The following is a 57671-nucleotide window of genomic DNA, read 5'->3' on the forward strand; positions in this document are numbered from 1 at the left end:
GGCGCTCGCGCTCAGGGACCAGACGCTGTAGGGATGTCGACACGCTACGCCTCTCGTTCCGGGCGGGCAGCGGCTCAACCAGCGCTGGAGGGGTTTCGACACTGCCCGCTGCGCTCGCAGGCTCAACCAGCGTCGCGGGCGCGACGCTCTCAGGGTTGGCGGGGGGGTCGCGTCGTCGCTCAGTACACAGCGACGCTTGCGTTGAGTGTCGCTGGGAGTGGCAAGGGATTGAAGTGCCAGCGTCCACGGCTCGCCTGAGACGCACGCCCAAGCGCTGGTTGTTGCACGTGAAACATTCACCTTCACCTGAGAGGTCGTCCGCGTGCATACAGGCGCGTGTTGGTGGCATGGTTGGAGTCATGGAGCCCATGGAGCACGACGCCTCGATCGCGGAAGATGCCGTAGCCGCGACACTGTTTTCGGTATATCCGCATGCCGAGGAAGAGTTAAAACGATATGTCGATATATTGGCATCTCGAGGTTTGGAGTGGGGCCTGATGGGGCCGCGGGAGGGATCCAGGCTATGGCAGAGGCACATCGGCAACTCGCTGGCATTGGTGGATCCACTGCCTCAAGGCGTGACGGTGGCTGACATCGGTAGCGGCGCCGGGCTTCCCGGGATTCCCCTGGCTATCGCCCGGCCTGATCTGCAGATCACGCTGATTGAGTCGCTGAAGCGCCGCGCGAAGTTCCTCGAACTGGCCATTGAGGAGCTTGGGCTTGACGATCGGGTGGTCGTGTTGCGGGGGCGCGCCGAGGACGTCACCGAGACCTTTGACGTGGTGGTCTGCCGAGCGGTCGCACCCCTTGAGAAGTTGCTGCGTTGGACCACTCCCCTGTTCTGCCCGGGTGGATCGTTGCTGGCACTCAAGGGCGAATCAGCTGAGGACGAGATCCGGAACGCCTCGAAGCTCCTGAAGGCGAGCAAGCTCAAGGCCGATGTGATTGAACTGCAGGCAGCACCTGAGGTTGAGGGCACGCGGGCCATTCGGGTGCAGCGAGTTTGACGCCTGTTCAAAGATCTGAGGGTTGCTCCGCGGTGGATCGGCCGCCTTGTAGGGCGTGACTAGGAGCTTAACTCTTATGGATGAGGTGATGGATCGGCTGCGGGGGCCCTTCGTCGTTCGCTGGCTCGCATCCTTCGACCAGACGCACTGCTCGTTCCTCGCAAGCGCATGGCTCCCGGACAGGAGCTCGCTGGCGAGCGCTCAGGGACTGAATGCGGAGGTCCTTCGTGTCGACGCGTCCTGTGCTGTGTGTGGGGATGGACCCAGCACAAGCGCGGTGTTTCACGTGAAACGGCCACCGAATCGTGTCTGTCCGACGGGTTGGGTAGAGTTCACCTGAACCCCAAGGAGGCCTCTCGATGGCGTTGTTCTTCCGCAAACGCAAGCCTGTCACGGACGAGCATGAACTGTGGAAGGACCACAGCAATGTTTCACGTGAAACGTCTGCACAGCCCCGTAGGGCGATGGGCCGCGAAATCTCCGTCGAGGACGAGTATGGCGATGAGTTCATCGAGTTCGAAGAGCCGAAGCCGACGCTTCCCCGCCCGGCAAAGCCGCGTGTGTTTGTTGTCGCAAACCAGAAGGGCGGCGTGGGGAAGACCACGACGACGGTCAATGTCGCTACCGCACTGGCACTCGGCGGCCTCAACGTGCTGGTGATCGACATTGACCCCCAGGGCAACGCTTCCACGGCGCTCGGTGTCGAGCATGCGCCGGGCACTAAGGGGACCTACGAGGTGCTGACTGAGCAGGTCGGGATCATCGAGCATGCGCAGAACTCGCCGCACTCCCCCAACCTCCACGTACTGCCCGCTGCGATCGACCTCGCGATGGCGGAACTCGAACTCGTGAACGAACGCGGCCGCGAGATGCGCATGCGCGACGCGATTCAGACCTACATTGACGAATCAGGCGTCGACTACATCTTCTTCGACTGCCCGCCGTCCCTTGGGCTACTCACGCTGAACGCGCTCGTCGCGGCCACTGAGATTCTGGTGCCGATCCAGACCGAGTACTACGCGCTCGAGGGCGTGTCGCACCTCATGCGCACCATCAACAAGGTCAAGGGCAACCTGAACGACGACCTGTTCCTCAGCACCATCCTGCTCACCATGTTCGATCCCCGCACCAACCTTTCGCGGGATGTGGCCGACGAAGTGCGTCGTCACTTCCCCAACGAAACGCTGAGCGTGGAGATCCCGCGCTCGGTCAAAATCGCCGAAGCTCCCGGCTTCGGGCAGACGATCATGACGTACCAGCCGAAGAACGTAGGCGCTGTGGCGTATCAACAGGCCGCTGAAGAGATCGCCAACCGCGCAGAGAGGGCAAATGACTGATGGCCGCCAAGAACACCGGCTTGGGGAGGGGACTGGGCGACCTCTTCGCCCGTACCGACGGCGACCAGGCGCCGGAGCTCAAGGACGGCTCCCAGTTCCTTGAGATTCCACTCACACAGATCGCTCCCAACCCGCAACAGCCCCGGACTTCCTTTGATGAGGATGACCTGGCGGAGTTGGCCGACTCCATCAGGGAGTTCGGCGTGCTCCAGCCCGTGGTGGTGCGGCCCGTGGGTAAGGACTCGTACGAGCTGATCATGGGGGAGCGACGTCTGCGGGCCAGTATGCTGGCCAAGCAGAAGACGATTCCTGCCATCGTGCGGGGAACCGAGGACCAGGACCTTCTCCGCGACGCCCTCCTGGAGAACTTGCACCGCGCCAACCTGAACCCCATCGAGGAGGCCCGCGCGTACGGGCAGCTGCTCGACGATTTCAACTGCACGCAGGAAGTGCTGTCCCAGCGCATCCACCGTAGCCGGCCACAGATCAGCAACACTCTTCGCCTGCTGAACCTGCCGGAACGCGTGCAGTTGAAGGTTGCTGCCGGCACCATCTCCGCCGGTCATGCCCGGGCCCTGCTGTCCCTGGAGGACGCCGAGATGCAGGAACTCCTGGCGGACAGGATCATCGCAGAAGGGCTGTCCGTGCGCTCCACTGAGGAGATCGTCGCACTGGGCAAGAAGCGGGGGAGCGGCCGCACCTCGACCCCGCGTGGTCCGAAGATGCCCAGCGAGAGGGAACGCGAGATCTCGGGGCAGCTCAGCGATCACTTCGACACCAGGGTGAAGGTCAACATTGGGCGCAACAAAGGCAGGATTACCATCGAGTTCGCCTCCGGCGAGGACCTGGACAGGATCATGGCCATTCTCGAGGGTCGGAGCATCTGATGGCCGCATCCAAACCTGTAAGACTCTAAGACAGCAAAGAGATAAGAAGTTATGTCGACAAATAGACAGGACGATATGCCTGCCGATGGGCAGGACAGCATGGTGGAGGACGCGGTTCCGGCAGAGGACGTCGTCGTCCTCGACGAGGAGGACATCGCAGGCGTGAAGGGTGCGCTCACGCGCTACCGCGTCATGGCCTGGCTGGTGGGCATCCTGCTGGTGATCCTCGTGTGCGTGGGCATGCCGCTGAAGTACATCTGGAGCGACGGCCGCGTCGTGACGTGGACGGGGATTCCGCACGGCTGGCTCTACGCCGTGCTTCTGATCACCGCCTACGACCTCGGTCGGCGGGTGCAGTGGTCGATCAAGTGGTTCCTGATGATCATGGCAGCAGGAACCGTGCCGTTCCTCAGCTTCGTGGCAGAGCACTTCGCGACGAAGAACGTGAAGGCGACCATCGCAAGGAGTGAGTCGCAGCACGGGGTGTGAACTGCAGTCTGTGGTGCAGGCGTCGGACACGCTGCGGGCGCTCTTCGTCGTGCCCGGCTCGTTCCTCGCGGGGCACGCTCAGGGACCGATTGCGGGGAGTCCTCGGAGCGACCGGCTCAATCAGCGGGGGTCTTGGCGAGCCTCTTCTTCTCGTCCTTGCCCAATTGGTGCGCGGTGTACAGGCCGAAGGCGATGCCGCCGGTGGCGAAGACCCACCACTGCAGCGCGTAGCCGCGGTGCGTGGGCGACCCCTCGGCCGCGGGTAGCACAAGTTCGGCCTCGGCGAGGCCCTGGGCTTCCGAGTCTGACCCGTGGAGCGTGACATAGCCCCCGATCAGGGGAGAGGGCCACTCCTGGGCCAGTTCCTGGATCCGGACGGTGCGCATGTCGGCGACCTCGGTGCCCCCGCCGTCGCCAGGCAGGTCGGGCGCCAGGAAGATGGCCTCCACATCGTGCACGCCGGGGGGCGGTGCAGGGATGCCGTCCTCGACGGAGGCCGGATCCAGTGCGCCGCGCACGACGGCGATGTGGCGCCCGTCCTCCAGCCGCATCGCCGTCAGCACCCGCCACGGCGCGGACTCGCCCACCGTGACCTCGTACTCCGGGAGGTACTCGCCGGTGAACGTGACGCGCTTGCCGTAGACGTCCTGGACCTCGCCGTCCGCCGAGACGGCGTCGGCCAGCGGCGTGGCGGGCTCGGCGGCGCGTTCGGCGGAGACGTCGCGCGTCGACTCCTCGTAGGACGACATCTGCCACACACCCAGCCACATCATCACCGCCGCGATGACCAAGCCCACCGCGATGGCGACGGCCTGCTTGGCCCGGACGCTCACGACGCGTTCGCCTGCGCGAGGAGCGAGGCGAACACCTCCCCGAGGTCTCGGCCGGCAGCCTCGAAGGCCAGCGGCGCCAGCGACGTCTCGGTCATACCCGGCGCCACGTTGCCCTCGAAGAACACCGGCCCGTCGGCGGTGACCATCATGTCCACGCGGGACAGGTGACGCAGCCCGAGAGCCTGATGCACCTTGACCGCCAACTCCTGCGCCGCGGCGAGGGCGTCGTCAGGTAACTCGGCCGGGGTCACGAAGCGCGTGGCGCCAGCGGTGTAGCGGGATTCGTAGTCGTAGACTCCGCTCTCCGGCCGGATCTCCACCGGCGGGAGGGCGACGGGGCCGTCACCCTCGTCGAGCACCGTGACGGCGACCTCGGTGCCCTCCAGGTACTGCTCGATCACCGCCACGGGCCCGTAGGCGTAGGCGGCGACGAGCGCGCTGGGCAGCGAGGCCGCGTCGTCGACCTTGGTGGCACCCAACGCCGAGCCCGAGCGGGCCGGCTTCACCATGAGCGGGTAGCCCAGTTGCTGGCCGATCGACTCCATCAGGGCGGGGGCGCCCAGCTCGCGGAAGATGTCATGGGGCAGCGCGATCTGGCGCGGCGCGGCCAGCCCGGCGGCGGTCACCACCGACGTGGCGATGGACTTGTCGAACGTCAGCCGCGAAGCCGCCCCGGTGGGCCCCACGAACGGCACGCCCAGCACCTCGAGCACCTCGCGCAGGGCGCCGTCCTCGCCCAGCCCGCCGTGCAGCATGGGCACGACGACGGGGTTGTCGGTGCCGCGGATCAGCTCCACCAGGTCAGCGTTGACGTCGGTCTCGACGACGGCGCACCCAGCGTCGCGGAGCGCCTGGGCCACGCGTCGACCGCTGCGCAATGACACGTCCCGCTCGTGGCTGAGACCTCCTGCGATGACGATGACGTTCACGGCATAACTCCTTGTCAACTCAGGTTGGGGCCCGGGCCCGCGGGGCGTCGTGGTTCAAGGGGGGAGGAGGTGTGGACGCCGAAGATGTCCATCATGTCGAGTTCGCGGCGCACCACCTCGGCGAAGCGCTGCACGCCGTCGCGGATGCGTTCCGCGGTGGGGAAGCAGAACGAGAGCCGCACGTTGCGGGCGCCTTGACCGTCGGCGTAGAAGGCGTTGCCCGGCACGAACGCGACCCTGGCGTCGACCCCTCGCGGCAGCATCGCCTGCGAATCGAGACCCTCGGGGAGCGTGACCCACACGAAGAAGCCACCCGCGGGATGCGTCCAGGAGGTGCCGGCCGGCATCTCCTCCGCCAGGGAGTCCAGCATCGCGTCGCGGCGGCCGCGGTACATGTCGCGGAACACCACCACCTGGCCCCTCCAATCGTGGTTGGCCAGGTAGTTGCTGATGGCGAACTGGCTGAACACCGGCGGGCACAGCGTGGCTGATTCCTGCGCCAGCACCAGCTTCTCGCGGACGGCGTGCGGGGCGAGCACCCAGCCGACCCGGAACCCTGGAGCGAAGGTCTTGGAGAACGAGCCCAGGTAGATCACGTCATCTGCCTCGGCACGCATCGCGGGGATGGGCTCGGCGTCGAGCGCGAGCAGCCCGTACGGATTGTCCTCCACCACGAGGACGCCGGCGGCGCGGCAGGCAGCCACGATGTCGAGGCGACGCCGGGCCGATTGCGTCACCCCGGAGGGGTTGTTGTAGTTGGGGATCGTGTAGAGGAACTTGATGCGCTTGCCCTGCGCCTGAACGCGCGCCACCGTCTCCAGTAGCGCGACCGGATCGAGGCCCTCGTCGTCTGAGGGAACGTGCACCACTTCCACCTGATAGCTCAGGAAGGTGCCCAGGGCCCCCACGTACGACGGCGATTCGGCCAGCACCACGTCTCCGGGGTCGCAGAAGATGCGGGTGACCATGTCCAGGCCCTGCTGCGAACCGGCGGTGATCACCACGTCGTCGGGATGCGCGGTGATCCCTTCGAGCGCCATCACGTCGAGGATCTGCTCGCGCAACTCGGGCTCGCCCTGGCCGGAGCCGTACTGCATCACCTGCGTGCCGCGGGTGCGGATCATCTCCGCCATGGAGTCGGCGATGTCGCCGAGGGGCAGGTCCTTGATGTTGGGCATGCCGCCTGCCAGCGACACGATCTCCGGCCGGTTGGCCACGGCGAACAGCGCCCGTACGGCGGAGACGCGCATGCCCTTGGTGCGCTCCGAGTAGTTGTCGACGAACCGGTCGAGCCGGGTGTCATGGCGCTCGTTCACTGGCCCATTTCCTCCTCGATGCGCTCCAGGGTTTCGGCCACCGCGCTCCTGGGCTGTTGGGTGACGGAGGCCAGCAGGATGCCCACCTCGTCGATCACGTGCGCGCAGGCTGATTCACCGGTGTCTTCCGAGACGCCACAGTAGATTCCGCTGCCGGGGCTGGTCTCCTGCGCCGCCTCGATGGCCACGTTGGTCAGGAAATCGGCCACGTTGGGCTCCGGCCAGGTGAGGACCAGCACGACGGTGTGCTCACCATCGGTGTAATCGGCCTGGACGATCTGCTGGTTGGCGGGCGCCGGTCCGGTGGATTCGTTGACTTGGCCGCGCACGAGATCGTCCACCACGACGGGGGGCTCCAGCGCGAACGCCGGCGTGGGGGTGGGCGTCGGCTCAATGGACGGGCCCGGCCTCGGCCCGGGGTCGCCGAGTTCGGCACCGATGAGCCCGCCACCGAGCATCAGGACGGCGACACCCGCAGCCAGGGCAGGTTTCACCCAGCCGGGCATGGGCGGCCCCGCCCCCTCAGCAGGCTGGGGGGAGACCTTCTTCCAGCCTTCTGAGGGGGTGATGTCGCCGCTGGGCTCAGTCATCAGACCAGCTCGTCGATGGCCTTCGTGAGCGCCTTCTTGGTCTTGGCGCCCGAGAGGGAATTGACCACACGGCCACCCTGGAAGAACTGGAGCGTGGGCAGGGACAGCACACCCTGCTGGGCGGCGAGGTTGGGGTTGGCGTTGGTGTCGACCTTCACGAACTTCACGTTGCCGTACTGGGCGTCGAGTTCGTCGAGGATGGGCGCCATCTGCTTGCAGGGCGCGCACCAATCGGCCCAGTAGTCGACGATCACCAGGCCGCCGGCCATCAGTACCTCGTCGGCGAACGTCTTCTCGGTCACATCGGCAATAGGCATCTCAATCTCCGTTCACGATCAGGTCGGGTTGCGCCGCTGCCCGTCAAGAACCAGCGGCGCAGCGCGTGGGAAACCCGGTGGGTTTCCCGTCAAGCTTGCCGTGTCAGCTTACGGGTTTCTGCGGACCGTTGGTTTCGACACGACCGCGTTCATTGGTTGAGCCTGCGAGCGCAGCGAGCAGTGTCGAAACCGGGCGGTTCAGACGGCGGGGGTGGCGTCCTCGAGGGCCTGCAGGTAGCGCTCCGCGTCGAGGGCGGCCGAGCAGCCGGAGCCCGCGGCGGTGATGGCCTGACGGTAGGTGTGGTCCACCAGGTCGCCGCAGGCGAACACGCCAGGCAGGTTCGTGGCCGTGCCGCGACCTTCGACGAGCACGTAGCCCTCCGCGTCCAGGTGCACCTGGTCTGCCACCAGCTGCGAGCGGGGATCGTGGCCGATGGCGATGAACACGCCGTTGACCTCCAGATCGCGCTCCTCGCCGGTGACGGTGTCGGTCAGCGTGATCGACTGCACGGAGTTCTCGCCGTTGATGGTCTTGACGGTGCTGTTCCACGCGAAGTTGATCTTCGGGTCGCGCATGGCGCGGTCCACCATGATCTTGGAGGCGCGCAGCTCGTCGCGACGGTGCACCACCACCACGCTGGAGCCGAAGCGCGACAGGAACGTGGCCTCCTCCATCGCGGAGTCGCCACCACCGATCACGGCGATGGGCTTGTCGCGGAAGAACGCGCCGTCGCACGTGGCGCACCAGGACACCCCGCGGCCCGAGAGGCGGTCCTCATCCGGCAGCCCCAGGCGCCGGTAGCCGGAACCCATGGCCAGGATCACGGTCCTGGCGCGGTACTCCTTGTCGTCGGAATCCTTGACCACCTTGACCTCGCCGGTCAGCTCGACGGCGGTCACGTCGTCGGTGATCAGTTCGGCGCCGAAACGCTCGGCCTGCTTCCGCATCTCCATCATGAGATCCGGGCCGTCGATGCCCTCGGCGAAGCCGGGGTAGTTCTCCACCTCGGTGGTGTTCATCAACGCGCCGCCCGAGTCCAGCGCCCCCTCGAAGATGACGGGCTTCAGGTTGGCGCGCGCCGCGTAGATGGCGGCGGTGTAGCCGGCGGGGCCGGAGCCGATGATGATGACGTCGTGGATCTCGGACATGCAACTTCCTGGGGTTCGGGGACTCGCCCCATCCTATGACGAGGGGCCAAGATCCGGCGCCCCGGACCGCGCGGGGGTGGCGGCTCGTCTTGCGAAGGTGACCCCACTAGGCGTTACAGTCGTTGATAGCCAGGGACCTTCGGGCCCATGACAACCACAGGAAGGCTCCTATATGAGCAAGCTCCACCGTATCTCCGCCCTCGTCGCCGCCAGCATCCTGCTGGTCAGCGGCTGCGCGAACGATGACAACGACGGCGACAACACCACGGTCGCCACCGAGACCACCGCCGTCACCGCCACCACCGAGCCTGCAGTCGAGACGGAGCCAGCCGTCGAGACCACCGAGGCTGTCGTCGAGGAGACCACGGAGCCCGCCGTCGAGGAGACCGCTGAGGCTCCCACCAACGATGGCGCCGGCGAGGCTGATCCCGGCGCGCTGGATCGCGTGGTGGCCGAGGCCCAGCCCGCCGTCGACCAGCTCTACGACATGTACCCGGGCGTGTACGACGACATCCGCATCGAGGCCGAGCAGCCCGACACCGTCGTCTACATCTACCACTTCGCCAACCAGCTGGGCGAGGAGGCCGTCCCCGAGCTGGAAGCCAGCCGCCCGCAGCTCGAGGACGCCGCGTACAACCAGGTGTTCCCCGCCATGGCCGCCGAGGGCGTGCTGCCCACGCAGAAGGCCCGCTACGAGTACTACAACAACGACGGCACGCTCCTGTGGGAGACCACGCTGTCGTCCGAGGACCAGCAGTAAGCCTCGGCGCTCATCAGCCAAGAAGCCGGCCCGTCATCTCGACGGGCCGGCTTCTTTGTGCGCTGGCGCTCACGCTCAGGGGCCAGTCAGGAGTTCCAGCTGGAGCGGTAGGCGAACACCGCGTCGACCTCTTCCCTGGGCACCTCTTCGAGTGTCTTCCACCGCCACTGCGGGTTGTTGTCCTTGTCGACGAGGAGCGCGCGGACGCCCTCCACGAAGTCGACCGGGATGGTGCGCTCCGCCAGGCGCAGGTCCTGGTTGAGCACCTCGGACAGCTGCAGCGACTCGGCACGCAGCAGGGCGCGCAGGGCGACGTGGACGGCGAAGGGGGAGCGGGCGCGGAGGTCGCGGCCGGCCTGCTGCGCGGCCTCGTCGGGGTGCGACTCCAGCGCGCGGGCGATCTCCACCGCGTCGTCGGACTCGTAGCACTCCTGGATCCAGGTGGCGTCGAACAGCGGCGCGGGCAGCGGGCCGTCGGCCGATTCGTCGGCGAGGTTGAGGAGCAGCGCGTCGCCGCCGCTGAACGTGGCGGAGGTGAGCGCGATGTGCTTGCCGATCGCCCCCGCACGGGACAGCTGCATCATGATGCCGACATCAGGGAAGAAACCGATCTTCGTTTCCGGCATGGCCATCACCGTGTCCGCGTAGACGATGCGACGATCAGCGTGGCCCCCGAGACCCAGGCCGCCGCCCATGGTGACGCCCCGCATGAAGCTGGTCACGGGCTTGGGGTAGTTGGCGATCAGCATGTCGACGGCGTACTCGGTCTCGAGGAACGGCAGGAAGGTGCCGCCGTCGGCCACCACCTCGGAGAGCGCGCGCACGTCGGCGCCGGCGCAGAAGCCGCGCTCGCCTGCGCCGGCGATCTCGACGGCGGTGACGTCGTCGTCCTTGTTCCAGGAGGCGAGGGCTTCGTAGATCGCCGTCATCATGTCGTGCGTCAGGGCGTTAATCGCCTGCGGCCGGTTGAGGGTGATGCGGGCGATGCCATCGGTCACGTCTGTGAGGATGAAATCGGACATGGCCCCCACCCTACTGCCGCCACCCCCATGGGGGTAAGAAACGGTGCCACTGTGCGCGCTGCTGCAGAGCGCGTCAGGACAGCCTGAGGCCGGGGTTCATCCGGTGCAGGACGGCCCGGGCCGTGTCCTCGTCGATGACGAGGTCCGTGGCCACCCCGGCGCGCAGCGCGCCCAGCACGGGGGCAGCCTTCGCCAGCCCGCTGACCACGCAGATGCGCCGCGGGATGCGCTGCAGCTCGTGGGGCATCATGCCGGTGGCCCGCCGGTTGATGGCGAGATCGCGGTAGGAGCCGTCCTCGCGGAGCATCACGGTGCAGACGTCGCCCACCACGCCGTCGCGGGTGAGGGCCTCAAGGTCTTCGGCGCTGAGGTAGTTGGAGGCGTAGACGTGGCTCTGCAGCTCCGCGTCGACGCCGCCCACGCCGAAGAGGGCGACGTTGCAGCTGGCGCGCACCTGGAGGATGTGGCGGGTGGAGCGCTCGCGCCACATGGCCTCGCGGGTGGCCGGGTCGTCGAAGAAGGCCGGCAACGCCATGAGCTGCTCCTGCCCGCCGAAGGCGTGGGCGAAGCGGTGGAGGATGTTGCCGACGTACGGCAGGCCGGTGGTCTGCGAGTTGGCTCCGCCGTTGAGGCCCGTGACGGTGACCCCGCTGAGGTCGCGGGGCGTGAGGTGCGAGGCGATCGCCGAGGTGGTGGTGCCCCAGGCGATGCCCACGATGTCGCCGTCGGAGACCGCCTCGCTGACGACGGCGGCGGCGAGGCGGGCCACCTGGTCCAGGCGGATGATGTTGCTGGCGCCGGGCCGGACGTGTACGAGGTGGGCGTCGACGTGGAAGAACCTTCGGAAGAGCTCGGCGATCCGGCTCAGTGGGCGGTCCGGATCCGCGATGGTGATGCGCACCAGGCCGCGCTCCCGGGCCTCCTTGAGGAGCCGTGAGACGGTGGAGCGCGAGACGCCCAGCTGGTGGGCGATGGCGTCCATCGTCTCGGACTGGACGTAGTAGAGCTGGGCGACGCGCAGGAGCAACGCGGTGTCGGTGCCCATGGGCAACCCCCTGTCAGGGCGACTTTGATGGCTTCTTCAGTGCAACCTCGTCCTCATCCTAGACGGTATTGTGCACGAACGTGCAGTGACCTTGCTCTTAACGTGCAAGCGCGCGAAGGTGGGGTCAAGAGCAAAGGAGCCTCCTCATGACCGCGCTGACCCCCGAACAACGCACATCGTCCCTGGCCGCGATGCAGGCCGAAACCTTCGACGTCCTGGTGATCGGTGGCGGCGTCACCGGTGCGGGCATCGCGCTGGACGCAGCCGCCCGCGGCCTGCGCACCGCCGTCGTCGAGGGCCAGGACTGGGCGTCCGGCACGTCGTCGCGCTCGTCGCGCCTGGTGCACGGCGGGTTGCGCTATCTCTACAACCTGGATTTCAAGCTCGTCGCCGAGGCGCTGAAGGAGCGCGGCCGGCTGCTCACCCGGATCGCGCCGCACCTCGTCGAGGCGCAGCCGTTCCTGTGGCCGCTGAAGACCCCGGTGATCGAGCGGGCCTACTCCGCCGTCGGCGTGGGCATGTACGACGCGCTGGCCGTGGCCGGCGCCGGGTTCAAGAAGACGGTGCCGGTGCAGAAGCACCTGTCGAAGAAGGGCGCCATGCGTCGCTTCCCGGACATCAAGCCCTCCGCGCTGACCGGCGCGATCGAGTTCTACGATGCCCGCGTCGACGATGCGCGCCTGGTGATCACGCTGATCCGCACGGCCGCGAAGTACGGTGCCGAGGCGGCCAGCCGCGTGAAGGTCACCGCCATCCTGAAGGACGAGCGCGGGCACGCGTCGGGCATCGAGGCTGAGGACCTGGAGACCGGCGAGCAACTGACCATCCGGGCGAAGAAGATCATCAACGCCACCGGCGTGTGGACCGAGGAGACGCAGGACATGGCCGGCGGCACCGGCGGCCTGAAGGTGCTGGCGTCGAAGGGCATCCACATCGTCATCCCGCGCGAGCGGATCAAGGCCACCTCCGGCATGTTCCTGCGCACCGAGAAGTCCGTCCTGTTCATCATCCCGTGGCAGCACTACTGGGTGATCGGCACCACGGACACCGCGTGGCACGAGCAGCTCAAGCACCCAGTGCCGACGTCGGCTGACATCGACTACGTGCTGGCGCACGCCAACGAGGTGCTCGAGCGGCCGCTGACCAAGGACGACATCATCGGCACCTACGCCGGCCTCCGCCCGCTGCTGCAGCCGAAGGTGCTCGACGAGACCAAGTCGACGAAGGTCTCCCGCGAGCACACGGTCACCGAGGTCATCCCCGGCATGGTGGCCATCGCGGGCGGCAAGCTGACCACCTACCGCGTGATGGCCGAGGACGCCGTCGACTTCGCGTTGGGCGGCGAGGCCAAGAAGCGCCCGTCGGTCACGTTCGACCTGCCGCTGCTGGGCGGCGACGGGCTCGACGCGGTGCGCAACCAGGCCGGCCGGCTGGGCTCGAAGTACGGCTTCGATGAGGACCGGATGAAGCACCTCATTTCGCGGTACGGCTCGGAGTTGCCTGAGCTGCTGGCCGTGATCGACGAGGACCCGTCGATGGGCGAGCCCCTCGCGTCGGCCCCGCAGTTCCTGAAGGCCGAGGTGCACCGCGCGTGCGCCGTCGAGGGTGCGCTGCACCTGGAGGACATCCTCATCGCCCGCGTGCGGCTCAACTCCGAGGCTCGCGACCGTGGTGCTGCTGCGGTGGACGAGGTCGCCGAGATCGCTGCCGCGGTGCTGGGCTGGGACGCGGAGCGCACCGAGAAGGAGAAGGAGAACTACCGGGCGCGGATCGCCGCCGAGGTCGCCGCCGAAGAGGAGACCACCGATGCGGCCGCCTCCGCCGAGCGGATGAAGGCAGAAGACATCGTCTGATCCCCGCTAGACTCGGCCCCTGGTGAGCCGGGAAGTCTGGTCGGCGGCGCTGCGGTGCGTTGCCGCGCGAGGCGTCCGACTCGCTAGGGGTACCCGATGACCGCTCAGCCTGCTCCCCCCTCTGCGGGCACCCGCCTCCGTGAATGGGTCCTGCGCGACACCACGGGTGGCCTGCTGCTCATCGTCGCGGCCGTGCTCGGTCTCGCGTGGGCCAACAGCCCGTGGCGCGAGGTCTATCAGGGGCTCAGCTCGACGGTGGTGGGCCCGGCCGCGCTGCACCTGGACCTGTCGCTGGCCAAGTGGGCGGCCGACGGGCTGCTGGCCATCTTCTTCTTCACCGTCGGGTTGGAACTCAAGCACGAGTTCGTCGCCGGTTCGCTCAGGTCGTTGCGGTTGGCGGCCGTCCCCATGATCGCCGCGGTGGGCGGCATGGTGGTGCCCGCCGCCGTGTTCGTGTCGATCGTGCTGGCGATGGGGGACCGGGGCGCCGTCGGAGGATGGGCCATCCCGACGGCGACCGACATCGCGTTCGCGGTGGCCGTGCTCGCGATCTTCGGGCGCGGGTTGCCGAAGGCGTTGCGCCTGTTCCTGCTGACGCTCGCCGTCGTGGATGATCTGCTGGCCATCACCGTGATCGCCGTGTTCTACACCGAATCGATCGACGTGCTGTGGCTGGCGGTGTCGCTTGCCGCGGTGGCGGCCTTCGGGGTGGCGGTGCGGACGAAGCCGGCGCCGTGGTGGGCGCTGATCCCCATCGCCCTGGTGGCGTGGACCGCGATGCACGCCTCGGGGGTGCACGCCACCGTCGCCGGCGTGTTGATGGGCTTCACCGTGCCTGCGCTCGTCGTCTTCGGGGAGCGGCACCCGCGCACCGAGCACTACGTGGAGAAGGTCGCGCCGTGGTCCAACGGGATCGCGTTGCCGATCTTCGCGTTCTTCTCCGCCGGCGTCACCGTCGTCGGCGCCGATGCCGGGGCCATCCTCGGCCAGCCGGTCGTCGTCGCCATCGTGTGCGCCCTGGTGCTGGGCAAGCTCATCGGCGTGATGGGGACGACGGCGCTCGTGACAAAGCTGACCCCGCTGCGGCTGCCCGACGCCATCGGCGTGCGCGACCTGCTGCCTGTGGGGCTGTTGACGGGCATCGGGTTCACGGTGTCGCTGCTGATCGCGGACCTATCGTTCGCAACGGGTTCCGCTGAGTCGGCCGGGGCGCGGTTGGCGGTGCTGATCGGCACGGCGATCGCGGCGACCCTGGCGGCCGTCGCGCTGCGCCTCTCCGCGCGCCGCCAGCGCACCACGGACGAGAACGAGGATGGGATCCCGGACGTGAACACCGCTCCCATCACGGGCGACGAGCAGGCCACCGACTGATTCGCCAAGTGGCGGATTTCCTCTATACTTGCCGAGTCTCGGGGCATTAACTCAATTGGTAGAGTGCCACCTTTGCAAGGTGGAAGTTAGGGGTTCGAGTCCCCTATGCTCCACAACTTTCTCCGCACCGATTCCCGCGTGAAACCTGGCTGAAACCCGTGTGGTGGGCTTGACCGCAAATCGTGGACACGTCCCGCTTACGCGGCTTGATCCTTGAGTGATGATTCAACTTGGTTGTTGGTGAGCTGGTATTCGTAGTTGACCGGGGTGGCGTATCCGATCGCGGAGTGCCTGCGTCGGCGGTTGTAGACGACCTCGATCCAGCGCGCCACCGCTCGGCGGGCCTCGGCCCGGGTGGGCCACTTCCTGCGGTCGTAGAACTCGGTCTTCAAGGTGGCGAAGAATGATTCCGACATCGCACTGTCGAAACACACCCCGGTGCGGCCCATCGATTGGTCGATCCCCAACTCGGTCGCAGCCCTGTGCAGCCGGGCGGGGTGTACTGGGTGCCTCGGTCTGCGTGGAACACCACCCGTCCCTCGAAACTGCCCCGCAGGGTGTTGGCGGTCCGCAACGCCCGCTCCACCAAGTCCGCGTCCTGATGGTCATCCATCGCCCAACCCAGCACACGGCGGGAACAGGCATCACGGACAGCGCACAGGAACAGCCAGCCTCCCCCGGTGCGCAGGTAGGCGATGTCGGAGATCCAGACCCGGTTCAACTCCGCGGTGTCCCACCGCCTGTTGACCCGGTCCGGGATCCGGTGCGTCGAAACCCCCGGGATGGTGGTGACCGGGGTGAACATCCGCGGCGAGATCCCCTCCAGGCCTTGCCGACGCATCGAAGCAGCATCCGTCTTCTGGCCCACCTGCACGCGGGCGTCGTGGAGATCGGCGGTGACCCGCGGAGCCCCATACACCCCGTCAGAGGCGGTGTAGTAGCCACCGACCCGTTCATCCAGCACCGCCCAGCGCCCTGCCTGCGGACCCGGCCCGGCATCCCGCCGCGAGGCCCAGCCGTAGTAGCCAGAACGCGAGACTCGCAACAACCTGGCCATCCGACAAATCTCGAAGTTCGCCTTCTCCTGCGCCATCAGCTCAAACCGCTCTGACGGGGTGGCTTCGACGCGAAGAAGGCTGCCGCTTTTCCTAAGAACTCGTGGTCCTGGCGGAGTTCGGTGACCTCACTACGCAGCCGTTTCAACTCGGCCCGCTCGTCGGGGCTCAACTCGCCGGTCGGCTCACCCGCCCGGCGGTCCCGTTCAGCATGAACCCACTTACCCAGCAGCTGTTCACCCAGCCCCAGTTCCCTGGCCACGTGCGCCACCGGCCGCCCCGACTCGATCACCCGACCAGCCGCCTCGGCCCGGTACTCCGCCGTGAATGAACGACGCTTCCTCGGTCCTGCCATCTGACACCTCTTCCCGCGGAATCCTGTCATCCCGCTAATCCAGGTGTCCACGAAGTCAGGCTAGGCCCAGGGCCTTGAGACGGGTGTCTTTCGGGGTGCGGTAGTCCGTGGGCAGCAGGAACGGCGTCACCGGGATGACGGCGTTGCGGTAGCGGGTCTGGAGTGCGGCGACCTCGTCGGCGTCCTCGGTGATGATCTCCACCCAGACGACCTTCTGCAGCACCGGATAGCGGGCAACGCCCGCCAGGACGTTGTCGATGCCGCGTTGGACGACGGAGCGCGCGCCGCCCTTGGTGGTGATCTGGATCAGGAAGCGATGCGTGTTCCCCTTGCGCTTCGCGTGAGCGAGAGACGCAGTGAGCTTCCGGTTGGTCACCTTCTCACGAGAGACATGCTTGTGGGCACTGGCCTTGACCACCATCCACCAGAAATAGAGGTAGGTCAGGATCAGGAGCACCATCGCTCCGAAGAGGAACCAACCGACTGGTGAGAGATCCGGAACCAGACGCACTACCGGGCGGCTCCGAAGTCACCCCCTCGAACAGCGAGGGTGCAGAAAGACTTGGGATGGTGTGGTGGAAAGCCAGACGCATTACCGCTTCGGAATATAACCCGAATCGGTCACTGAGACAATGTTGAAATGGTTTATCATCAGGCAATTCTTGGACGGATAGCGATATTCCCATTCCTGAAAATTGCGGATTATGAGAGACATGAAGGTAGATCGCAGCGTCCCGGTCGAGCCGTCCGGCTCCCGCCTGCGACACCCCGACCCGCCCGAGCGGCGCGGCACCTTAGCAGTGTCGGAGGCCGCCGGTACCGTAGGACACGGCACTATGAGAACAACTTAAGACGCGCCCTCGGCGCGGAGGAGTACAACCCGATGAAGCGCAGAGCAGCACGACCATCCCGCCGCGACGGCCACCAGGCCGCCGCGGTTTCGTTGTGCTCGCGACGCCCTGCCCAGGGGGTGCGCTGATGGCCTCCCCACTCACGGACTACCAGGCGAAGTTCTACGCGCACGAGCTGCAGCGTAGCTACGCGAACGATCACGTCGGCAAGCTTGCCGGGCTCCTGTTTGACGCCCAGGTGGAGCCGAAGCCGCACCAGATCGACGCCGCCCTGTTCGCGTTGCAGACTCCGTTCCTGCCGGGCGTGATCCTTGCTGATGAGGTGGGTCTCGGTAAGACGATCGAGGCGGGCATCGTCATCTCGCAGTACTGGGCGGAACGCCGCCGCAGGATTCTGATCGTTGCCCCGTCGAGCCTTCGGCAGCAGTGGCAGCAGGAACTCTACGAGAAGTTCCTGATCCCGTCCGCCATCCTTGACCCAAAGTCGAAGGACGCGCTGCTTGCTGCTGCGGGTGGTCGTTCGGCGCAGGTGTTGATCTGCTCGTATGAGTTCGCGCTCCGGCACGAGACGTCGCTGCTGAAGGCGTGGGATCTGGTGGTTGCGGACGAGGCGCACCGGCTGCGCAACTACTGGACGGGCAAGACGAAGGCTGCCGAGGCGGTGGCGCATATCGTCAAGAGCGCACACAAGACGGTGCTGCTGACGGCGACGCCTCTGCAGAATAAGCTCGAGGAGCTGTATGGGCTGGTGTCGATCTTCGACCCTGACTACTTCTACTCGCTCGATGCCTTCCGGGAGCGGTACGTCAAGAACCGGGAGCTGGGTGGTGACGACGACCTGGTGGAGCGTGTCGCCGCCGTCTCGAAGCGCACCTTGCGGCGTGACGCGGACAAGTACATCCATTTCACGAAGCGCCTGCCGCTGACGGTTGAGTTCACCCCGTCGCCCGACGAGGCACGGCTCTACGACTTGGTGAATGACTACCTGCAGCGCGACGAGCTGTTCGCCTTCGCGGGCAGCCAGCGTCACCTCTCTGCCCTGATCATCCGCAAGCGCCTCGGCTCGTCGACTTACGCGGTCGCGAGCACGCTTGAGAACATCGCCAACCGTCTGGCCGATGAGGTTGCCGCCGGGCAGCGTCGCGACGGCCGTGGTGGTCTGGTCGCCGCAGATTTCGCAGTAGACGACGAGATCACCAGCGAGGAGCTGGAGGAAGCCGAAGAGATCAGCGGACTCACGGAAGCCCGCTCCTCTGTGCCGCTGGACGAGTCGTTGCTGGAGGCGATGCGCGCCGAGGTTGCGGAGCTACGCGAGTATGCGGCGTTGGCCCGTTCGATCACCGAGAATCAGAAGGCGGTCAAGCTCGGAGAGGCGCTCGACCTCGGCTTCGAGCGGCTCCGTGAACTGGGCGCTCCCGAGAAGGCCATCATCTTCACGGACTCGACCAAGACGCAGGAATACATCGCGCGCTCACTGCGGGAGGCCGGTCGTGGCGAGGGCCTCGTTCTGTTCAACGGCTCGAACAACGGGCCGGAGCAGACCGCGATCTACCAGGCATGGCTAGAGAAGAACAGAGACGGCGACCTGATCACCGGCATCGCCGCCGTGGATCGTCGCAAGGCGCTCGTGGACTACTTCCGCGCTGAGGGCACGATCATGATCGCAACCGAGGCCGCGGCAGAGGGCATCAACCTGCAGTTCTGCTCGATGCTCGTCAACTACGACCTGCCCTGGAACCCGCAGCGCGTCGAGCAGCGCATCGGCCGTGTGCACCGCTTCGGGCAGAAGCACAACGTCGTCGTCGTGAACTTCTCGAACAAGGGCAACATCGCCGAACAGCGCATCCTGGAGCTGCTGACGAACAAGTTCCAACTGTTCTCCAGCGTCTTCGGCGCAAGCGACGAGGTGCTCGGCGCCATCGAGGACGGCCTGGACTTCGAGAAGACGATCAGCGACATCCTCACCCGCTGCAGAACCGCCGACGAGCTGGACTCCGCGTTCAGGGAGCTGGAGGCACAGTACGCGAGTGAGATCTCGCACGAGATGGCCAGCGCCAAGGCGAAGGTCTTCGACAACCTCGACCCCCACGTCCAGGATCGCCTCAAGGCCTACGACACGCAGTCCGGCGAGGTGCTCAACAAGTTCGAGCGCTTGCTGCTCGCGGTAACCCGGCACGAACTCGACCAGCACGCCACCTTCGAGGGCGACGGGCGCACCTTCGTGCTGAACCGGACCCCGGTGAAGGACGCGCCGACCGGGCGCTACTTCTTCAAGTCCCAGCCGCTGGAGAAGGCCCACCAGTACCGTTACGCGAGCCCGCTGGCCCAGCACGTCGTTGAGACCGCCAAGACCCACGACACCCCGGCACGCGAGCTGACGTTCTCTCTCGGCCAGTCGGAGCGTGTGAGCAGCGCGATTCGTGCGCTGGAGGGCACCAGCGGCGAACTCACCGTCAGCGTTGCGACCTTCCGCATGAAAGCACGCGACGAGGATGTCTCCGAGTCCTACATGCTCGCCGGCGCCCTGACCGATGACGGCCAGTGGCTCGACGAGGAATACGTCGCAGACATCCTCGACCTGGCCTGCATCTCGGTTGGAGAGCAGCCCGTGGCGATCGATGCGGCACGCTTCACGCCGCACCTTGATGCACGACGGGCGGAGCTGGAGAAGGAAGTCCAGGGCCGCAACTCCCGCTACTACGACCAGCAGGAGGAACTGCTCTACCGCAACCAGCAGGACCGCAAGGCCGAGCACGAGGGTGCCATCCGCGACTACCGCGCCAAGGAGAAGGAAGCGCGCAAGCTCGCCCGTCTAGCCGATGATCCGATGGAGCAGCTTCGGTACAAGAAGGAAGCCAGGAAGTGGGAGCAGCGGGCTGAAGATGCCGACGAGGACTTCCGAGGCACGCGCAAGCAACTCCGCGCCGAGGCCGACAAATACCTCGAGCTGATCGAACAGTCGCTCCAGGGAACCCAGGAGACCGAGCATCTGTTCACGATTCGCTGGCGGGTTGCCACATAGACCGTGCATTCACAAACCCGACGCAAATTGTTAAAATCATGAAAGAGAATCACCCGAATGACTGACGATATCTACGAAACACCATCCACTACTCCGAACTTCCAGACCGAGCTGGCAGCGCAGCTTGCCGATCTGATTCCCGAGGCAATCGCCGACGGCAAGGTGGATGTCGAGAAGCTCAAGGAACTGCTCAACGGCGACGTTGCCGACAGCAGTGAGCGGTTCGGACTGTTCTGGCCTGGCAAGAAGCGCGCCCTACGTGCCGCGCAGGAGCCGACCACGGCGACGCTGAAGCCCGACTTCGACAACTCGAAGGACTGGGGCACGACGAAGAACGTCTTCATCGAGGGCGACAACCTCGAGGTATTGAAGATTCTGCAGAAGCACTACCACGCCAAGATCAAGCTGATCTACATCGACCCTCCGTACAACACCGGCAAGGACTTCGTCTATCCCGACAACTACAAGGAAGGTCTCGACACCTACCTTGAGTGGACGCGCCAGGTCAACGAGGAGGGCAAGAAGGTCACGACCAACGCCGAGACCGAGGGACGCTACCACTCCAACTGGCTCAACATGATGTACCCGCGCCTGAAGCTGGCGCGGAACCTGCTCGCCGACGATGGCGTCATTTTCATTTCGATTGATGACCATGAACAAGAGAACTTGAAGCGCCTCTGCAACGAGGTCTTCGGCGAAGGAAACTTTGTCGCGACTATCGCCGTTCACTCAAACCCGCGCGGGCGTCAGTCTGCGCGGCATGTTGCGCCGACCCACGAATACATTCACGTCTACGCGCGGAACATCGCTCGAGCAGGAATTTATGGCGAGGCGCTGACTGAGGAGCAGAAGGCTGAGTATGCGAAGGTCGATGCTGATGGCCGTCGATATCGCGAGATAGGACTGAGGCTTAGGGGTGGCCGCGCAACGGCCGCCGAGTCACCGACGCTTCACTATCCCATCTACGTCAATCCGAACACGAGCGCGATATCGGTTAATCCAGCGAGTCCAAGTGAATGGACGGAGATTCGGCCATATTTCAGCAATGGAGTTACTGGAACTTGGCGATGGAGCCCGAGCAAGGTCGCCACTGATATCGATCAGCTGATTGCGCGTCAGGTGCGCGGCACAGCTGGCGATAAGCGGTGGGACATCTTCCAGAAGGACTACTTGACCGAGGAGTCGCAGCGCAAGCTCAAGTCTATGTGGCTTGAGAAAGAGATCAATTATGACCGGTCGAAGGATGATGCGAAGCGTATCGGTTTTGCGCCGTACTTCGATTATGCAAAGCCGGTGTCACTGCTATCGAAGATCGTGACCACGACAACTCGCCCGGGGGATTTTGTCTTGGATTTTTTTGCCGGTTCTGCAACGACTGCCGATGCAGTTTTCGGGGCTAACGCTGCTGACGTTGCAGACCGGCACTTCATCCTTGTTCAGCTTCCAGAGCCATTGGATGCAGCCTCTGCAGCTGCGAAGGACGGTTACCGTACGATTGCCGAAGTTTCTCGGGCGCGAATTGCGCGCGCCGGGGAATGGGCTGCCAGGGAGTTCACCCAGACGCTTAGCGAACGTACGGCCGTGCCAGACGTAGGTTTCCGCGCTTACAGGCTCTGCGACACGAACTTCGCCAAGTGGCGGCTGTCGAGCGATGTTGAGGAGGACGCACTGCAGCAGCACCTGCTGAGCCTTCGTGACAGTGCGACCGACGACGCGACTGCCGACGACCTGCTCACCGAGACCCTGCTCAAGCAGGGCTATTCGCTGACTGAAGACATTGCGCCTGCCGAGATTGGTGGCCTCGATGTTCGTCTCGTTCATGACCGTGACGGCGATATCGCCGTGCTGGCGTACTTGAACGAGCACGTCAAGCCGACGCTCGAGCAGCTCCGTGCACTCGTTAACGAGTCTCCGACGCGAATCATCGTGCTCGAGGACGCGTTCCACGGCGATGACGAACTCAAGACCAACCTGGCACAGCTCGCTAGAGCCAAGGGCATTGAGCTCTGGACGGCCTGAGTATGAAGAACAGCACAGCGAGCGGATCAGGATTCCAGTTCGACGCCAGTCAGCCGTATCAGCTGGATGCGATCGCGTCAGTGGTCGACCTGTTCGACGGGCAGCCGAAGGATGCAGAAAAGCTGGTCACGACGCTGCGTGGTGCGGCGGTGCTGCCCGACTCGGTCCAGTCGGTGCTTGACATCGACCTGACGCAGGAGGTCGGCGCAGTCGGCAACAGCCTGGTGCTCGATCGTGACCTGATCCTTGCGAACCTGCAGCGTGTGCAGGATCGCATCGGCCTTGAGGTGGCGTCGGCGCTTGCGGGCGACGCGCTCGACTTCGATATCGAGATGGAGACCGGCACGGGTAAGACCTACGTCTACCTGCGCACGATCTTCGATCTGGCCGTCCGCTACAACTTCACGAAGTTCGTGATCCTGGTGCCGAGCGTGGCGATTCGTGAGGGTGTCAGCACGAGCATCCGGCTCATGCGCGAGCACTTCGAGCGCCTCTACAAGCCGCAGGGCATCACCTTCGATGCCTCGATCTACAGCGGTAAGAGCGCCGAGGAGGTGCAGTCGTTCGCGACCTCGACCAACGTGCAGATCCTGATCATGACGATTGACTCGATCCGTGGCAATGCGAACACCCGCATCATCCACCAGACGCGTGACAAGCTGAACGGGCTGCGACCGATCGACTATCTGAAGGCGACCCACCCGGTCGTGATCATGGACGAGCCGCAGAACATGGAGTCGCAGCTCTCGCACTCAGCGGTGGGTGAACTCGATCCGGTGTTTACGCTGCGCTACAGCGCGACGCACAAGAAGCAGCGCAACGTCGTCTACCGGCTCGACCCGGTCGATGCCCACGATCTCGGTCTGGTGAAGCAGATCGTTGTGGCAGAGGTGGGCCAGCAGGGTGCCGATGCGACGCCGTATATCAAGCTGGTTGAGGTGCGGCGTGAGCCGTCGTGGTCGGCCCGGCTGGAGTTGTCGTGCCGCAAGGCCGATGGTTCGCTTGAGCGGCGGGTCGTGAGCGTGAAGCAGCACCAGGAGCTGTCGGATGCACGCCTGACGAACAACCCGATCTACGAGGGCTGGCGCATCAACGAGATGAGCATTGAGCCTGCCTACGTCGACCTCACCACCCACGGATTCCTGTACGAGGGTGAGAGTATTGGTGCTTCGGCCGGCGCGATCTACAAGGAGATGATCCGCGAGACCGTTCGCGAGCACCTGCGCAAGGAATCGATGCTCCGTGCCAAGGGCATCAAGGTGCTCAGCCTCTTCTTCGTCGATAAGGTCGCCAGCTACCTGGGCGACGGCACGAACAACGACGATGCCAGCGGTGACTTCGTGCAGTGGTTCGACGAGGTTTTCGTCGAGGAGCGCGCCAAGTCCGCGCGCTACCAGGAGCTGCTGCCGCAGGCACCGAGCGAACTGCGCCGGGCCTACTTTTCCGAGATTAGGCGTGGCAAGACGACGACCTTCCAGGACTCGTCCGGCACGACCAAGGCCGATGACGACGCCTATGAACTGATCATGCAGCAGAAGGAACGCCTGCTCGACGAGAACGAGCCCGTGCGCTTCATCTTCAGCCACTCTGCCCTGCGCGAGGGCTGGGACAACCCGAACGTCTTCCAGATCTGCACCCTGCGCGAGATGGGTGCCGAGACCGAGCGGCGCCAGACCCTCGGCCGTGGACTGCGCCTCCCCGTCGCCAAGACCGCTGACGGCTACACCCGCGTGGCTGACCGGGGCGTCGCGACGCTGACGGTCGTGGCGAACGAGTCGTACACGAAGTTCGCGGACGCGCTCCAGCGTGAGTACAAGGACGCCGGTGTCGAGATCGGCCGGGTGCGCCGGGCCGAGTTCTCGAAGATCCCGCTGCAGGACGAGAACGGTGCGCTCACCGATGACCAGTTCGGCTACCAGCGATCCGTCCTCGTGTGGGAGCACCTCAAGGACAAGGGCTTCATCGACAAGGACGGCGCGGTCACCTCGAAGTTCCAGCCGAACCAGCTCGGCTTCGACCTCGGCCTGCCCGTCGACTTCGTCTGGGCTGAGCCGATCATCATCGAACTGGTTGAACGCGCCAACATCGGCAAGTACGTCAAGCCCGTCAGCAAGCGTCAGCCGCGCGTGCTCAACAAGCAGCTCTACTCGACCCCCGAGTTCGAGGAGTTCTGGGAGACGATCAGCCAGAAGACCACCTACCGCGTCAAGGTCGAGCGTGAGCAGCTGATCGAGAACGCCGTCCGGGCGATCCGTGAAGCACCCAAGATCGACGCGTTGCGTATCCAGGTGACCCGCGCTGGAGTCAAGGTGCTGCGGGGCGGCGCCAAGGGTGAAGAACTCGGCACCCGCTCGGCCGATCTCAAGGGCAGCTACGACCTGCCAGACATCATCACGGAGCTTCAGGAAGCCACCTCCCTCACCCGCAAGACCATCGTCGACATCCTGATCGGCAGCGAGCGGCTGAGCGAGTTCATCGGCAACCCCAACGACTTCATTGCGATGACCAAACGCGCCCTCCAGAGCGAGCTGGCGAAGATCGTGGTCGACGGGATCCAGTACGAGAGGATCGCGGGCTCGGTCTACGAGCTTCGCGAGTTGCAGCGGGACGGCGAGGAGGAGAAGGAGCGCTTCCTTGACCAGATGTACAATGTGCAGCACACCCAGAAGACCGATTTCGACTACGTCGTCTTCGACTCGGACGTCGAGCGCCAGTTCGCTGAGCTGCTCGACTCGCGCGAGGACATCAAGTTGTTCATGAAGCTGCCCGCCAAGTTCAAGATCGAAACCCCGGTCGGCCCGTACAACCCCGACTGGGCGATCATCAAGCAGGAGGACGGCGAAGACCGGATCTACATGATCCGCGAGACGAAGAGCACGCTCGATGACTCGAAGCTCCGCCCAACCGAACTCGCCAAGATCAAGTCCGCCAAACGTCACTTCGAGGCCATCGGCATCGAGGACTACGCACGAGCAGTGCCGGGAGCGTGGCGGATATGACCGATGCGCGTTCGACGGTGAGACGGTCAGGGGCCGGGCAATGAGCGATAGTGCCCGCGCCTGGCTCAACAGCCTGACGAGCCTGTACACGCCGACTTCGACCCAATTCGACGCGGCAAAGAGCCATCGCGCGTCCGTCGAGACGCGGCTTGATGTCTACCTAGGGCTCCACGAGATGTTTGAGATCGGTTCGCTTCGCCACGGGACTGGCATTTGGCAGCACAGCGACGCCGACTACCTGGCATCACTGAAGGGTGTCCAGCCCGAATCTCCTTGGACGATGCTGAACCGGGTCAAGGACACACTCCAGGATCGTTTTCCGAGTACCACGATCGTCGTGCGCCGGCCGGCTGTCGTGTGTCGGTTCTCCGATGGAGTCGCTGAAGTCGTTCCGGCTTACCCTGCGGCAAGTGGCTACTGGATAGCCAACCCAGCCGATGGCTGGATGAAGACCCATCCCAAGGAGCACAACAAGTACGTCAACGACGTCAACGCCAAGCACAACGGAGCTGCAAAGACGCTCGCGCGGCAGCTGAAGATCTGGAAGTACCTGAGCAACGTTCCCGTGTCGTCCTGCTATCTCGAGATGCGAGCCGCCAAGCACCTCGATGGCGAGTCGTCGTACCTGCCGTTCTGGGATCTCTACCTGGCGCTGGACAAGATGTACGACGCCAGCCTTGCCGCGATGAACGATCCGACCGGACTTGGCTCGCGGTTCGGGGCTTGTTCGTCGGAGTCGAATCGGCAGGACGCGCTGTCAAAGCTCGGCAGAGCCGTCACGCGCGCCAACAAGGCACGGGAGTACGAATCGGACGGAAAGCACGCCCAGGCAATCGAGCAGTTGAAGCTGCTCTTCAACAGGTAGCCGCCGACCATGACACATACCGGCGAATACACCCCTCCCGCGACTGGAGCGAGCCTTCTGCGTCGTCAGGATGAAGTAGACGCGCTGCGCCTCCTGATCGCGCAGAAGCGTCTCTACTCGCGTGCGAAGCGCTGGGTAGCGATTCGCTGGTTCGGGATGCTCGTCATCGGCCTCGCCGCGCCCATCGTCGCCGTGATCTGGCCACAGAGCAGTGTGATCGTTGGCAGTATCGCGGGGGCCTGGCTCTTCCTCGGACGCACCTTGCTGATGCACGCCCAGAAGAAGAGGACTGAGCAGGCTGCCGCCGTGCAGGAGCAGTTCGACTTCTATGTCTACGAGATGCCGCCGGGGACGCCTCGACCGAAGTTGCCGTCGCTCGAGGACATCTCGCTGGCCGCCGGGCATGACGGCGAGCTCGTCGTCGTTGCCGAGAAGGAGGAGATGCTCGGCTGGTACGTCGTTGCCAAAGACGATCCGGGCGAAACTGCAGTTGCAGTCGCACAACGCTCGAACGCCGCATACAGCTACCGCCTGCTGAGGTTCACCGGGATCATCTGGTCAGTGGTTGCCGTGCTCTGGGCAGCGGCACTCACCACGATCTGTATCGTCACCGGCTTGACGCTCGTGACGTTCCTGCTTGGCGTCGTCCTTCCGCTACTGCCCGCGTTCCTCGACGTCACCGACTACATCGTCGGAATCCTACGCTCGGCTCGAGACCGAGAGGCGCTCTACCGAGAGATCGAAAGCAGGATCGGCAACAAGGACGAGCCGATCACAGGCGAGAATCTGCGCGTCTGGCAGGAGGCGCTGTTCGAGCTCCGCCGTGACACTCCCGCCGTCCCAGACCTCATCTACAAGCTCCAGCGTCGGAAGAACGAGGCGGCGATGTCGGCCGCCGCCACGCAGCTGAGCAAGCGCGCGCGTCAGGAGGGCGAATGACAACCACGAGCCAAGCAATGGCGCAGTTCCTGTCCGACATCTCTGTCACGGACTACCAGAAGACGTCGATCATCAACTCGCGCAAAGACCGCGTCGTAGAAAACCTCAACGCAGCTTTTCCCGACACTAGCGATCTCCCGTTCAGCCGCGCGATCCTGATGGGCTCGGCCGCGAAGGGAACGATCGTCCGCCCCATCGACGACATCGACGTCCTGGCGGTGTTCTCGAACGCGAACGGTGCGTGGAACACCTATCGCTTCGACTCGCAGGCATTCCTCTATCGAGTGCGCCGAGCTTACAACGGGCTGTCGACAGCGCAGGTCGGCGCCCGAGGTCAAGCAGTCCGCATCTTCTTCGAGAACGGCGGTCATGTCGACGTGGCGCCGGTGTTCTCGCACGGCAACGACGTCTACGGGCTACCGGGCGGCGACGGCGGGTGGATCAACACCGCTCCCACGGTGGCGAACGCGTGGTTCGCAAAGAAGCATGCTGACCTTGGTTACAACCTGGCTCCGCTGGTACTGCTCCTGAAGAAGTGGAACAACGCGCACTCGAAGCGGCTCCGCTCCTTCCATCTGGAAACGATCACCGCCAGCACCTTCAAGACGCTCGGGAGTAACCGGCAGAGCGCCCTGGCCAGCTTCTTCGAGTGGGCGCCGTCGCACTTGGACGTCGGCGACCCGGGCGGCCAATCGGGAACGCTGAGCGGCTACCTCACCTGGGCTGGGCGACAGGAAATCATCCAAGCACTTGGTTCTGCCGCGGAGAGAGCGCGTAAAGCGAACGAGGCCGAAGCGAGAGGTGACCATGACGAGGCGAAGCGGCTCTGGCAGATCGTCCTGGGCTCCAGCTTCCCGAAGTAGTTTCCCGCTGGGACACCAAACCGAGCCAACCAAGAGGGCAACTCATGAGCGCGCCGTACGTCTCGATCAAGCGGCTGGTCGATAACTGGCTCTTCACAAACCAGGGTGTAGGTAGCGCTGTTCGGGTTTGCGGCGTGGCGGCTGGCTGAAGGGGTCGAGGCCCTCCGAAGATGAAGGTTCCTACACGCCTCATCTGGAAGACCTCGACGTGCCTGACGCTACCTTCAGCTGCCCTGATCTGACTAGTTTCTGCCTGCTCGACGGGCTCGGGTTGGAGGTGACCGGGCAGTGCGTCGAGTCTGAGCGTGCTGTGTTGGCCTGCCGGGTGATCGACGCCGATGACTGGTGCCACGACTGTGGAGGCCAGGGCAGAGCTCGAGGCACTGTGGTGCGGTGGCTGTCGCATGTTCCGCTGGGGTGGCGCCCCACGATCTTGCAGGTGAGGGTCCGGCGGTACAGGTGCGTCGAGTGCGGTCGGGTGTGGCGACAAGACCTGAGCAAGGCGGCCGAGCCCCGTTCGAAATTGTCTAGGGCGGCGTTGCGGTGGGCGTTGGAAGGGCTGGTGATCCAGCACTTGAGCATGGTCCGGATCGCGGAAGGTCTGGACGTGGCCTGGAACACCGCCAACGACGCGGTGCTGGCCGAGGGCCAGCGGATGCTGATCAACAACCCTGCCCGGTTCGACGGGGTCGAGGTGATCGGCGTCGATGAGCATTGCTGGCGACACACCCGACGCGGTGACAAGTACGTCACCGTGGTCATCGACTTGACCCCGACCAGGGACGGTACCGGCCCGGCACGACTGTTAGACATGATCGAGGGCCGCTCCAAGCAGGTGTTCAAGACCTGGCTCGCTGAGCGCCCCCGAGCCTGGCGTGACCAGATCGAAGTCGTAGCCATGGATGGGTTCACCGGCTACAAGACGGCTGCCGCGGAGGAACTGGCCCATGCCACCGCGGTGATGGACCCCTTCCACGTAGTCCGCCTGGCAGGGGAGGCCCTGACCCGGTGCCGGCAACGGGTTCAGCAAACCACCCGCGGACATCGAGGCCGTGCTGGAGATCCGCTCTACCGGGCCAGGCGCACCTTGCTGACCGGTGTTGATCTGCTCACCGACAAGCAGGTCGCCCGCCTGGAAGCGCTGTTCGCTGACAACCAGCATGGCGAGGTCGAGGCCACCTGGGGCATTTACCAACGTCTGGTGGTGGCCTACCGGCAACCTGACAAGAAGTTCGGCCGCTACCTGCTCAACAAGGTCATCGATGACATCAGCACAGGCGTTCCCACAGCACTAGTGGAGTTACGCAGCCTGGGTCGGACCCTGAACCGGCGCGCCGCTGACGTGCTCGCGTTCTTCGACCGGCCAGGCACCTCCAACGGCCCCACCGAGGCCATCAACGGCCGACTCGAGCACCTCCGCGGTATCGCCCTGGGCTTCCGGAACCTGACCCACTACATCGCCCGCAGCCTCCTCGAGGCCGGCGGATTCAAACCCCGACTACACCCTCGATTGTGAAGAGCCCGATAACTCGCTCGCAGCGATGCTGGCTGCGGTCGAGGTCTACAACAAGCCGCAGATGACCTACCGCGACGAGGTCACCGTCATGCTCATCGTCAACGCCTGGGAGCTGGCGCTCAAGGCGACACTGCGACAGAAGAACCGCTCGATCTTCTACCCGCAGCAGCGCGGCGAGCGGTACCGCTCGGTCGGGCTCGACGACGCGCTGGGGAGGGTCGCCGCAAACAAGCTCTGGCCGTCGGACATCGATGGCCCTGCGGTGACTGCCAACGTTAAGGCGCTGGCCGAGTATCGCGACCGGGCGATCCATCTCTACAACGCGCAAGGACTGGGTGCGGTGATCTACCCCTTCCTGCAGCAGAACGTCCTGAACTACCGGGACTTCATGCTGGCGAAGTTCAAGAAGGATCTGGCCGACTCGATGACCTGGCAACTGCTGCCGCTGGGTGCGACGGCGCCGGCCGATGCCGTCCAGTTCATGAAGGTCGACAAGAACGCAACGATGGTGGCCGAGGTGCAGGAGTTCATCGATGAGCTGCGTCATCTCATGGACGACGTCGAGTCGGCTGGTAGCGACCTGGCTCGTGTGGCGACGGTCTACGACATCAACATGCAGTCCGTGAAGAAGATGGCCAGCGCCGACCTCGTCGTCGCCGTGTCGCCAACCGCGGATGGTCAGGTCGTCGTGCGCAAAACTGACCCGAACCAGACGCACCCGTTCAGCACTACGGAGCTGCTGGACAAGGTGAACGAGAAGCACGCCGGGCGGAAGCTGACGACATACGACTACCAGGCGATTTGCTGGAAGGAATCGTTACGCGACAACACAAAGTACGCCTGGAAGCACAGCAACGGAGTCGCGCACGTATGGTCGGGCGATGCCGTCAGCTATTTGGCATCGTTGACGGACGAGCAGTACGACGCAATCCGGGCGGAGTATCGGGAGCACTTGCGGACGCAACCCGCGAAGGTCACCTCTCCCGGCCGTGGGAGTCGCGCGTCCTGACGCCGCGCCGCAGCAGCATTGTGCGGATCGTGCTGGCGTCGAACCCGATCTGCGCGCCCACGTTGGCGAGCGAGATCCCGGACTCGTAGAGACGAGCAGCAGTGTCAACTTGGACCGGGCTCATGCCCTTCGGACGCTTGGACGTGCCGGTCCTAGTGAGCACCTCGCTGACCGTGACGCGGTGGATGCCATGCAGTGCAGCGATCCCCTTCATCGTCCGCCCGGCCAGGTACTCGGCTGCGATGGCCCGCTCCGTCGTGGCAGACAGCTGTTTCCCTGCCCGCGCCGCAGCGGAGGTAGAGGAGTACGCCGCGGTACCGCACTGCCGAACTGGCCCCTGGCTTCTGCGACCAGACCATTGATTTGACGAGTTGTCTCGTTCCGATTGCAGTAATTTTTTAGGAGCCCCACGCAAAGTGTCTTACGGGAACACTCGACATCGGCAGATGTGGAGTGTTCCCGTTTGGTCTCCTCGCCCTCGCCGCCGTGGCTGTGGTGTGCTTCGCGGATGATGGTGGCGAAGGGCTCCGCCGGATGTGGACGTGGCTGTTCGTCGTCGGTGATGTCGAGCCGTGTGTAGAACGCTTGGTTCGCCAGTCTCCGGTCGGCGTCGCCTGATCGGGCGTAGGCACGGTGGGCGTCGGTGGGCAGTCGCAGGCTGTCGTGGAGGAATGTTCGGCTGTCGGCGTGGTGCTTGTCGTGCTCGGCGAGGCGTTGGTTCACGTCGGCGAGGGCTGTCCGGATTCGGTCTTGATGCCGCTTCAATGTGGGTAGGTCGATGGCGTCGGTGAAGTGCGCGGCGAGCAGCTTGTCGCTCTCGGCTTCCAGCTTGGCCCGGTGCGCCGCGAGGTCAGCAATCTCCTGGCTGCGGTCGGCCATGCGCTTGTCGAATGCCGCGTCCACCCGCTGAGCGAGGTCGCGGTAGGTCTGGTCGCTGATCGTGATCGAGACATAGGAGTCGGCGACGAGGCGTTCGGCGACCGCGACCGGCACCGACCGGCGCGTGCAGCCGGTCTTCTTCGCAGCGCGGCCGGAGCAGACGAAGTAGGCGTATGTGGTGCCTCTCGGGTTGGTTGCGAAATCCAGCAGCATCCGGGACCCGCAGGTTCCGCAGTGCAGCAGTCCTTTGAGGTGGTGGGCGTGCTGGACGTGCCTGGTTGCCTGCGCGTTGCGTGCTTTCAGGAGCGCTTGCACGCGATCGAACAGGGCGGCTTCGATCAATGGCTCGTGTGCGCCGGGATGGAGGACGCCCTTGTAGCGGATCACTCCCGCGTAGTAGGGGTTGGTGAGCAGCTTGTAGAGCGTGTTCTTCCCCAGCGGTTTGGACGGGCGTTTTGGCGTCGGCACTGTGACCAGCCCCCGTGCGGTCAGGTCGCGCAGTAGCCCGGTCACTGAGGTCTCGCCCTCGGCGTAGTGCTCGAACGCCCACCGGATGAGCGGGGCACGTTCGGGATCGACCTCGACTGTCCTGACCTCGCGGCCGTTCTCGTCAGTCTTGCGGACGTTGAGGTAGCCGATCGGGGCCACAAACACGTCACCGACAGTCTCGAGGCCTCTGGATTCGGTGAGATCGCTGCGATGCTCGACAAGGCGCACCCGGACCTGACCGCGTTCGCTGCGATGCCGACGGAGCACTGGCGCAAGATCTGGTCGAACAATCCCATCGAGCGTCTCAACCGCGAGATCAAACGCCGCCCAGACGTGGTCCAGATCTTCCCCGACCGAGGATCGGTGACCCGTCTGATCGGCGCGATCCTGCTCGAACAACACGGAGAATGGCACTACGGCGAGCGCCGCTACCTGTCAGAGACCTCCATGCGACGCCTCACCGAGACCCTCCAACAACGCGCCGACCAGACCCCCAACCCCCTCCCACTGACCGCCTAGAAAAACACCACGCCATGGGACCCACCCGCTTCGCTCGATTTCCCGAACCAGTTCTGTCGCAGGATTCGCGATGTTCCTTTAACGGCTCTTCACAATCGAGGGTGTAGTCGGGGTTTGAATCCGCCGGCCTCGAGGAGGCTGCGGGCGATGTAGTGGGTCAGGTTCCGGAAGCCCAGGGCGATACCGCGGAGGTGCTCGAGTCGGCCGTTGATGGCCTCGGTGGGGCCGTTGGAGGTGCCTGGCCGGTCGAAGAACGCGAGCACGTCAGCGGCGCGCCGGTTCAGGGTCCGACCCAGGCTGCGTAACTCCACTAGTGCTGTGGGAACGCCTGTGCTGATGTCATCGATGACCTTGTTGAGCAGGTAGCGGCCGAACTTCTTGTCAGGTTGCCGGTAGGCCACCACCAGACGTTGGTAAATGCCCCAGGTGGCCTCGACCTCGCCATGCTGGTTGTCAGCGAACAGCGCTTCCAGGCGGGCGACCTGCTTGTCGGTGAGCAGATCAACACCGGTCAGCAAGGTGCGCCTGGCCCGGTAGAGCGGATCTCCAGCACGGCCTCGATGTCCGCGGGTGGTTTGCTGAACCCGTTGCCGGCACCGGGTCAGGGCCTCCCCTGCCAGGCGGACTACGTGGAAGGGGTCCATCACCGCGGTGGCATGGGCCAGTTCCTCCGCGGCAGCCGTCTTGTAGCCGGTGAACCCATCCATGGCTACGACTTCGATCTGGTCACGCCAGGCTCGGGGGCGCTCAGCGAGCCAGGTCTTGAACACCTGCTTGGAGCGGCCCTCGATCATGTCTAACAGTCGTGCCGGGCCGGTACCGTCCCTGGTCGGGGTCAAGTCGATGACCACGGTGACGTACTTGTCACCGCGTCGGGTGTGTCGCCAGCAATGCTCATCGACGCCGATCACCTCGACCCCGTCGAACCGGGCAGGGTTGTTGATCAGCATCCGCTGGCCCTCGGCCAGCACCGCGTCGTTGGCGGTGTTCCAGGCCACGTCCAGACCTTCCGCGATCCGGACCATGCTCAAGTGCTGGATCACCAGCCCTTCCAACGCCCACCGCAACGCCGCCCTAGACAATTTCGAACGGGGCTCGGCCGCCTTGCTCAGGTCTTGTCGCCACACCCGACCGCACTCGACGCACCTGTACCGCCGGACCCTCACCTGCAAGATCGTGGGGCGCCACCCCAGCGGAACATGCGACAGCCACCGCACCACAGTGCCTCGAGCTCTGCCCTGGCCTCCACAGTCGTGGCACCAGTCATCGGCGTCGATCACCCGGCAGGCCAACACAGCACGCTCAGACTCGACGCACTGCCCGGTCACCTCCAACCCGAGCCCGTCGAGCAGGCAGAAACTAGTCAGATCAGGGCAGCTGAAGGTAGCGTCAGGCACGTCGAGGTCTTCCAGATGAGGCGTGTAGGAACCTTCATCTTCGGAGGGCCTCGACCCCTTCAGCCAGCCGCCACGCCGCAAACCCGAACAGCGCTACCTACACCCTGGTTTGTGAAGAGCCCCTTTAACTCTAGAAGAGTGGCGTAAGCAGGCTGAGATCTATACTTCCCCTTCGGGCGCGACAATTTTGAACTCGGGTTCGCGACCTTCTATCTGAACCGGACTAATCGTTCAGGAAGCCTAGATGCGGGGCCAATTGGCGGGTTAGAACAGCTTGGCAAGTAGAAGATCGACGCTCGCTTTAATCGCGAGGGTCTCGTTGCTCGTATCCAGGCTATTGCCGATATGCGTCACAAGATCTACGTCACGGAATCGGACGCCCTAGACTTCCTTCGTTCGATTCAGGACATTTCGACAGTTGGGTCGGCCTGGGGCGCGGTGTCGGGATTGCTCCCGGTCCGTTTCCCCAGGCCGCCCGCCGAACCGGACGTGCGACTTTCACCGCATCCGGCTCTCCATGAGAGAGGGCTGGTTCAGCTGGTGGTGACAGCTGGCCGGTCCCAGGGGGTAGGAATGTGGTAGCCGCGGTAGCGGTACCTGGTCACCGGGACGCTGGCGGCGCCGGTGAACCTCTTCCCGTTGTGAGCGAGGCGCCAGGTTCCGGGCAGGCAGTACCTGCGGCGGAGTTCCGGCCATCCGAGTCGGCGGTGCTTCTTGCGTAGCCATGCCGTGATCCGCTCCCACGTGTAGGAGTCGATCGCGGCGAAGGTTGCTTTGGCCACCGCATACCGGAAGTAGTTCGCCCATCCCCGCAGCACCCGCCCGAGATAGTCCATGAGGTATCCCGGGTCCTGGTGCAGGGTGTTCCTGTAGGTCATGGTCTTCACCCGCTGTCTGATCGAGGCGATCGCCTTCTTCGCGGGCAGGGTGTAGACGTACCACTTGTTGCTGCCTCGTCTCCGCATCCGTCGGATGTGGAAACCGAGGAAGTCGAACCCGTGGTCGATGTGGACCACGCGGGTCTTCTCCGGCGACAGACGCAACCCCATCGGGGCCAGCACGTCTGCCACCTCGTGACGCAACTGCTCGGCGTGTTCCTGCTGACCCTTCACCACGATGACGAAGTCATCGGCGTAACGGATCAGCCGGTAGGACGCTTTGCCGTGGTCACGGCGCCAGGCCCGCTTTCCGGCCGTGCCCATCTCATGGTCCCAGCGGCGAGTGAACTCGTCATCGAGGACTGATAGGGCAATGTTGGCCAGCAGCGGGGACAAGATCCCGCCCTGTGGGGTGCCGGTGATCGTCCCCTCGGTCGTGCCCACCGTGGTGAGCACTCCCGCTTTCAGGAACGCCTTGACCAGCGCGAGCACCCGCTTGTCACCGATCCTGCACCGGAGCCGGTCCATCAAGGCGGTGTGGTCGATCATGTCGAAACACGCCTCAATGTCGGCCTCCAGCACCCACTCATACGATTTGCTCGCGAAGTGGTGGATCTCGGCGACCGCGTCCTGCGCGCGCCGGTTAGGTCTGAACCCATAGGAGCACGACTTGAAGTCGGCCTCGAAGATGGGTTCCAGGACCAGCTTCAAAGCTGCCTGCACCACCCGGTCGGTCACGGTCGGGATGCCCAACTTGCGCAGCTTGCCGCTGGCCTTGGGGATCATCACCTGCCGCACCGGCACCGGCCTGAACTCTCCAGCCCTCAACTGGGCTCGAATGTTTCGCAGGAACTCCTCCACCCCGACCCCGGAACTGATCCGTGCCACGGTGACACGGTCCACCCCGGGAGTCTTGGACCCCTTGTTCCCGGCGACGCGTTCCCACGCCATCGTCAAGAACGCCGGATCACACACAAGGTTCCACAGGTCATCGAACCGGCGACCACCATCGGTGGCCGCCCAACCATGCAGCTTGGTCTGCATCCTCCGTACCCCCAGATAGGCCCGAGCATCGCTGGGCCATCCGGAGGCGCCGACATTCACCGGCGCGTCTTCGGACATTACATTCACCTTCTTCTGCTTTCTCTCACTGCCGCCCTTCCCCATGTGACCGGCTTTCCCGGCCTCGGAGTACTACGGCGGCTCCGCCCCACCCACACCCTTCGGCAGGCAACGCACCTATCCCCAAGAAGCGGGGAGCGGAATGCGGATGGTTCCCACGTTCACTGTTGTTCGGTTGACGGGCGAGGCGTCCGGCTTTACCCCTGCGGCATCGTCGTGGCTACGCCGTAGACCTTCACCACGACCTGCCGGACCCGACACATACCACCGTTCCGACAGTTCCCCCCCCGCCACGACCATCAGCGACGGCCCCGACAAGCGGTTACGCACCGCAAACCAGCCCCGATCCACCGGGTTAGAGCTGGGCGACGATTAAGAGGCTTTACGACACCGGTTCCTCTCGTACACCTTCCCGTCTTGCTCACCAGACACGGCCCATCCGGTAGTACTGGACCGTCCTGACTTTGTCACGGCTGCTCCCACCCACCCCAGGCGTTCCCCCAGGACAGGCTGCCGTCAGCTTCACTTGGCCGCTACGACGGCCAACCAATGCAGGTCTCCCACCTCCATCCGATACAACAGCGCCTCGTGGCGCACGACGTCTTCGTCTACGCAGATCCCCCGCACCTTGTTCAGGGCGAGGGTCTGTACCTGCATGCGTTCGACGCTGAAGCTCATCTCGAACTGGCGAATGTACTCAGTGAAGCGAAATTTCCGTGGATTTTGACTTACGACGACGACCCCCGGATCACCAATCTTCTCTACAGCGGTGGGAGACGTGCAATCTTCGACACATCGCACACTGCTCATCGTCAGCATGTTGGGACTGAATCTGTGATCTATTCTGAACAGTTGATCGTGCCCGATATGGAAATAACCGCTGGCCGAGTTGCTCGGTGGACTGCTTAGTAGACCGTAGGTCTCGGTGAGAGTGGCTTCGGCGCGGTCTGCTTTGTGTGGGTCCAGATCGTCAAACGGTGGACATCGAAGCGCTTAGTGTAGACACGACGCTTTCACCGTTCGCACAGGCAGTTCGGGTCGCGTCCTCCGCGCAGGCACCGTCAATTGAACGCGCGTTGGCCCACATCCAGCGAGATCGCGGCGGTAGAATCGTGGTGGCATCATCGGGTAGGCGGTCAAGGTTTCGCCGCGATCGCGAGCAAGGGGGGTGCGGAGTGGCGGGCATCGAATTGGAGGTCTTGGAGACCTTCCTGGCTGCACTGACCGATGTGGATGACGTGCCGCCGCAGGTGACCGAGAGCCTTGCAGCGTTGCTGGCGGCGGACAAGCTATCGAAGCCGGACCAGCTTGTGGCGCTCTACACCGATGCGAGTGGTGAGTCAGCGCTGTGATCCAGGTTCAGAAACTTCACATAGAAGAGTTTCGGGGCATCCGCGACCTTGACCTCGACCTGGGCAGCGGTTCCTTCGTGGTGGTCGGGCCGAACGGGTCGGGTAAGAGCGGAGTGGTAGACGCCATCGACTTCGCGTTGACGGGCAACGTCGCTCGCCTCAGCGGAGCTGGCACGGGCGGCATCTCTGTCGCGAAGCACGCGCCGCACGTGCACCAGCGGGATAACCCAGCCGCTGCTAGCGTCACCTTGACGTTCACACACCCAGCCAGCGGACAGACCGGTACTCTCACTCGTAGCGTGAAGACCGCGGGCCAGTTCACCCTAGAGCCCAAGACTCCCGAACTTGTCGCAGCCGTGGAATGGGCTGCTCGCCATCCTGAGTTGATCCTGTCTCGACGTGAAGTCATTAAGTATGTCAACACCGAGCCGGGGAAACGTGCCCAAGAGGTGCAGGCTCTCCTTAAGCTCGACCGTATCGACGAGACTCGTCGCCTACTCAACACGGCCCGCAACAAGACGAGCGCTGCCGCCAGGAGCGCGGACGACGCCGTGAAGTCCGCAGAGGATGCCGTCAAACGCGGCCTCGACATCACCGATCTGCTGCCGAGCGAGGTCACGGTGGCGGTCAACAAGAAGCGTGAAGTGCTCGGCCTGGCAGCGCTGCCAGCAACCACCCTTGAGACTGACCTCAGCGCCGGAGCCAGTACCGACGATAGTCAAAGCACTTTCAACCGAGCTTCGGCCATCCGGGACATCGAAGCCGTAACCAGCTACATGGCTGCGCACGAAGACCTGGACAACGCAGCGAACGATCTGGGCGCGGCGTTGAGCGATCTCGATGCCGATCCCGCAGTCCTCGACTCGCTAAAGCACCGCCAACTGGTCGAGACCGGCCTGCCACTAGTGATCAGTACCGCGTGCCCGCTGTGCGACCTGGAGTGGCCTGATGTCGCGTCGCTGCGGAAACATCTGAACGACAAGCTCACTCGATCCGAGACCGCCGCAACGCTCCAGCAGCGCATCCAGACCGCTGCGGGCAAGGTGATCGGGCAACTTCGCGGGGTGCGGTCCCTGATCCAAGCGGCACAACCGCACGCCGTCACGCTGGGACAGTCTGCGTTGCAGACGTCTCTCTTGGAGTGGTCGAATGACCTTGCCGCGTTCGAAGCGAAGCTGACGACAATCGAGTCCGTCCGTGACGAGTCCGAACGCATTACCACCGATCCCTTGTCCGCTCCGTCACCGATCGATGATGGATTGAAGACGCTTCGAGGGACGATCGAAGCACTGCCAGACCAGACCACGACCGAGGCCGCACGGACCTTCCTCACTGTTGCCCAAGATCGTTGGACTCAACTACGCCAAGCGCGGGCGAAAGCAACGAAGGCAACCGCAGCTCAAAAAGCCGCGAACGAGGTCTATGAGAAGTACAACTCTGTGGCAGACGCGGCACTGACGAAGCTCTACAAGACTGTCGAGACCGACTTCAGTAACTTCTATCGGCAGATCAACTCTGATGACGAATCATCCTTCAAGGCAGGGCTGTCACCCACTGCTGGGAAGCTTGACCTCGAAGTCGACTTCTACGGACTCGGCATGTTCCCACCGATGGCCTACCACAGCGAAGGTCACCAGGACGGGATGGGGGTCTGCCTCTACCTGGCCCTGATCAGGCAACTCCTCAAATCGGAATTCCGGCTTGCCGTTCTCGACGATGTAGTGACTTCCGTGGACACTAACCACCGCCGACAGTTCTGCAAGCTGCTCAAGGACGTCTTCCCCGACGTCCAGTTCATCATGACGACCCACGATGAGGTTTGGGCGCGACAAATGCAGTCCTCGGGACTCATCGCTCGACGTTCGCTCGCTCGATTCCACGGCTGGACCGTCGATGGGGGACCGTTCTATGGTCAAGGTGTCGACTTCTGGACTCAGATCGAAACCGACCTTGCCAGTGACGATGTTCCTGGCGCGGCTCATAAGCTGCGGCGCAATTTGGAGTCGTCACTGGCCGATGTCGCTGCGAGCATCCAAGGTCAGGTCGTGTTCCGCGCCGATAACAACTACGACCTCTCGTCGTTCTTCTCGGCGGTCAAGGGCAGGCATGGAGACCTTCTTAAGAAGGCCACGGCCTCGGCAAACTCATGGAACAACGACGCGGCGAAGCAGAAGGTCGAAGCTCTGAAGGGTGAGCGAGCGAAGGCGATCCTCGCCCAGGACGGGGAAAACTGGGCGATCAACGCTCTCGTCCACAACAACGACTGGGCGACCATGACGAAGGCGGACTTCGCACCAGTCGTTGAAGCCTGCAAGCAGTTCCTCGAACTGTTCACCTGTAGTAACGATGCGTGCGCCGGGTGGATCTACGTTCTCGGTATCCCTGGAAAGGAAGAAGAACTCCGGTGCTCCTGCGGGGACTTCAACCTGAACCTACGGAAGAAGTAACGAGCTGTCTCGTGCGCGCGACATGGTCGCACGGTGGTGCGTGCGACTGGCTAGTGAAACGTCACCAATTCTCCCGAGTGGCTTGCCGGGGAGTACTTGACCCCGACCTGGTAGCGGCGGACCGTACCGGTGTCGTCGGGGAACTCCACTGGCACCGTGAACATTAGCGCGTCGTTCTCGGGAGCGGGCTCGCCGTCGCGGGTCCCATGGACGAAGCGCAGGTTGAACATGAGGCCGCTCCGGATCTTGGCCTCAATAGCCTGCGCGAGCTCCTCATGTCCTAGCCCATCGAGCCCGGCTTTGCGCACCGAGGCTCCGTGACCGTCGGCCTCGCTCGTCAAGTAGATGAATCGTCGCTCATCGAGATCGAGCTTCAACTCACTGAGCGGGCTCTGCGCGCCACCAAGCGCGGTCAACGTGAGCGCACTGTCTTCGTCGGTCCACTCCGGTACGCCGTTGTCCATGCGGTGGTCGAGTACCACGCCGTAGAGCGTCTGCTCAACTCCGACGAGCCGGAAACCGTGGTCTCTGGTGGGTGGGGTGATGTGCGGTGAGCCGTCCTCGTCGGCTGGAACGACGAGCGCATCGCCGTCGCGGATTGCGTACTGCGGAAGCAGCATGAACGACTTGAGTGGAGTCCATGTCGAGCAGTCGATGTATCCCAAGTACGCGGCTGTCGAGTCTCGCAGTGCGGCGTCCATCGCGCTGACCTGTGTCCGCGACATGTTCGTGAGATAGAGGACGTAGTACTGCTCAGTGGCCAATCGAGGAAAGTCGTTCTTGCGAACCAGGTGCTCGTCCAGTTCCTTCCACACCCAACCGGGCGGCGCGGTGAGGATGTCGCCCTGGCTGATCGCAGTCCGCTGAGGCCCGTGACGCCAGAGCGCCGGTAACCAAGATTTCGAGAATTCGAAACCATAGTGGTCGCTTCCGGCGGCGGTGGAGTCGAAGAGGAAGGCGACCTCCGCATGTGTCGCTCGGGGAGTAAGCGCCCACCGCAGGTCGGCGTACTCCACGCCGCCCTTGGCAAGTTCGCGGGTCGTCTCGCGATGCAGCGCACGGATCAGGTCGCCGACGTGCTTGCTGTCAAGGTCGAGCGCTGCCGCACTCGATGAGACGTACACATTCGTGTAGTTGTTCAGTGAGTGAATTGTGAAAGCGGGACCTGCGGCGCCGGTAGTTACTTCGTACTCGCTACTCATGTTGCGATCGTCCCACACTGAGTGTTTCGCTCGAGGAAGTCAGCTACTCGATCGGAGACGTCGCTTTCTTGCTGTCGCGGCCTTGTGAGTGACTGCCCCTGGTGCCCCGGATGCGTTCCCGTGTTGACCACAGACCCCTCGCCGCAACGACTGTCAGTCCGTCGGTGAGCGTCCAGTGCTCGCTTGGATCACGACAGCAAGTCCTTCGTGTGCGTCCACACCGTCATCCGATGCACGCCGAGCTGCCGGGAGATCGAAACCACGCTCTCGCCGTTCGCTCGGGCAGTTCTAATAGCGTCCACTTGGCTGTCCGTCAGCGGTGTTCTAGCTCGTCTCCTAGGGTTCGCTACGACCTCGGGCTCGCCGTCGCCTGCATCTAGAGGCTCGTCGCCAAGACCGAGTTTCGCCTGTTCCCACGCGGTACCGAGCCGCTCGAACCTCAGCCAGGTGTTCGGTTTGAGTCCACCCGCGCCCACAGTAGAACTCCCTAGTCAAACGCACTTGACTAGGGAGTTTGCATGTTTGACTTTGGACCCAAGTGCCCTCAAAGGGACATAAGAGAGGTTCCTCGTTGCACGTTCGTTGCACGCCTCAGCCCCGGATGCGAGGGGTTCTTACAGTCATGAGACGTTCTGGATTGATCCGACGGTTGCCCAGCAAGCGGTACCAAGCGAGCTTCGAGCATCCTGACCTTGTAGGGCGCAAACGGGTGAAGGCACCTGTCACCTTCACGCACAAGAGCGACGCCGAGCACTGGCTGAGGCTCCAGGAGCGCGCCATCGAACGGGGAGAGTGGCTGTCTCCTGAAGAAGAAGAAGCTAGGCGACCGAAGCTCCATACCCTCCAGGAGACGTTTGACCGCTTCCTGACTCAGCGTCCTCGGACACTGGCTCTGTCCACTGTGACGGGGTACGAACAGGACTGGCGACTGCGGATCGTTCCCCATTGGGGAACCGAACTTGATGTGGAGACCATCACCCATGATGAGGTGTGGGAGTGGCGTCAGGGTCCGCTGGGTGCTGAACGGCGCCGTGATCGCTCCACCCTGCCTTGTTCAATGAGTTGTTGACGAAGGCCACCCACTGGGGATCGATCGACAAGAACCCCGCTGCGGGGGTGAGCATCCCGCGGAAGACGAAAGCGATGGAGCAGCGGCATGTGTTCGACCTGGATGATGTGCGTCGCTATCTGCAGGCCGCCGAGCCTCAGCACGTGGCGATGTTGGCGCCGGTGGCATTGGGCGGGTTGAGGTCGGGCGAGGTGCGAGGTTTGCGCCGGATGGAACTCGACATCGACAGTCCAGGAGCCGAGCCAGCGGGCGGAGCGCCCTGCTGCGTGGTTCCGCGCTCGCTCTCGTCCTACGTGGTCCGGTGTGCGTCGGGCACCGGAGCGATCGAACGCTCCAGATCGAGTCCGACCTCATCTGCCCAGGCATTGTGGCTGCGCAGCAGTCGCTGTGTCACCCTTGGCTCATTTGCGAACTCATTCGAGCTCTCGCCAATGTCGGAGCGAAGGTTGCTGAGGTGCCAGCCGCTACCCATGGGGGCGTGCTCGTAGGCCCTCAGGTGGTGGACGTCGGGGTGGTCGGGGTCGGTCCACGTGAGTTTCCAGTCGCCTTCCCTGGTCGCGAACTGGAACCCACAGTCCCAATGCAGAGAACGCTCGATCATGACGGATCGAAGCATGACGGGCAGCAGGTCTTCGCCGTCCATCGGTGCCTGCTCCGACGAGCCGGAGAGGCTGCGGAACGTGGCCATGATGTCTAGGGTGCTCGCAGGGGTCTCCCGCTCTTCACCCGCTGGGATGGTACCGGGCCAGCGCCACAGCATCGGGATGCGGATACCCCCCTCCCACAGGGTGTATTTGGTGCCCCGCAGGGGCGTGTTGTCACCGAAATTGCAGGTTGAACCGCCGTTGTCCGTGATGTAGAGGACAAGGGTGTCTTCGGCCAGGCCAAGCTCGTCGAGCTGGTCGAGCATGGCGCCGATCTCGCGGTCCATGAGCTCAAGTTGGGCCAAGTAGTATTCACGCCCATGGGGCAGATTGGGCACGACCACGTCGTCGTACCACTCGCCGTACGGTACGCCGGTCTCCGGGCTCCAGTCCTGGTAGGCGGGCAGCCCTCGCTTGTCGAGTTCCTCCCGGGGCAGTTGCCAGCAGAAGTTGTGCACGGCGTTGAACGCCACCATGCAGAAGAATGGCCGTTCGTCATCCGCTGTGATGAACTTGCGGGAACGCTCGCCGAGGATCTCCGTCAGGAATCCCTCAATCTCGACCGGGTCGTCGCCTTCCAGGAGCGGCTGGACAGCCATAGCGACGGCGACCTCCTCGCCGCGTTCGGCCGCGACATCAGCTCCACGCTGCATGTAGTGCAGGCGCCCCATCGAGTGGCCGGCCAGACCGTAGAGCGTTTCCTCGAAACCGTGGTGCGGGGGACAGGCGCGGTCACCGACGTCCTCGGGGCCATAGTGGACCTTCCCGAAGTAGCCGGTGCGGTAGCCCGCATCCTTCAGCACCTCGGCGAGCGTGGGGATGGAGTCGCTGTCCGGGAATTTGGCGGAGTCGAACCACAACGAGCCCCAACGCTCCTGATAGAGCCCCGTCATGATCGCGGCGCGAGACGGGCTGCAGATCGGTGCTGTCGAATAGGCGTTGGTGAAGGAAACACCTTCGGCTGCAATTCGGTCCAAGGCCGGCGTCGCGACATCGGCACGGATGCCGAGGTGGCTCTGATCCGCGTACCCATGGTCGTCTGACACGATGAAGATGATGTTGGGCTTTGTCATGCGATGGCTCCTTTGGGGTTCAACTGGGCGAGCGGTTCTCCTGCTGCGAGGCGCTGGGCGATGTACTTCCGTGCCATGAGTGCTGCCGCCTCAGCGCCGCGGCTGCCGGCGCCGCGAAGCTCAGCGAGAGCCAAGAGCTCTGGGGCAGTGCCATGCGGGAGGCTGTCCTGATGGCCCTGCGCGAGACGCTGGAGGAAGGGTTCACCGGCGCGGCTGAAGTCGCCTCCCAGCACCATGACCTCCGGCTCGATCAGCAAGGTCAGTGTCGACGTGGCTTTCGCGATGCTGTCGGCTGCCTCGTGGAAGACACGCACTGCCTTGGGCTGGCCCGAGGTGTACTGCTCGAGAGCCGCGTCGAAATCACTCACGGCGAGCTCATGCTGGGCAACCAGTGAAGACGCGTAGAGGGAGAGGCATCCGCGCGAACCGCAAGCGCACAGAGGACCTGCAGGATCGATGCTGACGTGGCCGAGTTCGCCGGCACCCCCTCGGGCCCCGCGAAGGGGCTCCCCGTCGATGACCACGGTTGCTGTGATGCCCGCGCTGGCGTGGAGGAACAGCATGCTCTGGTGGCCCCGCCCAGCTCCCCATTGGGCCTCCGCGAGAGCTTCAAGCCGGCTGTTGTTCTCGACGACGACGGGGATACCGAGGAGTGAGCTGACCTCGTCGCCGATCTTCACGCGGGACCACCGAGTTTCGGGATGCGTGTGGACCTCATGCGTGACAGGGTCAATCCGACCGAAGAACCCGACACCCGCAGCCGACAGGTTCGCGATGTCAGCGAACGAGCAGGCGTCGCGAGTCATCCGTGAGATGGCTAGGAGCACGTCTTCAGGGGTTGCTACGCCCGGCTCCAAGTCGGCCTGACGCTGGGCGATCGTCTCCCCACTGAGGGATGCAAGGTGGACTTCGACACGTCGCGTAGTCACTTGAATGCCGATAACCGGGGCGAGAGACGGTGACACGCTTAGGACCGGACCGGCCCGTCCGTCGCGGTTTCCCGGCGCGTCATGGACTTCGGTGATCGCGCCGCCTTCAAGCAGATCCGTGACGACATCAGTGACGCGGCTGCGCGAGATGCCAAGTTCGCGGGCGAGGGCGGCCCGATGCTGAGGTCCCTCAGCGATGAGCAGACTGAGGAGGCGGTCCGGTGTGGATGCACGCCGAGCGAACGCCCTGTTCATTGGTAGCCCCCTTCCTGTGGTAACGAAAGCATAGCATTTGGGCTCATTTACGTTCAGATTCAGAACAAGTTCACCCCGGATGTTCCATACTCAGGGAAGTATGTGCATAATATGAACGCACCGCAGAGAGCGGCCTCCGTCACGGGGTGGTGACGTTCAAGGAAGGATTTCGAGATGAAAGCAAGCCGACGTCAAGTGCTGGCCATGGGGGCGGTCAGCGCGGCCGCGATCGCTGCGACTGGTTGCAGCGGTGATACTGATGTTGTGAGCCCCAAGTCCCCGGCTGCGGGCACGGGCAGTGCGGACAGCGGTCCGGTCACGCTCGAGTTCTGGTCGTGGGCTGCAGGCATGGATGCCGTGGTCTCGGCGTTCAACGAATCGCAGAGCGAAGTGACCGTGAAGCTCAGCCCGAGCCAGTCGGACCAGCCCGGCTATCAAAAGCTCGAATCGGCCGTGGCGTCCAACACTGGCCCGGATATTGCACAGGTCGAGTTCATGATGGTCCCTTCGATGGCGATCGCCGGGGCCCTGCAGGACGTCACCGAGCTGGCCAAGACCTATGCCGATCGTTACCCCGAGGGCGCATGGGCCGCGGCTGGCTTCCAGGGCTACCAGTTCGGGATCCCGAACGACGAAGGTCCGATGGTCACCTACTACAACCGGGCCGTCCTGTCTGAGATCGGCAGCCTGATCCCCGCCACGTGGGAGGAGTACCGGGAGGTCGCGGAAAAGCTGAAGACGGACAAGGGCGCCTACCTCGGCACCCTGCTCACCAAAGGTCCTTTCGTAGCCGCCCTCGCCATCCAGAACGGCGCCAAGTGGTTCGATGCCTCGAACGACCGTTGGACGATCAGGATCAATGACGATGCCACCGTCGAGGCACTCGACTTCTGGCTGCAGATGGCCAAGGACGGAGTCGTGAACGTCGATCCCGGTTTCAACCCCGGCTTCTGGGCCATGCTCGACTCCGGCCAGGTCAACAGCTACACCATCGGCGCCTGGGGTTACCGTGGCATGCTCGGCAACCTCAAGGAAACGGTGGGTGATTGGCACGTCGCCCAGGCGCCGCAGTGGAGCTCCACGAAGGCCAGCGCCCCGTACGGGGGTTCAACCTGGGCCATCACCAAGAACTGTGAGCATCCCGAGGCGGCCTTGGCGTTTGCGGATTGGGTTGCGAGCAACCCCGAGTCCCTCAACATCCAGTTTGAGAACTCCGGCTTCTACCCCTCCTCCGGGCTCACCGCAGGGATCTCGGGATATGACGATCCGAACGAGTTCTTCGGCGGTGACGCGCTTGGTCCCGCATTCCAAGAGGCCGCGTCCATGGTCCCCACGGACTGGCAGTGGGGCCCCACCATGGCTTCCGTCTTCACATTGATCGAAGACCGCCTCGCTGCTGCGGTGCAATCCGGTAGCAGCGCCGCCATGTTCGCAGAGGTGCAGGCAGAGACGGTCAAGAAGCTCAAGGAAAGTGGCTTGGAGGTCGCGGAGGGATGATGTCTGCAGCCACCGTCAGCAGACCGTCGCGACGATTGCGCCGAGCCCACGCTGCAGAACGTCGCTCGGCCTGGATGCTGCTGCTTCCCCTCGTCGTATTGTTCCTGTTGTTCTTCGCCGCACCCATTGGGCTCGCTGCCATCGAGAGTCTGACTGTCACGACATCGAGCGGGTTGGGTCTCGGCGAGGCCACCACGAAGTTTGCCGGTGCCACTCATTATCAAGCGGTGCTCAGCGACCCTGGAATTCTGGCTGGGTTCGGGCGAGTCCTTCTCATCGGACTGATCCAGGTCCCAACCATGCTCATCCTTGCGACGATCATGGCGCTTCTCTTTGATTCCGGAATGGTGAAGCTGCGCGCATTCTTCCAGACGTCTGCGTTTCTGCCGCACGCCATCCCGGGTGTCGTCTCCGCCCTCCTGTGGTCGGCGCTGTACCTGCCCCAGGTGAGCCCCATCGTAAGGGGGCTTGAGGCCCTCAGTGTCAATGCCGACTTCTTGGGCAGCAATGTCGTGCTCTTCTCGATCATGAACATGACCACATGGGAGTGGACGGGGTACAACATGATCATCCTCTACACGGCCCTCCAGTCGATCCCCCGAGAGGTCCTCGAATCTGCGGAGGTGGACGGGGCCTCCCGGATCAAGACGGCACTGCAGATCAAGCTGCCCTTGATCGTGCCGGGTCTCGTCGTGACGACGATGTTCTCGATCATCGGCTCCCTACAGCAGTTCGCTGCTCCGATGGTGTTGAGGGCGATCACGAACAGCGTGGACTCCCGATTCACTCCCAACTTGGCCGTTTACAGCCTCGCGGCAGAGGGTTCCCAAGGACAGGCATCAGCTTTGTCCCTCGTTATTGCAGCCCTGGCGCTGGTGCTCTCCCTGGGTGTCCTGCAGTTGCAGAAAGTGCGAGACCGATGATGAACACGCAAGCGAAGCGCTCCCACAAGTTCTGGCCGACGGTGATCGCCACGGGCATCGTCGTCCTCCTGACCGTGTACTTCCTGTTCCCGGTCTACTGGCAATTCATCGCGACATCCAAGACGTCCAACGAGTTGGCGACGACCAACGGCCTGCTGCCCTCCATACCTCCCAACACCTGGGGGAACCTCAAAGCCCTGTTCACAGCTGAGGGCGGGGTGTATCCACGGTGGTTTGTGAACTCACTCATCTACTCCGGTGTGGGTGGCGTCCTGTGCACGTTGATCTCCGGCATTACGGGATACGTCCTTGCGTTCCTGAAGTTCCGGGGCCGGAGCCTGGTGACGGTGATCATTCTCATCGGCACTCTGGTGCCAGCCACGGTGCTCGCCTTCCCGCTCTACCTCCTCCTGGCCAAGATGCACCTGATCGACACCTACTGGGCGTTCCTGCTCCCCAGCCTGGTCAGCCCCCTGGCCGTATTCCTGTCGAGGATGTTCGCCCAGCAGAGCATTCCCTACGAAGTCATCGAGGCGGCCCGCATCGATGGCATGGGCGAGATCCGGATCGCCTTCGGCATGGGTCTGCGACTCATGGGTACTGGTCTGGTGACGGTTCTCCTGCTGCAGGTGATCGCCATCTGGAACAACTTCTTCCTCCCCCTGATGGTTCTCACCTCCAGCGACCTGTACCCGGCCACACTCGGTCTGTACATGTGGAACAGCCGGGTGACCCAAGCCCCGGATTACCAGGTGCTCGTGCTGGTGGGAGCGCTCATCGCCTGCATCCCGCTGGTGATCCTCTTCCTCAGTCTCCAGCGCTACCTCAAGGCCGGCCTCACCGCGGGCGCCGTCAAGGCCTGACGGGCCCCGCGCACGGCCCGCAGGTCCCCCCAGCCCGCTTCGACGAGCTGCACTGGCACCGCCTTCAGGTACATCACGCGCCCGGGATGGCAACCTGGGTTTATGAATTGCCCGACCATTCGGGATATCTCCGCCCTCGTGGGTGTCTCACCCGCCAAGGTCAAGGCTCTCGTCGACGAGGCCCTCGCCACGCTGGAGCCCATGCTGAAACCGCCACTTACACCGTTAATCGGACAGTCCCTCACGACATGCCGGGGTGGTTCAAATTGGCCTTGGCATGGTTGCTTGAGTATGCCGGAGGGTGTGGAACAGTGGATGGCATGGACACTGCCAGGCAACCGATCGTCGTCACTGGGGCCAACGGGCTCGTCGGGGCAGAGGTGTGCGCCGTGCTGAGCGAACGAGGGGTGCCCGTGCGCGCCGTCGTCCGCAGGGAGGGATCGGCGCCGCGGTTGCCGGGGGTCGACGAGGTGGTCGGCGAGCTCCACGACCCGGAGTTCGCCGCGAGGTTCGCGCGAGGGGCGGCCGCCGTCGTCCACACGGTGCACCCCATGGGCGATGACGACCTGCAGGCCACGGCCGTCGACTGGGCCGCCTCGCTCGCGCAGGCCGTGCGCGACGCCGGGGTGGAACTGTTCGTGCAGGTCTCGACAACGTCCGTGTACGAGCGCGTGGCCGACACCGGCGACGTCGACGAACATGCCAAGCTCGTGGACGACTCGGCCAACCTCTACGCCGTCACCAAGCGTGACACCGAGCGGGCGATCGGGGCGGTGGACGGCATGACGCGGGTCATGGTGCGGCCCACGTCGATCTTCGGGCCCGGGGAGACCTCGATCTGGAACACGGTGCGCCCCGAGGGGATCCGCGAAAAGGCGGAGGACCGGACCGACGACCCGGATCGCACCTTCGGCTACGTGCACGTGACCGACCTGGCCGAACTGATCGCCGACATCGCCACCGGCAGGATCGCGCCCTCGGCCGATCCGGAGGAAGGCCCCGTGCCCGGGGAGGTCACCGCGGTCAACGCTGTGAGCGGCACGGTCGCCTACCGCGAGTACCTGGGGCCCGTGTGCGAAGCCCTCGGGGTGGACCCCGTCTGGGAGCCGCGCCCCGCGTTCCGCGCGGAGCTGCTGGCTGACCGGGCGCGTTCCTGGGGTTGGGCTCCGAAGGTGAGCTTCGAGGAGTCCATGGCCGAACTGCTCGAGGGGCTCGCCAGCCAGTGAGCCACACCCGGGATCATGCCTGAATGATCGGGACGAATCCCTCCAGCCCCTCGACGTCCTGCACGTTGCGCGTCAGCACCGCTGCTCCGTGAGCCGCGGCGCGGCGATCATCGGGGCGATCGCCCGGCCACGCATCCCGCGCCCGGGGGTCCTCTGCGTCTCGGTCGAGCGCACTCTCACGAGCCCAGGCAGCGTCGCCTCCCAGCTCCATGAGCAGGACGTTGAGATCTTCGACGCGCGTCCACTGCGCTGGGCGGATGGGCATGAGGGTGGCGATGGGCTCGCCGTGATCCGTGACTGTGTACGTCTGCCCACTCTTCACGTCCCGGAGCATCGGGGTGGGGTTGCGGCGGAGCTCGCCGACGCTGATCGTGCCAGCCATGGGGACCACCTCACGTAGATCTACAGCGTATCCCGGCGCGCCTCCCGAGCAACGGGGTAAAGTTCGGTGCACCGAACATTGATATTCATCGCACCGAGGGGGAGTGGTGGAAGCGCGCGAGAGGATCGCACCCGCAGCTACGGACAGGCGGCTTCGGGGCCGGAAGCCGGCCTGGCTGATCGGGCCGGCGCTGGTGGCGGGCGTCGCGTACCTCGACCCGGGCAACGTCGCCGTCAACATGTCGGCCGGCGCCCAGTTCGGCTACCTCCTGGTCTGGGTGCTCGTGGTGGCCAACGTCGCGGCATGGCTGATCCAGTACCTGTCTGCGAAGCTGGGGCTCGCCACCGGCCGGAGCATGGCGGAACTCCTCGGCGAGCGGCTCGGCAGCACCGCCGGCCGTGTCCTCTTCGGGCTGCAGGCCCAGTTCGTCGCAATCGCCACGGATGTCGCCGAGGTCATCGGCGGCGCAGTGGCCCTCTGGATCCTCTTCGACGTACCCCTCGTGGCGGGCGCGATCATCACCGGGCTGGTCTCGACGGTGTTGCTGCTGGTGCAGTCAGAACGCGGCGCGAAGGCCTTCGAGTTCACCATCATGGGCCTGGTGGTCGTCATCGTGCTGGGCTTTTGTTACGGCCTCTTCCTCGCCCCGCCGGCCCTGGCGGATGTTGCCGGGGGACTGGTGCCCAGGTTCGACGGCGCGCAGTCCGTCCTGCTGGCCGCCAGCATCATGGGGGCCACCGTCATGCCGCACGCCATCTATGCGCACTCCTCGCTGGCCCGTGACCGCTTCGGGGCCAGCGACATCGCGCCCGCCCGGCTCATCCGCGCCACCCGGCTCGACGTGACGATCGCGCTGGGCATCGCCGGGTCCGTCAACCTCGTCATGCTGCTGGTGGCCGCCACGGTGCTGCCCGGGGTTGCGGGAACGGAGAGCCTGGAGGGCGCGCACCTCGCCATCCACGACGCATTGGGCGCGACCGCGGGGCTGCTGTTCGCCGTCGCCCTGCTCGCCTCCGGGCTGGCGTCGACGGCAGTGGGCGCTTACGCGGGCAGCGACATCATGGGTGGTCTGTTCCGCACCAAACTGCGGCTCCTCACCCGCCGGTTGCTCACCATCATCCCCGCCATTCTGGTGCTGGCCAGCGGCATCGACGCCACCTTCGCCCTGGTGCTCAGCCAGGCGATCCTGTCCTTCGGCATCCCGTTCGCCGTCGTCCCTCTGGTGTGGCTCACGGCGCAGCGCGGCCTGATGGGCGGCTACGTCAACGCCCGCGGCACGACGGTTGCCGGATGGGTGGTCGCCGCCGGGATCATCGCGCTCAACGTGGCGCTGCTGGCCATGGAACTGGGCGTGGTTTAGGGGCGCACCCAGACGGCGTCGGTGGCGGCGCGGCCCAGGGTGAGGGTCTCGTCGGAGCCGTCGACGGTGACCTCGATGCCGCCGGAGTACGGCGCGCCCGGCTTGGCCTCGAGGACGGTGCCGACGCCGATGTTGCGCTCGGCGAAGAACTGCAGCAGGCCGGGGTCGTCGTCGGAGATGCGTTCCACTGGGGCGGGGCGGCCCACGCCCAGGTCTGTCAGCGTGATGGCGTGGAGTTGCGCGACGCTGCCGTCGGGGCGGGGGATGGGGTCGCCGTGGGGGTCGCGCTCCGGGTGGCCCAGGTGCTCGTCGATGCGCTCGATCAGGAAATCCGAGACAGCGTGCTCCAGGTGGTCCGCCTCCACGTGCACCTGGTCCCAGCGGTAGCCCAGGACCTCCACGAGGAACGTCTCCAGAAGCCGGTGTCGCCTGACCATCGCCACGGCATGCGCGTGGCCCTCGGGGGTCAGGGTCATGGAGCCGTACGGCGTGTGGTTGACGAGACCGAGTTCGCCCAGCTTGCGCACTCCTTCAGACGCCGTCGAGAGGCGCACCCCGACGCGGGCGGCGACGGCTGAGGTGGTGACGGGTTCGTCCGACCATTCCCCGAGGCCCCAGATGGCCTTGAGGTAGTTCTGCGTGCTGGTCGACAGCGCCGAGACGGACATGCCGGAAGCCTAACAAGGGTGGCCCCGACCACCATTCAGAAGGAGGGCGCATGGCCGAGAACAGGCGCGATACATATCCGTATCTGGATTGTTTAGTCCTGCCGGAATACGATCGAGTAATGGCTTCCCACGAGACGACTTCAACCACAGGTGTGGTACCGCGCATCGAAGCGATGCTGCCCAGCCTCCGCCCAGCCGAGCGGCGCGTCGCCGAGGCGGTGCTGACCGACCCCGCGGCGGTGGCGCGGGAGTCGATCTCGACCTTCGCTGAGCGTTGCGGCGTCTCCGCCCCCACCGTCGTGCGCTTCTCCAAGCGGGTGGGTTTGGCCGGCTACCCGCAACTGCGCGTCGCGCTCGCCATGGCCGCAGGCGCTGAGGAGGGCCGGACCGGGCGCCAGATGGCTGCCGGCATCGTGAGCGCGGGCGACTCGCTGGCCGATATCGCGGCGAAGGTGGCGCACGCCAACGCCAACTCCATCGAGGAGACGCTGGCGGTGCTCGACATGGGCGCGCTCAAGGCCGCCGTACGCGTCCTGTCGGGTGCTGGGAAGATCGACATGATGGGTATCGGGGCAAGCTCGTTGACCGCCAGCGACCTGGCTGACAAGCTGCAGCGTTTCGGCTACACCACCTGGCACCACACGGACCGGCACGCGGCAGTGACCGCCTTCGCTCTCCGCGGCAAGAGCGACGTGGTGGTGGGCATCTCCCACGCCGGCGCCACTGCCGATGTGGTGGAACCACTACGCCTCGCCTCGGGTCTGGGCGCGAAGGTCATTGCCATCACCAGCGATGAGGGCTCGCCATTGGCGAAGATTGCCGACATCGTGCTGGCCTATCGCTCCAAGGAACCCGCCTTCCGGTTGGGCGCCATGGCCAGCCGTATCGCCCAACTCACCGTCGTGGACTGCCTGTTGGCAGGCATCGCGATGAAGGAGGTTGATTCTGTGCGTTCCGCGCTGGACAGCACATTCAAGGCCGCCAGCCACCTTTAAGCGGCTGCCGCTTTCATCCGGGCCCGCTCGTAGGCGACCAGCGCCGCGCCGGAGAGTTCCGCAGGGCTGGGCCGAGGCGACTTCACCCCGATGCCGGGGCCGGACACCGTCCAGGAGCCCGACGGCGTGCATTCACTCTTGGCCACCACGACGGAGCCCCGCGGGGTGGGGAAGGACAGGCGGGGGCGGTGGTCGTCCACGACGATCTGCCCCTCCAGCTCTGGACGCACCGCGATGAGGTGCGACTTGACGGAGAAGATCAGCAGCAGATCTGAGATGCCGGTGTCATCGAGTAATTCGTTCATGCGGATCACTCTGCACACCGGCTCTGACATTTTCTGGGCGCGCCGTCTCACGGCCTGCCCTGTGAATGCCCGGCCGGGTTCTTTGGCGGGTATGGGAAACTAGGCCCGTGAACCCACTCGTGCTGACGTTTCCGGATTTCGACCCCGTCGCCTTCAGCGTCTTCGGCTGGCCGGTCCACTGGTACGCGATCATGTACCTCCTCGCGTTCGCCATGGCTTACGGCCTGATGCGGCGACGCCTGCGGCACGAGCCCTACCGCACCGTCACGAAGCCGGCCCCGTGGACGCCCAACGACATCGAGGACATCCTCCTGATGGCCATCATCGGTGTGATGGTGGGCGGCAGGCTGGGGTACTGCTTCTTCTACCAACCCTCCTACTACCTCCAGAATCCGCTGGAGATCCTGCAGTTGTGGGACGGCGGCATGAGCTTCCACGGCGGCGCGGTGGGCGTCGTCCTCGGGATGGCCTGGTACGCGTGGCGCAAGAAGCGGCCCTTCCTGCAGGTGACGGACTTCCTCGCGCCCAGCGTCCCCATCGGCCTGGCCGCGGGCCGTTTCGGCAACTTCATCAACGGCGAGCTCTGGGGCCGCCAGGCGTCAGATTCCCTGCCGTGGGCCATGATCTTCCCCACCGGCGGCGACGTGCCCAGGCACCCGTCGCAGTTGTACCAGATGCTCCTGGAGGGCGTCCTCCTGTTCGTCCTGCTGTGGCTCTACGCCCGCAAGCCGCGCTTCCGCGGCCAGGTCTCCGGCGCGTTCCTCGCGGGCTACGGCCTGTTCCGGTTCATCGCGGAGTTCTGGCGGGAGCCGGACGCGCACCTGGGCATCCTGGGTCTGGGTCTCAGCATGGGTCAGTGGCTGTCGTTGCCGATGATCGTGATCGGCGCCACCATGTGGATCTGGGCCCGCTCCCGGGCTCAGGACGACCGCGAAGAGCCTGTGGACAACCCGGAGGATAACTCCGACGGCGAGCCACTCCCCGACGACGACGTCACCGTCGCCGATGAGCCCAGCGACACGCCCAGTCAGGCCCAGATCACGCCAGATGAGCCCACCCGGGACGCCTGATGCATCAGTTATCCACAGCTTGTCGACATCGCAGAGGTCACTACGGCGTGTCGTACTTGCCAATGGGGCGTTGACAGGCATGAATGCTGATTCTGCCGACGGCAGGAGGCCTGGGGATAACCACGTGGACAACTCCTGGCCCGCACAGCCCCTCATGCTGTACGACGGGGATTGCGGCTTCTGCACCGCATCGGCCCACGCGGCCCGGGGGAGATGGTTCGGCGCCCGGGTGGAGGTGCAGCCCCTCCAAAGTGCCGATCTGGTTGTCCACAACCTCACTGTGGATAAGTGTGAAGAAACGCTCCACATGGTGGACAGCGACGGCGGGATCCACGTCGGCAGCGACGCCGTTGCCGCGGTGCTCAGGCACTCGCGCCTGCCCTGGCCGCTGATCGGGGCCGTGTTGCGGCTGCCGGGTGTGCGATCGGTGGCGCAGAAGGTGTACGCCGTCGTGGCGCGCCATCGCCACCGACTGCCGGGCGGCTCGCCCGCCTGCGAGCTATAGGGTCTGGCGGCGGGCCAGCAGCGGGTCGACCCACGCCGCCGGATCCCGCATCACGGGCCCGAGCGCGGCCAACCCCGCCCCCATGGCGGCGCGCAGCGGCGCCCGGTCGATGAGCTCCAGTTCGATGCCGGAGTGCGGTGCCCACAGGACCCGTGTGATGAGGTGCTTGAGCAGCGGTGCCCGTAGCCAGTCGCCCAGCCGGCCGAGGTGGCCGCCCAGGCGCACCGTGCTCACATCGAGCAGATTGAGCGCTGCCCCCAGCGCGATCCCCAACGCCTCCGCCATCCGTTCGACGGCCTCCTCGGCCTGGGTGTCGCCGTCGGCGAGGGCCTGCAGCACGGCCTCCATGTCGTCGTGGCCGGCGGCCTTGAGGAACGCGCGGAGCCCGGCGACCGTCTCCAGACAGCCCGTGGCCCCGCAGCCGCACAGTTCGCCGTCGGGATTGACGCAGATGTGGCCCACCTCGCTGGCCCACCCGTGCCGGCCGCTGAGCAGGGATCCGTCCATGGACACGGCCGCGCCGATGCCCACCTCGCCGGTCACGTACAGGAAGGATGAGCCCGGCTCGTCGCGCAGCACGGTGAGGGCGGAGCAGTCGATGTCGTTGCGCACGGCCAACTCGACGGGTTCGCCCCGGAAGGTCACATCCCAGTAGCTGCGGGTCGTAGCCCTCCCAGCCGAGGTTCGGTGACCTGACGATGCGCTGCCCTGCCCGGTCCACCAGGCCGGGAACCGCGAGGATCGCGCCGACGACGCGGGCGCCGTCGGGCACCTCGGCCAGCGTCTCGTGGGCCAGCGTCGACAGGTGCGACATCGCCTCCGCCACGCTGAGGCTGGTGCTGTCAATGTCGACGGCGTGCCGGGCGACGGTGTCCCCGGTGAGGTCGACGAGCGTGGCCACCATGCGTTCGACGTTGACCTCCAGGCCCAACGCGAACACCGAACCAGAACGCACCAGGAGTCGCGGAGAAGGTCCTGGTCCTCGGTGCCCCGCACGATGGGGAACGGCGGGCCGTCCGCGTGCGCCCCCGACGGCCTGGCCCTCGCTGACCAGGCCACCGATGACAAGGTCGTCGACGAGGCGGGAGACCGTGGAGCGGGTCATGCCAAGCCGCCCGGCGATGTCGGCGCGCGACACCGAGCCGCTGCTGGCGCGCACCTCACCGAACACCAGCGCCAGATTCTGCGCCCGCACAGACGCCTGCGTCATGCCTGTCGAGTTGGCGGCTTGCGCCTCGGCCATTGCCCTCCTGGTCCGAAGATTGTTTCGGTTCAGCTCATTGTGGCGGATGGATCGTGCACGCGTGGCCCACCGCGCCAGATGGTGGTGTGCTCAGCTGTCCTCACCAGGCCTGCGGCGGCCCCAGCGCAGGATCCGCCGCAGCTGCACGATGATGAAGAAGACCACCACGACGGCGGCCAGTGTCAGCAGGGTCAGCGGCAGGGCCGGCACGGCGCCGACGGGTTCGGCCGGGACGTCCAAGGGGAACAACATGGGCCCATCATGTCACCCCGATGCGGCTCTGGCGTGCACGCTTACCCACCGTCAGTGCCCCAGCCGTGCAGGTTCGTGCACGGTTCGCCAAACCGGGGGCGGCGAAATCCGGTCCCACTTAGGGTGATAGAAGGGATCCCGAGGAGGTTGCTCATGCGCAGGCTGTCTGCTGACGTCGTGGTGATCGGTGGTGGCTCGACGGGCGCCGGCGTGGTGCGGGACGCGGCAATGCGTGGCTACCGTGCCGTGCTCGTGGACCGTTCGGACCTGGCGCAAGGCACCACGGCCGGTTCCACGGGCTGCTCCACTCCGGCGGCCGCTATGTGGTCAGCGACCCGGTGTCGGCCACCGAGTGCGCCGAGGAGAACGTCATCGTCTCGCGCATCCAGGCCCCAGCCGTCGAACGTACGGGCGGCTACTTCGTCGCCGTGCCGGGCGACGACCCGGATTTCGGGGATCTCTTCCTGGAAGGCGCCGCGAAGGCCGGGGTGCCCGCCCGGGAGATCGCCGTATCGGAGGTGTTGCGCCGCGAGCCCCGCCTCAACCCAGGGATCTTCCGCGCCATCGAAGTCGAAGATGCCTCCGTCGACGGCTGGCAGCTCGTCTGGGGCGCGGCGAACTCGGCGCGCCAGTACGGCGCCGAGATCCTCACCTACCACCCCGTGACGAAGGTCGACGTCGCCGACGGCCAGGTGCGCGCCGTCCACTGCTGCGATGAGCTGAGCACCGATCTGGGCGCAGTGGTGATGGCTGAGTAGGGCCGACGGCGCGGCCACCGCCCAGAGTGGCCGCACCGCCGTGTCTTGTGGTGGGGCTCAGCCCTTGACGGCACCTTCGGTGATGCCGGCCATGAACTGCTTCGCGCCGAGGGCGAAGATCAGCAGCAGCGGAACGACGGCGATCAGCGATGAGGCCATCAACATGCCGTAGTCCGTGCCGTGGGCGGTCTTGAGCTGGCTCAGCGCCACCTGCAGCGTCAGCTTCGACGGGTCGTTGAGCACGATCAACGGCCACATGAAGTCGTTCCACGAGCCGATGAACGTGAACATCCCGAGGAAAGCCAGCGCCGGGCGGATGGTGGGCAGGCACACGTGCCAGTACTGGCGCAGGAAGCCACAGTTGTCGATGGTGGCGGCCTCCAACAACTCCTTGGGGAGCGCGTTGGTGGTGTATTGGCGCAGCCAGAACACGCCGAAGGCGCTGGCCAACGACGGGAACACCAGGGCCTTGAGGTCGCCCACCCAGCCGAGCTTGCTCATGAACAGGAACTGCGGGATGGTCGCCAACTGCGAGGGCAGCAGGAACGTGGCCATCACGATGGCGAACAGGATGTTCTTGCCCGGGAAGTCGAACTTCGCGAACGCGAACGCCGCCAACGACGCGATGAGCAGCACCAGCACCGTGACGCTCAACGCCACGACGAGGGTGTTGGACATGGCGCCCCAGATGTTGATGCGCTCCATGATGGAGCCGTAGTTCTGGGTCAGTTTCTCGCCCGGGGTCATCACCGGCGGATACTTGTAGATCACCGATGAGTCGTGGGTGGACAGCACGAACATCCAGTAGAACGGGAACAGCGAGATCAGGCCGCCGATGATTAGCGCAACGTGGCGCAGCAGATCGGCGGGCCGGAACCGACGGCGGTGCCGCCTCGTGGGCCGGCTGCTGGTTTCGATCGCCGCCCCGGCGAGGGCCGGGGCGACGGCGCGAGCATTCATCGAACTCATCG

The 57671-nt window shown here is 64.9% G+C and carries 50 protein-coding genes, 1 tRNA gene and 4 pseudogenes (1 of these 55 running past the window's edge); 30 read left to right on the top strand and 25 right to left on the bottom strand.

Features of this window, described 5'->3' with window-relative positions:
• Window positions 1-368: 368 nt before the first annotated feature.
• The 4 genes from rsmG (at window position 369) to BN1186_RS10000 (ending at window position 3720) form a co-directional block, all read left to right on the top strand.
• On the top strand, window positions 369-1007 hold the full coding sequence (gene rsmG, locus BN1186_RS09985; RefSeq protein WP_040284039.1) for a 16S rRNA (guanine(527)-N(7))-methyltransferase RsmG: 639 nt from the start codon (window positions 369-371) through the stop codon (window positions 1005-1007).
• 359 nt (window positions 1008-1366) lie between these two features.
• The gene (locus BN1186_RS09990) at window positions 1367-2344 is read left to right on the top strand and encodes a ParA family protein (RefSeq protein ID WP_040283826.1); all 978 of its coding nucleotides are present in this window, start codon (window positions 1367-1369) and stop codon (window positions 2342-2344) included.
• Window positions 2344-3231, top strand: a complete 888-nt coding sequence (locus BN1186_RS09995; RefSeq protein WP_040283827.1) for a ParB/RepB/Spo0J family partition protein — start codon at window positions 2344-2346, stop codon at window positions 3229-3231. The genes BN1186_RS09990 and BN1186_RS09995 overlap by 1 nt, the downstream gene beginning before the upstream one ends.
• A 75-nt stretch (window positions 3232-3306) precedes the next feature.
• Window positions 3307-3720 carry a DUF3817 domain-containing protein gene (locus tag BN1186_RS10000; RefSeq protein WP_246043286.1) on the top strand — a complete coding sequence of 138 codons (414 nt, stop codon included), beginning with the start codon at window positions 3307-3309 and terminating at the stop codon, window positions 3718-3720.
• 116 nt (window positions 3721-3836) lie between these two features.
• On the opposite strand, the gene BN1186_RS10005 is transcribed toward BN1186_RS10000, so the two are convergent.
• From BN1186_RS10005 to trxB, 6 genes are all read right to left on the bottom strand, one after another.
• Window positions 3837-4553 carry an SURF1 family protein gene (locus BN1186_RS10005; RefSeq protein WP_040283828.1) on the bottom strand — a complete coding sequence of 239 codons (717 nt, stop codon included), beginning with the start codon at window positions 4551-4553 and terminating at the stop codon, window positions 3837-3839.
• Window positions 4550-5482, bottom strand: a complete 933-nt coding sequence (locus BN1186_RS10010; RefSeq protein ID WP_040283829.1) for a D-alanine--D-alanine ligase family protein — start codon at window positions 5480-5482, stop codon at window positions 4550-4552. The genes BN1186_RS10005 and BN1186_RS10010 overlap by 4 nt, the downstream gene beginning before the upstream one ends.
• 14 nt (window positions 5483-5496) lie before the next feature.
• The gene (locus BN1186_RS10015) at window positions 5497-6798 is read right to left on the bottom strand and encodes an aminotransferase-like domain-containing protein (protein WP_040283830.1); all 1302 of its coding nucleotides are present in this window, start codon (window positions 6796-6798) and stop codon (window positions 5497-5499) included.
• Window positions 6795-7388 carry a hypothetical protein gene (locus BN1186_RS10020; protein ID WP_040283831.1) on the bottom strand — a complete coding sequence of 198 codons (594 nt, stop codon included), beginning with the start codon at window positions 7386-7388 and terminating at the stop codon, window positions 6795-6797. Before BN1186_RS10020 ends, BN1186_RS10015 begins: the two co-directional genes overlap by 4 nt.
• Window positions 7388-7705 (bottom strand): thioredoxin, encoded by a 318-nt coding sequence (gene trxA / locus BN1186_RS10025; protein WP_040283832.1) that lies wholly within the window; start codon window positions 7703-7705, stop codon window positions 7388-7390. Before trxA ends, BN1186_RS10020 begins: the two co-directional genes overlap by 1 nt.
• Before the next feature lie 198 nt (window positions 7706-7903).
• The gene (gene trxB / locus BN1186_RS10030) at window positions 7904-8854 is read right to left on the bottom strand and encodes a thioredoxin-disulfide reductase (protein WP_040283833.1); all 951 of its coding nucleotides are present in this window, start codon (window positions 8852-8854) and stop codon (window positions 7904-7906) included.
• 172 nt (window positions 8855-9026) lie between these two features.
• On the opposite strand from trxB, the gene BN1186_RS10035 reads away from it, so the two are divergent.
• The gene (locus BN1186_RS10035) at window positions 9027-9614 is read left to right on the top strand and encodes a hypothetical protein (RefSeq protein WP_040283834.1); all 588 of its coding nucleotides are present in this window, start codon (window positions 9027-9029) and stop codon (window positions 9612-9614) included.
• Between the two features lie 86 nt (window positions 9615-9700).
• Here BN1186_RS10035 and BN1186_RS10040 read toward each other — a convergent pair whose 3' ends face one another.
• Window positions 9701-10636, bottom strand: coding sequence for an enoyl-CoA hydratase/isomerase family protein (locus BN1186_RS10040; protein WP_040283835.1), 936 nt, complete (start codon window positions 10634-10636; stop codon window positions 9701-9703).
• A gap of 73 nt (window positions 10637-10709) precedes the next feature.
• A complete protein-coding gene (locus BN1186_RS10045; protein WP_040283836.1) occupies window positions 10710-11681 on the bottom strand; it encodes a sugar-binding transcriptional regulator in 972 nt (323 codons plus the stop codon).
• A gap of 146 nt (window positions 11682-11827) precedes the next feature.
• Here BN1186_RS10045 and BN1186_RS10050 point away from each other — a divergent pair, with 146 nt between their 5' ends.
• The 3 genes from BN1186_RS10050 (at window position 11828) to BN1186_RS10060 (ending at window position 15018) form a co-directional block, all read left to right on the top strand.
• The gene (locus tag BN1186_RS10050) at window positions 11828-13534 is read left to right on the top strand and encodes a glycerol-3-phosphate dehydrogenase/oxidase (RefSeq protein WP_040283837.1); all 1707 of its coding nucleotides are present in this window, start codon (window positions 11828-11830) and stop codon (window positions 13532-13534) included.
• A gap of 96 nt (window positions 13535-13630) precedes the next feature.
• Window positions 13631-14905 (top strand): Na+/H+ antiporter NhaA, encoded by a 1275-nt coding sequence (gene nhaA, locus BN1186_RS10055; RefSeq protein ID WP_040283838.1) that lies wholly within the window; start codon window positions 13631-13633, stop codon window positions 14903-14905.
• Window positions 14906-14945: 40 nt separating this feature from the next.
• A tRNA-Ala gene (locus tag BN1186_RS10060) sits at window positions 14946-15018 on the top strand.
• An 84-nt stretch (window positions 15019-15102) separates the two neighbouring features.
• On the opposite strand, the pseudogene BN1186_RS10065 reads toward BN1186_RS10060, so the two are convergent.
• Window positions 15103-16315: pseudogene (locus BN1186_RS10065) on the bottom strand (IS3 family transposase).
• Window positions 16316-16370: 55 nt separating this feature from the next.
• Complete coding sequence (locus tag BN1186_RS10070) at window positions 16371-16775, bottom strand: hypothetical protein (RefSeq protein ID WP_040283839.1); 405 nt, start codon at window positions 16773-16775, stop codon at window positions 16371-16373.
• 518 nt (window positions 16776-17293) lie between these two features.
• On the opposite strand from BN1186_RS10070, the gene BN1186_RS10075 reads away from it, so the two are divergent.
• From BN1186_RS10075 to BN1186_RS16370, 9 genes and pseudogenes are all read left to right on the top strand, one after another.
• Window positions 17294-20188 (top strand): SNF2-related protein, encoded by a 2895-nt coding sequence (locus BN1186_RS10075; RefSeq protein WP_040283840.1) that lies wholly within the window; start codon window positions 17294-17296, stop codon window positions 20186-20188.
• A gap of 57 nt (window positions 20189-20245) precedes the next feature.
• Complete coding sequence (locus tag BN1186_RS10080; protein WP_040283841.1) at window positions 20246-22207, top strand: site-specific DNA-methyltransferase; 1962 nt, start codon at window positions 20246-20248, stop codon at window positions 22205-22207.
• 2 nt (window positions 22208-22209) lie between these two features.
• On the top strand, window positions 22210-25206 hold the full coding sequence (locus BN1186_RS10085; protein ID WP_040283842.1) for a restriction endonuclease: 2997 nt from the start codon (window positions 22210-22212) through the stop codon (window positions 25204-25206).
• 40 nt (window positions 25207-25246) lie between these two features.
• Window positions 25247-26071 carry an SMODS domain-containing nucleotidyltransferase gene (locus BN1186_RS15550; RefSeq protein WP_052460019.1) on the top strand — a complete coding sequence of 275 codons (825 nt, stop codon included), beginning with the start codon at window positions 25247-25249 and terminating at the stop codon, window positions 26069-26071.
• Between the two features lie 9 nt (window positions 26072-26080).
• On the top strand, window positions 26081-27010 hold the full coding sequence (locus tag BN1186_RS10095) for an S-4TM family putative pore-forming effector (protein ID WP_040283843.1): 930 nt from the start codon (window positions 26081-26083) through the stop codon (window positions 27008-27010).
• Between the two features lie 17 nt (window positions 27011-27027).
• Entirely contained in the window at window positions 27028-27873 is an 846-nt protein-coding gene (locus tag BN1186_RS10100; RefSeq protein ID WP_040283844.1) for an SMODS domain-containing nucleotidyltransferase, read from the top strand.
• 208 nt (window positions 27874-28081) lie between these two features.
• Entirely contained in the window at window positions 28082-29389 is a 1308-nt protein-coding gene (locus BN1186_RS10105) for an ISL3 family transposase (RefSeq protein ID WP_040281693.1), read from the top strand.
• A 19-nt stretch (window positions 29390-29408) separates the two neighbouring features.
• A pseudogene (locus tag BN1186_RS16365) lies at window positions 29409-29924 on the top strand (DUF3644 domain-containing protein); the annotation flags it as partial.
• Between the two features lie 96 nt (window positions 29925-30020).
• Window positions 30021-30398, top strand: a complete 378-nt coding sequence (locus BN1186_RS16370; protein ID WP_342777363.1) for a hypothetical protein — start codon at window positions 30021-30023, stop codon at window positions 30396-30398.
• Here BN1186_RS16370 and BN1186_RS10115 read toward each other — a convergent pair.
• Complete coding sequence (locus BN1186_RS10115) at window positions 30364-30612, bottom strand: hypothetical protein (RefSeq protein WP_040283845.1); 249 nt, start codon at window positions 30610-30612, stop codon at window positions 30364-30366. The two genes, BN1186_RS16370 and BN1186_RS10115, sit on opposite strands and share 35 nt — an antisense overlap.
• Window positions 30609-32033: a recombinase family protein gene (locus BN1186_RS10120; RefSeq protein WP_425471490.1), complete on the bottom strand. Its 1425-nt coding sequence runs from the start codon at window positions 32031-32033 to the stop codon at window positions 30609-30611. Before BN1186_RS10120 ends, BN1186_RS10115 begins: the two co-directional genes overlap by 4 nt.
• On the opposite strand from BN1186_RS10120, the pseudogene BN1186_RS10125 reads away from it, so the two are divergent.
• Window positions 31923-32285, top strand: a pseudogene (locus BN1186_RS10125) (transposase); the annotation flags it as partial. The gene BN1186_RS10120 and the pseudogene BN1186_RS10125 sit on opposite strands and share 111 nt — an antisense overlap.
• A gap of 89 nt (window positions 32286-32374) precedes the next feature.
• Here the strand turns inward: BN1186_RS10125 and BN1186_RS10130 are convergent.
• The 3 genes from BN1186_RS10130 to BN1186_RS16285 all read right to left on the bottom strand — a co-directional run bounded on the left by BN1186_RS10130 (window position 32375) and on the right by BN1186_RS16285 (window position 36339).
• A complete protein-coding gene (locus BN1186_RS10130; protein WP_040281693.1) occupies window positions 32375-33682 on the bottom strand; it encodes an ISL3 family transposase in 1308 nt (435 codons plus the stop codon).
• Between the two features lie 533 nt (window positions 33683-34215).
• Entirely contained in the window at window positions 34216-35682 is a 1467-nt protein-coding gene (gene ltrA, locus BN1186_RS10140; RefSeq protein ID WP_040283344.1) for a group II intron reverse transcriptase/maturase, read from the bottom strand.
• A 522-nt stretch (window positions 35683-36204) separates the two neighbouring features.
• Complete coding sequence (locus BN1186_RS16285) at window positions 36205-36339, bottom strand: hypothetical protein (RefSeq protein ID WP_281278461.1); 135 nt, start codon at window positions 36337-36339, stop codon at window positions 36205-36207.
• Window positions 36340-36857: 518 nt separating this feature from the next.
• Here BN1186_RS16285 and BN1186_RS15555 point away from each other — a divergent pair.
• Both BN1186_RS15555 and BN1186_RS10150 read left to right on the top strand, forming a co-directional pair.
• Window positions 36858-37034 carry a hypothetical protein gene (locus BN1186_RS15555; protein ID WP_180349059.1) on the top strand — a complete coding sequence of 59 codons (177 nt, stop codon included), beginning with the start codon at window positions 36858-36860 and terminating at the stop codon, window positions 37032-37034.
• Window positions 37031-39481, top strand: a complete 2451-nt coding sequence (locus tag BN1186_RS10150; RefSeq protein WP_040283848.1) for an ATP-binding protein — start codon at window positions 37031-37033, stop codon at window positions 39479-39481. Before BN1186_RS15555 ends, BN1186_RS10150 begins: the two co-directional genes overlap by 4 nt.
• A 50-nt stretch (window positions 39482-39531) precedes the next feature.
• On the opposite strand, the gene BN1186_RS10155 is transcribed toward BN1186_RS10150, so the two are convergent.
• The gene (locus BN1186_RS10155) at window positions 39532-40683 is read right to left on the bottom strand and encodes a hypothetical protein (protein ID WP_040283849.1); all 1152 of its coding nucleotides are present in this window, start codon (window positions 40681-40683) and stop codon (window positions 39532-39534) included.
• 622 nt (window positions 40684-41305) lie between these two features.
• Here BN1186_RS10155 and BN1186_RS10160 point away from each other — a divergent pair.
• A complete protein-coding gene (locus BN1186_RS10160) occupies window positions 41306-41752 on the top strand; it encodes a hypothetical protein (RefSeq protein ID WP_484421939.1) in 447 nt (148 codons plus the stop codon).
• A 289-nt stretch (window positions 41753-42041) separates the two neighbouring features.
• Here the strand turns inward: BN1186_RS10160 and BN1186_RS10165 are convergent, their stop codons facing one another.
• Both BN1186_RS10165 and BN1186_RS10170 read right to left on the bottom strand, forming a co-directional pair.
• A complete protein-coding gene (locus BN1186_RS10165; protein ID WP_052460023.1) occupies window positions 42042-43469 on the bottom strand; it encodes a sulfatase family protein in 1428 nt (475 codons plus the stop codon).
• Window positions 43466-44653: an ROK family transcriptional regulator gene (locus BN1186_RS10170; protein WP_040283850.1), complete on the bottom strand. Its 1188-nt coding sequence runs from the start codon at window positions 44651-44653 to the stop codon at window positions 43466-43468. The genes BN1186_RS10165 and BN1186_RS10170 overlap by 4 nt, the downstream gene beginning before the upstream one ends.
• Before the next feature lie 264 nt (window positions 44654-44917).
• Here BN1186_RS10170 and BN1186_RS10175 point away from each other — a divergent pair, with 264 nt between their 5' ends.
• The 4 genes from BN1186_RS10175 (at window position 44918) to BN1186_RS10190 (ending at window position 49162) form a co-directional block, all read left to right on the top strand.
• Entirely contained in the window at window positions 44918-46150 is a 1233-nt protein-coding gene (locus tag BN1186_RS10175; protein ID WP_040283851.1) for an ABC transporter substrate-binding protein, read from the top strand.
• 74 nt (window positions 46151-46224) lie between these two features.
• Window positions 46225-47073 (top strand): carbohydrate ABC transporter permease, encoded by an 849-nt coding sequence (locus tag BN1186_RS10180; protein WP_052460024.1) that lies wholly within the window; start codon window positions 46225-46227, stop codon window positions 47071-47073.
• The gene (locus tag BN1186_RS10185) at window positions 47070-47936 is read left to right on the top strand and encodes a carbohydrate ABC transporter permease (protein WP_218975450.1); all 867 of its coding nucleotides are present in this window, start codon (window positions 47070-47072) and stop codon (window positions 47934-47936) included. The genes BN1186_RS10180 and BN1186_RS10185 overlap by 4 nt, the downstream gene beginning before the upstream one ends.
• A 320-nt stretch (window positions 47937-48256) precedes the next feature.
• A complete protein-coding gene (locus BN1186_RS10190; protein WP_040283852.1) occupies window positions 48257-49162 on the top strand; it encodes an NAD-dependent epimerase/dehydratase family protein in 906 nt (301 codons plus the stop codon).
• A gap of 13 nt (window positions 49163-49175) precedes the next feature.
• Here BN1186_RS10190 and BN1186_RS10195 read toward each other — a convergent pair whose 3' ends face one another.
• A complete protein-coding gene (locus BN1186_RS10195) occupies window positions 49176-49544 on the bottom strand; it encodes a type II toxin-antitoxin system Phd/YefM family antitoxin (RefSeq protein ID WP_040283853.1) in 369 nt (122 codons plus the stop codon).
• A 178-nt stretch (window positions 49545-49722) separates the two neighbouring features.
• Between BN1186_RS10195 and BN1186_RS10200 the strand changes: the two genes are divergently transcribed.
• On the top strand, window positions 49723-50904 hold the full coding sequence (locus BN1186_RS10200) for an Nramp family divalent metal transporter (RefSeq protein ID WP_218975465.1): 1182 nt from the start codon (window positions 49723-49725) through the stop codon (window positions 50902-50904).
• Here the strand turns inward: BN1186_RS10200 and BN1186_RS10205 are convergent.
• Window positions 50901-51572, bottom strand: a complete 672-nt coding sequence (locus BN1186_RS10205) for a metal-dependent transcriptional regulator (RefSeq protein ID WP_040283854.1) — start codon at window positions 51570-51572, stop codon at window positions 50901-50903. The genes BN1186_RS10200 and BN1186_RS10205 overlap by 4 nt on opposite strands.
• Window positions 51573-51691: 119 nt before the next feature.
• On the opposite strand from BN1186_RS10205, the gene BN1186_RS10210 reads away from it, so the two are divergent.
• On the top strand, window positions 51692-52567 hold the full coding sequence (locus BN1186_RS10210; RefSeq protein WP_074436998.1) for a MurR/RpiR family transcriptional regulator: 876 nt from the start codon (window positions 51692-51694) through the stop codon (window positions 52565-52567).
• Here BN1186_RS10210 and BN1186_RS10215 read toward each other — a convergent pair.
• Entirely contained in the window at window positions 52564-52872 is a 309-nt protein-coding gene (locus BN1186_RS10215) for a hypothetical protein (RefSeq protein ID WP_139651012.1), read from the bottom strand. The genes BN1186_RS10210 and BN1186_RS10215 overlap by 4 nt on opposite strands.
• Window positions 52873-52979: 107 nt before the next feature.
• Between BN1186_RS10215 and lgt the strand changes: the two genes are divergently transcribed.
• Both lgt and BN1186_RS10225 read left to right on the top strand, forming a co-directional pair.
• On the top strand, window positions 52980-53942 hold the full coding sequence (gene lgt / locus BN1186_RS10220; RefSeq protein WP_074436999.1) for a prolipoprotein diacylglyceryl transferase: 963 nt from the start codon (window positions 52980-52982) through the stop codon (window positions 53940-53942).
• 124 nt (window positions 53943-54066) lie between these two features.
• A complete protein-coding gene (locus BN1186_RS10225) occupies window positions 54067-54447 on the top strand; it encodes a thiol-disulfide oxidoreductase DCC family protein (protein WP_180349060.1) in 381 nt (126 codons plus the stop codon).
• Here BN1186_RS10225 and BN1186_RS10230 read toward each other — a convergent pair.
• Entirely contained in the window at window positions 54442-55092 is a 651-nt protein-coding gene (locus BN1186_RS10230; protein ID WP_052460026.1) for an ROK family protein, read from the bottom strand. The genes BN1186_RS10225 and BN1186_RS10230 overlap by 6 nt on opposite strands.
• 688 nt (window positions 55093-55780) lie before the next feature.
• Entirely contained in the window at window positions 55781-55942 is a 162-nt protein-coding gene (locus BN1186_RS15560) for a hypothetical protein (protein ID WP_180349061.1), read from the bottom strand.
• Between the two features lie 228 nt (window positions 55943-56170).
• Here BN1186_RS15560 and BN1186_RS10235 point away from each other — a divergent pair.
• Window positions 56171-56700, top strand: a pseudogene (locus BN1186_RS10235) (FAD-dependent oxidoreductase).
• A gap of 57 nt (window positions 56701-56757) precedes the next feature.
• Here the strand turns inward: BN1186_RS10235 and BN1186_RS10240 are convergent.
• Entirely contained in the window at window positions 56758-57669 is a 912-nt protein-coding gene (locus tag BN1186_RS10240; RefSeq protein ID WP_246043288.1) for a carbohydrate ABC transporter permease, read from the bottom strand.
• Window positions 57666-57671 carry the end of a carbohydrate ABC transporter permease gene (locus tag BN1186_RS10245; RefSeq protein ID WP_040284053.1) on the bottom strand. It continues 891 nt past the right edge of the window, so the window shows 6 of its 897 coding nt (coding positions 892-897); its start codon lies beyond the right edge, outside the window; it ends in the stop codon at window positions 57666-57668. The genes BN1186_RS10240 and BN1186_RS10245 overlap by 4 nt, the downstream gene beginning before the upstream one ends.

This window comes from Tessaracoccus massiliensis, assembly GCF_000826065.2.
Taxonomy (GTDB): Bacteria; Actinomycetota; Actinomycetes; order Propionibacteriales; family Propionibacteriaceae; genus Arachnia; species Arachnia massiliensis_A.

Bases quoted from the DNA above. Each gene is read 5' to 3' on its own strand.
- BN1186_RS10095 (WP_040283843.1), top strand. From the start codon at position 26,081: ATGACACATACCGGCGAATACACCCCTCCCGCGACTGGAGCGAGCCTT.
- ltrA (WP_040283344.1), bottom strand. From the start codon at position 35,682: ATGTCCGAAGACGCGCCGGTGAATGTCGGCGCCTCCGGATGGCCCAGC.
- BN1186_RS10045 (WP_040283836.1), bottom strand. From the start codon at position 11,681: ATGGGCACCGACACCGCGTTGCTCCTGCGCGTCGCCCAGCTCTACTAC.
- BN1186_RS10170 (WP_040283850.1), bottom strand. From the start codon at position 44,653: ATGAACAGGGCGTTCGCTCGGCGTGCATCCACACCGGACCGCCTCCTC.
- rsmG (WP_040284039.1), top strand. From the start codon at position 369: ATGGAGCACGACGCCTCGATCGCGGAAGATGCCGTAGCCGCGACACTG.
- BN1186_RS10115 (WP_040283845.1), bottom strand. From the start codon at position 30,612: ATGAAGGGGATCGCTGCACTGCATGGCATCCACCGCGTCACGGTCAGC.
- BN1186_RS10080 (WP_040283841.1), top strand. From the start codon at position 20,246: ATGACTGACGATATCTACGAAACACCATCCACTACTCCGAACTTCCAG.
- BN1186_RS10020 (WP_040283831.1), bottom strand. From the start codon at position 7,388: ATGACTGAGCCCAGCGGCGACATCACCCCCTCAGAAGGCTGGAAGAAG.
- BN1186_RS16285 (WP_281278461.1), bottom strand. From the start codon at position 36,339: ATGCAGGTACAGACCCTCGCCCTGAACAAGGTGCGGGGGATCTGCGTA.
- BN1186_RS10240 (WP_246043288.1), bottom strand. From the start codon at position 57,669: ATGAGTTCGATGAATGCTCGCGCCGTCGCCCCGGCCCTCGCCGGGGCG.
- BN1186_RS10205 (WP_040283854.1), bottom strand. From the start codon at position 51,572: ATGTCCGTCTCGGCGCTGTCGACCAGCACGCAGAACTACCTCAAGGCC.
- BN1186_RS10100 (WP_040283844.1), top strand. From the start codon at position 27,028: ATGGCGCAGTTCCTGTCCGACATCTCTGTCACGGACTACCAGAAGACG.
- BN1186_RS10185 (WP_218975450.1), top strand. From the start codon at position 47,070: ATGATGAACACGCAAGCGAAGCGCTCCCACAAGTTCTGGCCGACGGTG.
- trxA (WP_040283832.1), bottom strand. From the start codon at position 7,705: ATGCCTATTGCCGATGTGACCGAGAAGACGTTCGCCGACGAGGTACTG.
- BN1186_RS10180 (WP_052460024.1), top strand. From the start codon at position 46,225: ATGCTGCTGCTTCCCCTCGTCGTATTGTTCCTGTTGTTCTTCGCCGCA.
- BN1186_RS10070 (WP_040283839.1), bottom strand. From the start codon at position 16,775: ATGGTGCTCCTGATCCTGACCTACCTCTATTTCTGGTGGATGGTGGTC.
- BN1186_RS10035 (WP_040283834.1), top strand. From the start codon at position 9,027: ATGAGCAAGCTCCACCGTATCTCCGCCCTCGTCGCCGCCAGCATCCTG.
- BN1186_RS10040 (WP_040283835.1), bottom strand. From the start codon at position 10,636: ATGTCCGATTTCATCCTCACAGACGTGACCGATGGCATCGCCCGCATC.
- BN1186_RS10075 (WP_040283840.1), top strand. From the start codon at position 17,294: ATGGCCTCCCCACTCACGGACTACCAGGCGAAGTTCTACGCGCACGAG.
- BN1186_RS10215 (WP_139651012.1), bottom strand. From the start codon at position 52,872: ATGAACGAATTACTCGATGACACCGGCATCTCAGATCTGCTGCTGATC.
- BN1186_RS10190 (WP_040283852.1), top strand. From the start codon at position 48,257: ATGGACACTGCCAGGCAACCGATCGTCGTCACTGGGGCCAACGGGCTC.
- nhaA (WP_040283838.1), top strand. From the start codon at position 13,631: ATGACCGCTCAGCCTGCTCCCCCCTCTGCGGGCACCCGCCTCCGTGAA.
- BN1186_RS10050 (WP_040283837.1), top strand. From the start codon at position 11,828: ATGACCGCGCTGACCCCCGAACAACGCACATCGTCCCTGGCCGCGATG.
- BN1186_RS09995 (WP_040283827.1), top strand. From the start codon at position 2,344: ATGGCCGCCAAGAACACCGGCTTGGGGAGGGGACTGGGCGACCTCTTC.
- BN1186_RS16370 (WP_342777363.1), top strand. From the start codon at position 30,021: ATGGCCAGCGCCGACCTCGTCGTCGCCGTGTCGCCAACCGCGGATGGT.
- trxB (WP_040283833.1), bottom strand. From the start codon at position 8,854: ATGTCCGAGATCCACGACGTCATCATCATCGGCTCCGGCCCCGCCGGC.
- BN1186_RS10000 (WP_246043286.1), top strand. From the start codon at position 3,307: ATGCCTGCCGATGGGCAGGACAGCATGGTGGAGGACGCGGTTCCGGCA.
- BN1186_RS10160 (WP_484421939.1), top strand. From the start codon at position 41,306: ATGAGACGTTCTGGATTGATCCGACGGTTGCCCAGCAAGCGGTACCAA.
- BN1186_RS15560 (WP_180349061.1), bottom strand. From the start codon at position 55,942: ATGTTGTTCCCCTTGGACGTCCCGGCCGAACCCGTCGGCGCCGTGCCG.
- BN1186_RS09990 (WP_040283826.1), top strand. From the start codon at position 1,367: ATGGCGTTGTTCTTCCGCAAACGCAAGCCTGTCACGGACGAGCATGAA.
- BN1186_RS10165 (WP_052460023.1), bottom strand. From the start codon at position 43,469: ATGACAAAGCCCAACATCATCTTCATCGTGTCAGACGACCATGGGTAC.
- BN1186_RS10210 (WP_074436998.1), top strand. From the start codon at position 51,692: ATGGCTTCCCACGAGACGACTTCAACCACAGGTGTGGTACCGCGCATC.
- BN1186_RS10085 (WP_040283842.1), top strand. From the start codon at position 22,210: ATGAAGAACAGCACAGCGAGCGGATCAGGATTCCAGTTCGACGCCAGT.
- BN1186_RS10155 (WP_040283849.1), bottom strand. From the start codon at position 40,683: ATGAGTAGCGAGTACGAAGTAACTACCGGCGCCGCAGGTCCCGCTTTC.
- BN1186_RS10195 (WP_040283853.1), bottom strand. From the start codon at position 49,544: ATGGCTGGCACGATCAGCGTCGGCGAGCTCCGCCGCAACCCCACCCCG.
- BN1186_RS15550 (WP_052460019.1), top strand. From the start codon at position 25,247: ATGAGCGATAGTGCCCGCGCCTGGCTCAACAGCCTGACGAGCCTGTAC.